Below are 50812 nucleotides of genomic sequence, written 5' to 3' on the forward strand. Positions count from 1 at the left end.
GGAATACAATATAGATCATTTAAATAATGGAAAAATCCTACTAACCTTGTATAAAGCAACTGGTAATGAAAAGTATAAGCTCGCACTACAGTCACTAAGAAAACAAATAGAAACTCATCCCCGTACTAGTGAAGGTGTTTTTTGGCATAAACAAATCTACCCCCATCAAATATGGCTGGATGGATTGTATATGGGTGCAACCTTTTATGCTGCATATATAAAGAAATTTGGCAATCCAGCAGAATTTGATGATGTTGCAAATCAGTTCATAATAACAGAAAAAAATCTAAAGGATGAAAAAACAGGTCTTTTATATCACGCTTGGGATGAAGCGAAAGAACAATTCTGGGCAGATAAGAAAACGGGTCTATCGCCACATTTTTGGGTACGGGCTATGGGATGGTATGTGATGGCTTTGGCTGATACATTAGAAGTTTTTCCAGAAGACAATAAAAATAGAGAAAAGCTAGTGGTCATATTTAATGATTGTATGCAATCCTTGCTGAAGGTACAAGACAAGGAAAGTCATGTATGGTATCAAATCTTGGATGCAAAAGATCGCAAAGGCAACTATTTAGAATCCTCAGGATCATCTATGATTGTGTATGCATTATTGAAAGGCGTAAGAAAAGGATACCTGCCAGCAAGCTTGAAGGAAAATGCAAAACAAGCTTACCAGGGATTGGTGGATGAATTTATTTTAGAGACTAAGGAAGGGCTGATCAATTTAAATAAAGTGTGCTATGTGGCAGGACTAGGGGGAAAAGACAAGCGTGATGGGACGTTTACCTATTATATAAGTGAACCAATCGTCAGCAATGAGCCAAAAGGGTTGGGATCATTTATCTTAGCTTCTGGGGAAGCTGAGCTGCTGTCAATGTAGCAATGAACCTAAGAATTTATAAGAATAACATTTGTGCTAACATTTGGAGGTAATTATTATGGCAAGAAAAGTAACGTTAAAAAATATTATTGGTTATGCTTCCGTAAACTTTTTAGGGGGAGGAGCTCAATTCCTGATATCGGCGTGGCTCATGTATTTTTATACAACCATGTGTAATATGAGTGCGGTACAAGCAGGTCTTATTTTTACTGTGGCCAGGTTATTAGATGCGGTTGGCAATCCGATCATGGGTTTTATAACGGATAACTTTCGTAATACAAGACTGGGACGGAAATTTGGAAGAAGAAGATTTTTTATTCTCATGGGGATTCCTACCATAACAATTATATTCCCTTTATTATGGATTACAGGTCAATCCTTCACGTACTATCTCATTATGAATTTGATATATGAAGCAATATTTACCATGGTTATTGTTCCATGCTCCACGCTGCCTGCTGAGATGACTCAGGATGCAGGTGATAAGGCTAAATTAACGGGAACAAAACAATTTTTTGGTACAGTTGCTAATACGATTGCAGCCTTTATACCTGGGCGACTGTTTCTAATGTATGGGAAAAATTCTCCGGAAGCCTTTTGGGCGACGGGTCTCATTTATGGAGTCATGACAGGCTTTGCATTACTGCTAGTATATGCCTTTACTTTTGAGCGTGATCCCAAAGAAGTAGAATATAATGATCATATCGGCAGTGTCTGGAATGTTTTACCGCAAATAGGCTCTGATGTAATGTCAAGTATGAGAATTAAGACCTTTAGACTGCATTGTGTATTGATGGGAGTCGGCGGTATATTCAAAAACCTAACTTCAGGAGTGTTTACCTACTTTGTCATATTTGTTTTAATGATAGACCCAGTTGTCACTGCGAATATATCAAGTGTTACAGCCCTTGCTTCCTCTATTGCGTTGCTCTTCTTTATCGGAACCTGTTATAAGTATGGAGGACCCGCTACTTATAAAATATCGACTGTAATCGTCTTTGGATCATTACTTGGATATTATGTACTAACTACAGGCATCTCTTCTGGTTTGGTAATTTTGTTAACTGTTTTTGCAGTAATCAATACCATCGGAAGAACGGGTATTGATTATGTGCCTGTCTTTCAGCTAGCTTTTATGGCAGACATAGATGAAGCTGTAACAGGACAAAGAAGAGAGGGACTATTTTCTGGAGTGAATTCCCTGCTCTCGAAAGTAGCAACGGCGGTAGAAGCAGCATTACTTGGTTTTGTGTTACAGGCCTTCGGTTTTAAAGCAGGCGTTACAGTCCAACCGGATAGTGCAGTACTTGGAATCTCTATTTTAACGATGGCTACTCCGTTTTTACTACTGGGAATCACATGGATTGCTTCTTCAAGGCTTAAACTAAATAAAGAGAGACATAAAATTTTGGTAGATGAAGTTCATCGCTTGCGAGCAGGCGGTTCTATGGAGGATGCTACTGTAAGCGCAAAAACTGCATTTAAAGAATTAACAGGCTGGGATTATAAAGACTGCTGGGGAAATAATAATGTAGTAGGAAAAACCTGTAATGTAAATCAAACTACAGAAAAAATGGCATAGATATTTTTTAAATATTACCTTCGAAATATCGGCATTGTGCATGACTTTATTTCTGAGAAATATTTAAATACAGTTATGATTCATTCGGAAGAACTTGTTTGGGTTGGACATAAAAAACTGATGAAAGATAAGGAGTGTCCACAAATTGATGAGTACCCAGTGATTAATTTTCGACAAGGGTGTACCTTCCGTATTTTGTGTGATGAATTGCTGCAAAAACGTGGACTGAATTCGACTTTTGAATATAGCGATTTTGATTCTGTAAAAAATGCGATGATGGAGGGATTGGGCATTGCGCTGCTCCCACGAAGTGTGGTAGAGAATCTCAATAAAGAAATTAATACATTTCATATATTTAACGAATTGAGTCAATTGGAAATCACGCTGTTTGCGATTACTCGTAAAGATAAAAATCTTTCAACCACAGTACACACTCTGGTGAAAAGGCTTCAAGAAAATTAGTTTATGATATAGGCTTTTTTTATATCATTCATAATCCTTTTCAATTTCAAAGAAACGTCGCTTTTCAGTATAATAAGAGTAAGATTAGCTGGGAGGGGAATACGTTGCAAACAACTGCTTTGGAAATACAAAATGACATAATAAGAACATTAGATACATTTGATAATCTATTATATGGGTTTGCTTATATAGGTGATATTTCTTCCTGTAAATTTAAGAATACTCCATACGCAATAACAATTGGACTGCCTCTTTCGCCAACCATAGTTGATGAAATCATATCTGGACCGAATCAAGTGTATTATGACGAATATCTTAACGTAAATGATAAACTTGATTTGATAACGGAACAGTTAAAAAATGAAATCGATAAAAAGGGGTATCTTGCTTATGCCATACCCTCTTCCAAGAGAACTGATTTTGTCAATATTAAAGGTGAATTTCCTCATAAAGCCGCAGCCGTAAGGGGCGGGTTAGGATGGATAGGCAAAAGCTCTCTTTTAATAACGAGGAAATATGGTCCAAGGATTAGGATCTCTACAGTATTAACGGATATACCATTTCAGACGAATGGTTTAGTTGGAACAAATTATTGTGGTACATGTAAAAAATGCGTCAGTGCATGCCCTGCGGGCGCAATTGTCGGCAATATCTGGGATGAAAGTTTAACAAGGGAAAAATTGATTGATGTTAGAAAATGTGACTTATGGAAAATAAACAACTACTCTCAATTCCATGGACATGTTTGTGGGATTTGTGTTGCTGTTTGCCCACATGGCAATAAGAAGCCTAGATAAAAGAATCAAATAAAAATTATATGCCTTCTCTATCCAGCCCTGAAAGGGAATAAGCATTCTTTTGTGCTTTCAAAAGAGGGTCTAGCTTCCTCGGAGTGGGGTTTCTAGTAATTAGGAATACAGATGCTAATATGATGAGCGCTGCTACAGCATCTTTGGAGGTTAATTGCTCATTGGCAAATGCCCAACCTAAAAAGACGGAAAAAATACCATTCACCTACTTTACCAGCAGCAGGTGAATGGTATTTTGCATAATCGTTATAAAATAATAGCAATGTTATCAGAGATAAGAACGTCATGAAATGGTTTTAGATCGGGTCTGGATAATTCCATTGATTTCCGCCTTGCAAAAAGGTATCGATTTTGTCGGCAGGTACAGGTCTGCTGAACAGATAGCCCTGCATGATAGGGCAATTCAGCTTTCTTAGAGAAGCGAGCTGTTCTGACGTTTCCACTCCTTCTGCCACTACTTTGAAACGCAGGCTTTTGGCAACCTGTAAAATAGCCTGGATAATAGCTTGGCTTTCTTGATTTAAAGTGATATCACGGATAAAGGATTTGTCAATTTTCAAATTATCAATGGGGAAATTTTTTAGATACATAAAGGAAGAATACCCTACGCCGAAATCATCGAGCGCTAGGCGTACTCCTATGGATCGCAGCGAATTCAGCAAAGATAGGGTAAGTTCCGCATGGCTAATAGCAACTGTTTCGGTAATCTCTAGCTCTAGCAGATGAGGGGGCAAACCGGTTTCCTGCAAAATGTTCTGGATGTTCTGTAGGAGATACGGATGTTGAAATTGTTTAACTGATAAATTTACTGAAATCCTCATAGGAGGATAGCCAGATTTCTGCCATTCCATATTTTGCTTGCAGGCAGTGAGGGTTACCCAATCACCTAAGGGAAGAATAAGTCCCGTTTCTTCCGCCAAAGGAATAAAGGAATCAGGATACAGCAAACCTTTCGTTGGATGATTCCAGCGTACAAGAGCTTCCACACCGACAATGCTGCCGTCATAAGAGATCTGAGGTTGATAGTGCAATACCAATCCAGAATGATTGTTGATTGCTTGGTGCAAATCCATTTCCAGTTCCAGACGGTTGATGGATTGGAGCTGCATTTTTTCAGTGAAAAAAACAAAACGGTTTTTGCCCTGACGTTTGGCCTCATAGAGTGCCATTGCAGCGGCTTTAATCAGGTCATCAAATTCTTGACCGTCCTGAGGGCAAAAGGCAATTCCAGCACTGGCCGAAAGATAATAAAGGTTCTCCCGGTACAACAATGGCTCTTTAATTGCGTGTATTATTTTTTCCACAGCCAAGGTAGTTTTTTCTTTGTTCAGTCCGGACAACAGTAGAATAAATTCATCACCGCCGATCCGAGCGACAGTGTCATTATCCCTTAGACTATCGAGTATCCTCTGTGTGGCGATTTTTAAAAAATCATCACCGACAGCATGTCCCATAGCGTCATTAATTCGCTTAAAGTCATCCAGATCAACAATTACTACTGCGAACCCATTTTCCCCATCTTGCACTGTTTTTGCAGAAATCATATCTTTGATATATAGACGATTTGGCAGATTGGTCAAGGTATCGTAATATGCCAGGCGCCGGATAATTTCTTCCTTCTCTTTGAGCTCATCCAACTTTTTCTCCAGGCTAAATGTCCGTTTACGCACCATATTAAGTTTGATATTAAAAATGATAAACAAGATCAAACCCAATGTTAGAACTCCAATAATGCAAATGAGTGGACGAATTAAAGAAGAATTATCCACGCGGAAATGGGATAGTTCTTGTACAACCTCATCCACAATAGTAGTGTTAGGAGCTTCTTTTTGTAAGGTATCATCCAAACCATCGTTCTGGTAAAGTCCTTTTTGGATGGCAGCATAATAACCCGCAAACTGAGATTGGTGTGTCCATTTCAATTGCAGGGGCACCTCTTGAGCAGATGCGTCAGCTGGTAATAAGAGTATCTTCCATATGGAAATGAATAAAATGAAGTTGCGAATTCTATGGATGATGATTTTCAAAGCTGGTTCACCCCAATACAAGCGCTGAATGTAAGGAAATGGAATTAATAAAAAATAAGTCGAAAAATAGCGAAAAATGCTATTTAAATACTAGTTCGCTGCCTTTCATTTTGATACCTGCAATTTGAAAAGTATTTTTTCCCTTGCAATACTGGTGGAATATATAGATTCATGTAAAAAGTAATGAACCGCGAAGACGCGAAGGAAAATAAAGGACAGGTTGAAATCGTATGGTTATTTCAAATTCGACCTGTTCTTCGTAGACTTCGCATCTTCTCGGTTCAAAATATTTTATTTTTTATGCATTGTATAGAGTCTTTAAAAAAAATCTTATTATTTGCAAAAGGAGCAATTGGGATAATGACATCCTTCGCTGCAGGTGCGGCATAGGCCTCCATGACCTAAGGAAGCAATGAAGCGGGACGTAATTTTATCTCCAACAAGAACTTTAGGTAGGATAACATCTAAAACAGTAATTTTGCTAAACATACCGCAAGCAGGAATACCCAAAATGGGAGTATCATTAAGATAGGCGAATAGGAACATAGCGCCTGGTAATACGGGTGTGCCATAAACAATAACCTCTGCACCAGTTTGGCGTACAGCTAGGGGCGTGATGTCATCAGGATCTACAGACATGCCGCCTGTGACAAAGACCAAATCATTTTCGAGAGAAAGTTCTTTAACTGCGGCGGAAATCTTCTCGGTATCATCCGGTACAAAAATAGTTTTTGACAGGCAGCTGCCTAAGTCTGATACTTTTTTCTGAATTACTTCTTCAAATCGATCCTTAATACGGCCATAAAAAACTTCATTGCCAGTAACAACTAAGCCAGCTTTTTTTGCTGGTATGGGTCTAATGGAAATGATTTTTTCGGAAGCGCAGATTCTTTCAATATGATCCAGGGTGTCTTGTGGTAGTGTTAATGGAATGATTTTGGCAGTGGCCACTACTTCATCTTTCTTGACGAGTGTGCCAGAATGCAGAGTCGATAGAGCAACTCCAGTCATCTCATTAATTTGTAATAGCTTATCGATATGAATATCTAGTAAGCCAAAGGTGTGAGCCAGCATCTTTACTTTGCCCTCACTGGCGTGTTCCTGAATGACATTAGCGCCAGCTGACAGCAGTGAAAGCTGCTCAGCTGCCGCATTTTCGTGAACATCTCCGGGACCAAGTTCCAAAATATAGACATGGTCCTTGCCCATGTTCATCATTACAGGGATATCTTCAGGACGAATGATATGTCCTTTGTGAAAGGCCACACCTTTGAACTCTCCAGGGACAACTCTCGTTAGATCTTGACCAAGAACTAAGCCGACAGCATTGGTTACATGTATGATTTTCATTTAGAATAACGCTCCTTTAGGAAGAATGGTACCCATTTTATAGATGTAAAAGGATTGCTTCTAGCTCTGTTCCGTCTTTTATAGGGGGATTATGGGCTGGGATTTCAAGTAATGCGTTGGCTTCTAAGGCAGATTTTAGCATTCCATTACCTTGATGTGACAATGGCTCTGCAAAAATGATACCTTGCTTCATAAACCAGCGTGCCCAAACAAAACGGCGAGTTGGCGAGGTTTTCGTAAAGGTACCCCAAAGCTTTACAATAGCCTTTTTGTGATTCCAATTACGTAATCCTGCAATTTTACGAATCAGCGGGCTGATTAAGATCTCGAAGGAAACACTGCTAGCTGCGGGATTGCCAGATAGAGCAATGAGTAAGGAGTTTTTCCAAACCCCAGCTAAGATAGGCATGCCTGGCTTAATTGCTACACCTTTAAAGAGAAGAGGGATTTGTAGTTCCTGAAATAGTTTTTCCATTAAATCATAATCGCCAACAGAAGCGCCGCCTGTTGTAATATATACAGGCAGATCAGGCGGCTCAGAAAGCTTTGTAATGATAGAAGATAAATTGTCTTCTACACATCCAAGTAAAACAGGTTCTCCTCCAGCCTTATGGGTTTTTGCCAATAGCATATAACTATTAGAATCGCGAATTTTGCCAGGTTTCATAGGATCAGAAGGAGACAAAAGTTCGCTGCCTGTGGCAAGGATACCAATCTTTGGTTTATGGAAAACCAGTGGATTGGCCTGTCCTAACATAGACAAGAGTCCAAGTGCACCTTCTTCTAAGAGAGTGCCTGTTGTTAATACTTTCTCATTCACACGGATTTCTTCACCTTGAGAACAAATATTGGTTGCTGCTTTATCGGCAGTCAGTATTTCGATCTGATCATTGATTAGGCGAGTATCTTCTAGGCGAATGACGGCATCAGCACCTTCAGGAATTTTGGCACCGGTCATGATTCGTGTTGCCTGTCCGGAACTGACAATTTTGCAAGGAACTGATCCTGCAGGTACGGATTCGATTTGCGTGAGCAAGACAGGATGTTCTGGGGATATGTGGACAATATCTTTCAGTTGTACCGCATACCCGTCTAAAGGGGAACGATTAAAAGGAGGAAAATCCATGGTGGAAGTAATATCTTCTGCTAAAATACGGCCAAAACACTCTGCCAGAGGTAATCTCGTAGTACTGCAATGCAGTGGTGCATGGTTTAATAAAAGGGTAAGGGCATCTTCTAGTACAATCATTTAAAATCACCTTCTTTTGTTATATAGTATAGAATTTATAAGCTTTAGAGGGAACGGTTAACCCAGAGAACACAGAGTATGCAGAGGACACTGAGAGTGTGTATTTACCCTATCTATCTTTTCTCTGTGCTCTCTGCGCCTCTGTGGTTCGGTACGCTTTGTATGTTTTAAGGACGCGAAGCGTTTTTCTTATAAATATAGGCTTGTTGATAGTCGGGGAAAGAATTCAAGTTTTTAAATAAGAGTTCCAAATTGATGGTGGATGGCCACAATTCTTCTGATAGGTAGAAGCTATGCAGCAAGTTACAAAGAGATGATACTTTATAATGACCTGCGCACAAAGATTGCTCAATGATTGGGAGGGAATTTTTTTGGTAAGAGGCAAAGAGTGGCTGTATTTTACCGTGATATAGAGGCAGTACCGCATCTCGCTCTTTGTTAGCTGCTGCGTAGTTTAGAATGGTTTGCACAGCTTCTGGTATGACAAAAGGCATGTCACAGCTAATAACAAAAGTAGTAGCATACTTAGCATAGTGCAGACCTGCATGTATTCCGCTTAAAGGGCCACATTGAGGAATGATATCGGTCAAGACTCGGACACAGGAAGGCAATCTGCGCGGCTGATTGCTTATGACAAGAATGTCTTGTGAAATCTTCTCCATACATTCAATAATACTGTGTAGAATATCATGATCACCCCAAGGTAGGGAGGCTTTGTCTTGACCCATTCGCGTACTTTTGCCGCCTGCTAAGATAATGGCACTGATTTGCTGCTGATTCAAGGTTTTAATATCTCCTTTTTAAGTTTAGGATAGAGGAGAGGGGTCTTGCGTGATGGTTGTGAATAAAGTAAGAAAATGACGGGCAGCAGCCGATAAGTGACGATTGCGCATCCAGATAACGGCTGATGCAATATTGATACAAGGATCACTAATGGTCTTAAATACTAGGTTGGTATTGGGGATAAGACCAATTGCGGCTCGCGGCACAATTGCTATGCCGACATTCGCGTCAGCCCAGGCTAAAATCGGCATGATATCATCACTCTTACAAAGTAAATACGGATTGAAGCCAGCTTGTTGGCAATGTTCTGTAATAATGATTTCATACTTACGATGAATCATTAATGGCTGATCCATGAGCTTTTGCAAAGGGATGGAATCGCCCTGTTCTTCTAGAAGTTTAGTGTTATCCTTATGAATAGCAGCCACTAAAGGTTCTTTAGGCAGCTCGATGGATTCATAGGTATCCGTATCATAAGAGAAACGTACTAAACCGATTTCAATTAATCCTGCATTTAAGAGTTCAATAATGCGAATTGACTCCCCTTCCCATAGCTCAAACTTTAAATCCGGATAGTGATTGCGAAAGATACGCGCTACTTTTGGTAAAATGGTTACTCCAGAGGAGGAGGCTGTACCTATGGATAGTGTTCCATAGGCGCCAGAATCGATTTCTTTGATTTCCTTTACCGTTGTATCCATAAGCTTAAGTAATTGTTCCGCCCGATTGCGCAGCAAACGCCCTGCTTCTGTAAGTTGAATTTTTCGATGACCACGTTCAAAAAGCTTTGTACCTAAATTTTCTTCTAGTTGTTTCATTTGTCGGCTAAGAGGAGGCTGAGCCATATGCAAGCGCTGAGCAGCTGTTGTGATATTGCCTTCTTGTGCAATGGCAAGAAAATATTGTATTTCACGTAGACTTATCATAAAAAGCACTCTCCTATAAAGCAAGAATACCTAAAAAGTATGGAAGACGAATATTATTAGTATTATTAGTATGGAATAAATTTTGATATAATTGTAATCTGAAAGACTTATATAGTCAAATCATAATTTATGTTCGAAAAATACTAAAAAGCGCGAAGAGCAGAAGAAAACACGAAGGGAATAAGCAGTGTTCTTCAAACTCTTCGTGTCTTCGTGTTTAAATTTTTATTTTTAAATAGAAGTAAGAAATGGAGGAGTTTGAAGTTGAGTCGTAATTTGAAGTCATTCGTTTTGGCAGATTCTAAAAAATGCATTGGCTGTCGCGTCTGCGAAGTAGCCTGTGCTGTTGCTCATTTGGATACAGAAATTAAGACTGTAGGGAATATGAATTTTTCCCTGAATCCACGGTTGTATCTCGTCAAAACTCCTGAGATCACAATGCCTGTTCAATGTCGCCATTGCGAAGATGCTCCTTGTTTAAAGAGCTGTCCAGTGTCAGCGATTAAAGAGCAGAGCAATCGGATTGTAATTGATGAAGCAGGCTGTATTGGCTGTAAAAGCTGTATAATGGCTTGTCCTTTTGGAGCCATTGAACTGATTGTTTCTCGCCAAGAACGTATAGGAGATGAAGAGGACCGCCTGCGAGATGAACCAGAGGTTGTTGCTAGTAAATGTGATCTATGTGGGGGAGCGCCCGCATGTGTAAAAGCTTGTCCCCGTGAAGCCCTTCAATATGTTGATGTGGTAAAAGAACGAACACAGCGGTGTATTGCCGCGGCCAATAAGATGAGTGGATTCCACAACCAATTCATGGTCAGGGAGGGATAAGGTGGTGGCTAAAAAACTACAAGAAAATATTAAAATAGATGCAGAACTTTGTACAGGATGTGGCCGATGCTCGGAAGTCTGCCCTGTAGATGCGATTGAAGGTGAAGAAGGTAAGCCTCAGTCTGTTAATGTGGCTAAGTGTGTCATGTGTGGGCAATGTGTGCAAATATGCAGTGCTTATGATTCTCCTTTTGAACAGTATGCCACGTCTCGCAGCCAAAGACTGAAAGAACGGAATATGCCTGTTGTGAAAGAACCACTATTTGCTGCTTATTATCATGGTGACTTTTTTAAAGTAAAGAAGCGATTAGCAGACAAAAAACAATTTTCCATGGTGCAGTGCGCTCCGGCAGTCAGAGTCTCTCTTGCCGAAGAATTTGGAATGCCCCTTGGCAGCCTGGTACCAGGAAAAATGGTTGCAGCCTTAAAGCGTTTGGGTTTTACGCGAGTGTATGATACGAACTTTGCTGCTGACTTAACCATCATGGAAGAAGGCAGTGAATTGGTTAAGAGAATTACAGAGGGCGGATCACTGCCGATGTTTACCTCCTGTTGTCCAGCATGGGTAAAGTTTGTGGAAAATGAATATCCTGAGCTGATTGACCATTTATCAAGCTGTAAATCACCCCAGCAAATGGCGGGAAGCATGTTTAAGACCTATGGTGCGAGTGTTGATGGGGTCGATGCCCGAGAGGTGTATAGTGTCGCGATCATGCCCTGTACCTGTAAAAAGTTTGAGGCTAGTCGGCCTGAGATGAAATCCAGTGGCTATCAGGATGTGGATGCTGTCTTAACCACAAGGGAATTAGCTTATCTCATCAAGGAAGCGGCGATTGATTTTAATGCTTTGCCTGAAGAAAGTTTTGATAAACCTTTAGGCATGTACTCCGGAGCGGGTACTATTTTTGGGGTAACAGGCGGTGTTATGGAAGCAGCGATTCGTACTGCCTATGAACTGATAGCCAAAGAACCGATTGAAAATGTGAATGTAACAAGTGTCAGAGGTGAACAAGGTGTCAGGAAGGTCACATTGGATACTGGTGCATTGAAGCTTAAAACCGTTGTGGTTTCAGGATTGAAAAATGTAATTCCCATTTTGGAAGATATACAAAGAGGAAAGGCTGATTTTCACTTTATGGAGGTAATGACCTGTCCAGCAGGCTGTATCAGTGGTGGGGGTCAACCGAAAATGCTCTTGCCCGTCGATGGAAGAATAGCCTATGAAAATCGGAAGTTTAGCACCTATCAACATGATGAAGAGCAGCGCTATCGAAAGTCTCATGAAAATCCAGAAATACTAGATATTTATCAAAAGTTTTTGGGAGAACCCCTGGGTCATAAATCCCACAAACTTTTGCATACCCACTATAAGCCTAGTCGATGAGGTTTACGGCTATATATTATCATAAAGAAGACTTAGGAGGTAGAAATATGAATGACTTTGTAATAGCAGATCCTGGGAAATGTATTGGCTGCCGTACCTGTGAAGTTGCCTGTGTAATGGCGCATCAAAAGGAGCAAGCTCTTGAAAAACTGACTGTAGAAAATTTTTCACCTAGACTAAGGGTTGTAAAGACTGCAAAAGTGACCATGCCGATTCAATGCCACCAGTGTGAAGATGCACCCTGTGCTAAGGCTTGTGCTGCTCAAGCGATCGTGCAGCAAGATCAGTCTGTGCAAGTGATTCAAGGGAGGTGCATCGGGTGTAAGGCGTGTTTGATGGCGTGTCCTTATGGTGCGATGGATTTGGTGCTCACTGCGGCGCCTGCACAAGGTGAAAGTAAAGTGGAGGCACTAAAATGCGACTTGTGCCGCAAACAAGATGGGGGCCCCTCCTGTATTAAAGTTTGCCCAACAAAGGCTCTTTATGAGGTCCGTGGTTCTAAAATGGTGGAACAGATGCAAAATAGACGCAAACGAGCGGCCCTTGGAGTGACGAGTAGTAGATAATATGAGGAGAATGGAGGGTGCCAAATGGCTAATAAAGTATTAACGATATGTCCTTATTGCGGCAGCGGCTGTCAAATCTATTTAACGGTAAAAGATGGAGAAGTTATTGGCGCTGAGCCCGGAAATGGCCGTACAAATGAAAGTGAATTATGTTTAAAGGGATATTATGGCTGGGATTTTCTTAAGAATTCGAAACGCCTTACTGCACGCTTAATGAAACCGCTATTAAGGCGCAATCGTACCGATGAATTTGAGGAAGTATCCTGGGAAGAGGCAATTGATTTTGCAGCAACCAGATTGCAGGCGATTAAAGAAAAGTATGGTCCTGATGCAATTATGGCTACGGGATCGGCTCGCGGTCCTGGAAATGAAGCCAATTATATTATGCAGAAATTTGTCAGGGCAGCCCTAGGAACGAATAATATTGACCATTGTGCTCGGGTCTGTCATGGATCTTCGGTATCAGGTTTGCAAGCTACCTTAGGAAATGGGGCAATGTCCAATTCCATTCCTGAAATTGAAGATACAAAATGTGTCTTTATTTTTGGCTATAATGCGGCAGAATCCCATCCGATTGTTGCGCGCCGCATTGTTAAAGCAAAGGAAAAAGGGGCAAAGGTGATTGTTACCGATCCCCGCTTTACGGAGCAGGCTAAAATTGCCGATCTATGGCTGCCCATTAAGAATGGTACGAATATGGCTCTTGTAAATGCCTTTGGAAATGTCTTGATTCAAGAAGGCTTATACAACAAGCAGTATGTGGAAAATTTTACAGAAGGTTTTGCAGAATACAAAAAAAATGTCGCAAAGTATACACCGGAATATGCCGAAAGTATTACAGGAATACCTGCGAGAGATATTCGAGAAGCTATACGGACCTATGCTAAGGCTCCTAGTGCGACCATTCTCTGGGGGATGGGAGTTACTCAATTTGGTCAAGCCGTAGATGTTGTAAAAGGTTTGTCTTCCCTGGCCTTGTTGACAGGAAATCTAGGACGTCCGAATGTAGGCGTAGGTCCAGTGCGGGGGCAGAATAATGTACAAGGGGCCTGTGATCATGGGGCACTGCCTAACTTATTTCCAGGTTACCAATCAGTGGAGGATGACGCAATTCGGGGTAAGTTTGAAAAGTCTTGGGGTGTATCTTTACCGGCAAAGCCTGGTTACCGCCTGACGGAAGTTCCTCATCTAGCAAAAGAAGGCAAAGTGAAAGCGTACTATATTTTTGGTGAAGATCCTGTGCAAAGTGATCCTGATGCAGCAGGCGTTAGAGAGGCATTGGCCAGTATGGAACTTGTTATCGTCCAGGATATTTTCATGAATAAAACAGCATTGCATGCAGATGTTATTTTTCCAGCTACCTCTTGGGGAGAGCATGAAGGCGTTTATTCTTCAGCAGATCGGGGATTTCAGAAATTCAATAAGGCAATCGAGCCGAAAGGCGATGTGAAGCCGGATTGGGAAATCATTTCCTTGATGTCAACTGCTATGGGATATCCTATGAAATATAGTAAGACAGAAGAAATTTGGGAAGAGCTAAGAACGCTGTGCCCCATTTATGCTGGAGTTACCTATAAGCGGCTGGAGGAGCTGGGGAGCATCCAATGGCCTTGTACCAGTGAAGATTCCGTGGGGACAAAATATCTTTATGAAGGCAATAAATTTGATACTCCAAGTGGAAAAGGACTTCTCTTTGCATCGGAATATCGCTCACCGAAAGAAATGCCTGACAAGAAATATCCATTGGTATTATGTACAGTAAGAGAAATTGGTCATTATTCGGTTCGAACAATGACAGGAAATTGCGCTGCTTTGCAGGTTCTGGCGGATGAGCCAGGTTATATACAAATGAGCCCTGAGGATCTTGCAGCATTGAATATTAAAGATCAGGAACTGGTGTGGGTATCATCACGGCGTGGGAAAGTCATGGCAAGGGTACTTTCAACTGAGAGGGTAAATACAGGTGCTGTGTATATGACGTATCATTGGTGGATTGGTGCTTGTAATGAATTAACCATTGATCATCTTGATCCGATCTCTTTTACGCCAGAGTATAAATACTGTGCTGTGAAGGTGGAAAATATTGAGGACCAGGATTGGGCAGAAGGGTATGTGCAAAGTGAATATAGCAAACTGAAGAAAAAGATGTTTTGTTAATCTATAAAAAAATGGCGTCGCAAATTTTGCTGACGTCATTTTTATAAGATATTACTCTATCCCTAGATTTTACCATTGCATCAGATCCTAGATAATAGCAGGTTTTTGTTGAAAAAAGCAGAATATTGTTTTAAATAATATGGTTTTTGAAAGGAGGATCGGATTCAATGCGATTTTTGCATAAATTCACAATATTACTCTGCTCATTGGTCATTATTAGCAGCTTTATTCAATTTATTGCCTTTGATCGATTTTTTCTTGCGAATACCAGCTCTTTGTTATTGGCTACCAACGAGAAAGCCGCAAATAATCTTAGTGAGCAATTACTAGCCTATTTCAAAAATATTGAGGCTTCTATGGCAAGCATTGCATCCGACCCTACTCTTAGAAAGGATAAAGATCTTCTTGATAAAATGAATGCAGTGATTCCCGAAGTAAATACGATATTTATTATTGATAAAGAAGGGAATGTTTCTGTTTCGAGTCAGCCTGAAAAGATATCAGGAGTAAATTTATCAAAAAGAGACTATTTTTTGCATGGGATAAAGGGAGAGACATACATCAGCGGCGTTTATAAAAGTGCTCAAGGACGTGAAGTAGTTGCGATTTCCACCCCTATTATTGATGATGGTACTGTAGTCGGTGTAGTTGTGGGGACAGTATGGCTGCACGACAATGAATTGGCAATGATGTTTGATAATAAGTCCTTTGGCCGAAGCGGATTTATTGCGATTACTGACCAGCAAGGGACTGTAGTGTATCATTCGGATCAGGAACGCATTGGTAAGAAAGGGGGAATCGTTGAAAGTTTACAGGGGATGACAGGTTCAACCATTATGAAGAATTATTCTGAATTTGAATATTATATCGGATACAGCAAGGTCCCTCAATTGGATTGGTATGTCATTGTGGGTACACCTACTGCCGAGGTAACACAGTATCGTAGCATGATGCTTTACCAGATCTTGGCAGTGTCAATATTTACGATTTTCGTAGTTGTCATCATTGGCACTTATACGGTGCGACGGTATATGAAGCCTTTTGAGACATTAATAGAAGCTTTTGGCTCCGTCAGAACAGGAAACTATAAGAAGATTACCTTAACTGGTTATGCGACTGAATTCAGTGAAATGATTCAAAGCTATAATGACACGATTCGAAAATTAGAAGAAGTTCATAGTACCTTAAAAGGAGCGGCAGATATTGATGCATTGACTGGAGCTTATAATCGCAGATCTTTTGATAAAATATTGGAATTACTAAGAGGAGAGCTGCAATCTGGATCGCTTATGACATTAGGCGTTATGGTATTAGATCTGGATAATTTCAAGAAGCAAAATGATGTTTCCGGTCATTTAGCTGGTGATGATATTTTAAAAGAATTTACAGTTATCGCACAATCCGTTGTAGGATTTCGATCCTTATTTCGGTTTGGTGGAGACGAATTTGCAATTATTTTGCGGAATGTCTCAGATGCAATGGTTATTTCTTATGCGGAAGAAATACGCCTGCAGTGTGCCAAGAAATTAAGTGGCTGTACCGTAAGTATTGGCATTGCAGCCTATCCTAAAAATGGTGATTCCATAGATGAATTGCTAGCTTTCGCTGATAAAGCACTTTATATGAGTAAGGAAACTAGAAATAAAGTAACAGAGTATCCAGCTGGCAAATGATAAAGAACAATTGAATGGCGAGGAATTTTTCTTTATCACACTTATAAGTTTAGAGGAACGTTGAACCACAAAGGCACAATGCCGCTAACGCGGCACGCAAAGGAGTGCACGAAAAAATAAATAAAAACCCTTTGTGTCCTTTGCGTCTTTGTGGTTCCATTCGTTTTATCGGTTTTTTAAAGGACGCAAAGCATTTTTCTTATGAAAATTGAAAAGTGATATTCCGAAAGACAATTAGAGCTTGTATAACGTACAATAAAGATACGGAATGAATGGGGTAATTTATAGAAGTGCGGGAGAGGGCTATGAAAAATATATTCTTCTATCAAACCAATATTGGGGAAATTGGGATTGTAGAAAACAAAGGTGCAATTACAAATTTGTTTATTAAAAGAGAACGCATTCCCCAGGATGTTGTTGTAAAAGAAACAGCAGTGCTGAATGAAGCAGGTAAGCAGCTAATGGATTATCTTGCAGGAAAGCGTAAATACTTTGAGCTTCCTCTTGCTCCAGAAGGTACAGAATTTCAGCAGAAAGTTTGGAAAGCGCTGCAAGAAATTCCCTGTGGTGAAACACGAAGCTACAGAGATATCGCAAGGAGTATTGGTCAACCGAAGGCTTCTCGTGCAATTGGCATGGCTAACAACAAAAATCCGATTTTGATTTTCATTCCATGCCATCGAGTCGTAGGTGCAAATGGAAAATTGGTTGGCTATGCTGCAGGGCTCCAGGTTAAAGAATATCTTTTGAAGTTGGAAAAATAGTATGGGAAAAGTAAAGACGAAGTTTTTTTCATACGGTCAAAGAGAAATTGAGTATTTGCAAAATGTCGACCAAATACTCGGAGCTGCGATGAAACGATTGGGAAAGATTGATCGTGAGGTTATTCCTGACCTGTTTACAGCTCTTATCTATGCTATTGTTGGACAACAGATTTCTGTTAAGGCAGCATATACGGTATGGCATAGAATGCAGCTCCACTTTGAAGAGATGATTCCACAACATATTGCTTTGGCTACAGTGAAGGAAATTCAACAATGCGGTATGTCTACAAGAAAAGCGATTTATATTAAGAATATTGGTGAAGCAGTGATGTTCGGCAGTTTGAAACTTATGGAACTATATGACCTGCCAGATGAAGAGGTTATCAAGCGCCTATCTAAAATGAATGGCATTGGTGTCTGGACGGCAGAAATGCTGCTTCTTAATTCGATGGAACGCCCTGACATTGTTAGCTGGGGCGATATTGCCATAAGGCGGGGCATGATGAACCTCTATAATCTCACAGATATTACAAAAGAACAATTTGAAAAATACAAGAAACAATATTCTCCTTACGGCTCCGTAGCGTCTATCTATCTCTGGAAATTATCCTTTGAAGATGGCAATAGTCTTTGACCCATTAGTTTAAGCAATTTGGCAAAAGAATAATTTTTGAAATTCTATGCTATGACACATTATCAAAGTTACTTTATTCTTAATTGAGTGAGTAGCTTTTTTTTATTTGTGCAAAGTGTGCCCAGCAAAGCTGTAATTTGCTAACTGGTGAAATTCCAGTCAAAGTACCGCCAAGGGGTTTGTAGCCATAAGACCAATGTTATTAGAAATAAGGTCGTTGAAGCGTCCTGTTGAAATATTTTTACATTTATTGGAGGAAAAACGGTGATAAATGGAGTATATTGTATTTAAAGTAATATTATAACAAATTACTAAAAGTATGGAAGAAGGAAACAATATTGCAAAAAAAGATATTTATTTTGTTGTCGGTATGCTTGTTATTTATTTCAATAATAATAGGGGGTTGTGCTACTATGTCAAACAAAACTACAACGACGAATAATAAATTTCCTGACAAACCTATTACTATTATTGTAGGTTTTAGTGTGGGGGGAGGATCGGATCTTTTAGCTCGAGCGATGGAAAAAGTAGCGCCTAAATATTTAGGTCAATCCTTGGTTGTTCTAAATAAACCTGGTGGGGCTGGAGCCAACGGTTGGAATGAACTAGCTGGTTCTAGTCCTGACGGCTATACGCTTGCTATTGTTACACCTGAACTACTATTATTGCCACTTTATGGAGAAACTAAATATCATTATCCAACAGCCTTAGAACCCATTGCACAGATTTCAACCTTGCCTTATGTGATGATAGTATCTGCCGATCAGCCTTGGCAAAATGTCCAAGAAGTAATCGAATATGCTAAACAACATCCAGGAAAACTGAAATTTGGGCATAGTGGCATAGGTTCAATGCCGCATATAATTGGCGAAACATTTAAAAAGGTTGCGGATATTGATGTTGAGCAAGTTCCTTTTCGGAGTGGTAATGAAACACTTATTGCTTTATTAGGCGGAAATATTGATATTGCGATTATGAATACACTGACACCTAGAGAGCATATAAAAACCGGTACTGTAAAAGCACTCGCAGTGCCAAAGCAGCAGAGACTTTCTGATCCAACTTTAGCACATATACCAACATTTAAGGAACAGGGACTTGCTATTGTATTTGATAGTTGGTATGGAGTAGCAGCGTCTAAAGATCTACCACCAGAGATTGCAGCAAGGTTAGCCGAAGGGTTCAATGCGATGGTTTCCGATCCAGAGCTTAAAAACAATATGGATGCCCTTGGAGTGGAACTTAAATATTTAGGTCCAAAAGAATTTCAAAACAAATGGCTAGAAGATAACGTAAAATTAACTAACATCATACAGGAAACTGGAATTTTGAATCTAATCAAGGAGCAAAAAAAATAACCAATGGATCAGACTGTAGCAAGATAAAATGTACCCTATAGAGTAGACTGTACAAACGTCTATCCTATAGGGTACATTTTAAATGATGTTCTTCCATCTCATATGCAATTTTTAAGCTGAATGCATTAATACTTTTAATAATTCTTGCCAGCTATTAGCTATATGGATTGCATTTTCATATGCTGGAGTATTCCGCTGCGTCTTAACGGGAAGGCAATTTATCATGACCGTGTTATGGTCGGAGTCCTTTACATGCATTACAACATGTATAGTATTTACATTGGAGTCTGTCTTATTGCGAATCAAGCCGCCAATAGGTTTTAGACCTTCCAATAAAGCCTTGCGAATTTTATCAGTAATTTGAGTTTCGGTAATAATTGCTGGATTATTTTCAACGATTGAAACATCTAGAATATCTTTAGGATCAAATAGTTTATATGACATATTGGTTGATACGATACAAAATCTTTTTGACTCTAGGTCAACATACAGAAACCCCGACAAATCGATACCATTGACAATTGTACACGCACTTGAAGCTCTAAAACCATCAATCTGGGCGACGATAGTATCCGACTGGACAGCTAAAGCATGGACTTTCTTTTTTAATTTATTGCTTTTCAAGATTGAAAAAGCCAAAGCTCCAATAGCCCCAAGGGCTGTTAATAAGAATATGTCAACCACAGTGTCACTCCTCATTTGATTATTAAAGTTATTATTACCACAAATAACTGTGTATTCCTGCATAACATAAAAAGAAAGCCTATAGCCGCAGTCTGAGGGGAGTTGTGATATGTAAAAGGAAATGATGGGTGTGCATGCTGCATAGTTAATCATCAATAAAAACCTATCAAATAACAATTATTAAATAATTAAAAACACTAAAATATATTGACTATTTCCTACTAGGATAGTATGATATAAATACAAACAGACAATCAAAGGAGGTTTCTAAGATGAAACAGGTAGAATTAAAATATGGGTTTGAGGCATTGGAGCCTCATATTGATGAACTTACCATGAGGACGCATTATAGCAAGCATCATGCAACGTATACCAATAATTTTAATGCAGCATTGGAAAAACTCCCAGAGCTATTCGGCAAGACCGTGGAGGAAATCTTGGCAAATCTTCCTGCTATTTCTGATACGACGCTGCGAGCTGCTATCCAGAATAATGGAGGCGGATACTATAATCACAATCTCTATTTTACAATCATGTCACCCGAAGGTGGCACAGAGCCGACAGGGCTTCTGGCAAAACAAATTGAGAAAGAATTCGGAAGTTTTGCTGGTTTTAAAGAAAAAATAAAATCTGCAGCTATTGGCCGATTTGGTTCAGGATGGGCGTGGCTTTCCACCGATTCTGCAGGAAATCTTGCAATCAGCTCTACTCCCAATCAAGACAATCCTCTTATGGAACCAGGCAGCAAATGGATACCCATTCTCGCTATTGATGTATGGGAGCATGCTTATTATTTAAAGTACAAAAACCTGCGTCCCGATTATATTGAAGGTTTCTTTCAAGTAATTGATTGGAAAGAGGTGGCTAGATTATACGAAGCGTCGATTACATAATGGTTTTGAGAACAAATGAATAACACGATTCAAGAAATTGTGAGGCTCCGGTGCTTTTGTTGAGCACGGAGTCTTGTTTTTACTATCAATCCTATGTGATGGGTATAATAAATTGGCAAGAGCAGACACTAAAAGGGTCTGCTTTGTGTTGGTATAGAAGGCAAGTTAAAAAAGCATAGAATATCTATTGTTGTTATATAAAAGGAAAACGAGTACATTGCGTCATTTAAAACATTGGATAAGTTTGCAAGTATTTTTTCGACCAGCGAGGCGGAGGATCCGATCAGATTGAGAATCTGTAAGGTGACGACAACGAAGCAGGGCGGAAAAAGACTGCAAAATTGCCATTGCTTTTAGGTGATGGAATGTACTAGAATACCAAAAGAAGAAAAGGAGAAATGATGACAAAGATGGAAACAGGATGGAATCTAGACAACAGTTATACCCGTCTGCCAGAATCATTTTTTACCAGACAGAGCCCAACCGCTGTACGTTCGCCGAAATTGATCATTCTCAATGATCCACTGGCAGCAACTCTGGGGTTGAATGTCCAGGTGCTGCAAAGCAAAGAGGGCGTTGCGGTGCTCGCTGGCAACCAGATTCCTAAAGGCGCTTTGCCTCTTGCTCAAGCGTATGCGGGGCATCAATTTGGCAACTTTACCATGCTAGGGGACGGCCGGGCTGTGCTGCTTGGTGAGCAGATCACTCCCCTGGGAGCGCGATTTGATATTCAGCTCAAGGGTTCAGGCAGAACGCCATACTCCCGTCGTGGCGATGGTCGAGCGGCACTGGGACCTATGCTCCGCGAATACATCATCAGCGAAGCAATGCATGCACTTGATATTGCAACCACCCGCAGCCTAGCGGTGGTGACAAGCGGTGAGTCAGTAATCCGCGAAAGCGAACAGCCCGGTGCCATTCTGACTCGCGTGGCTGCCAGTCATCTGCGTGTCGGTACCTTTCAATACATTTCGGAATGGGGAACGGTTGAAGATCTCCGATCTCTGGCCGATTATACCTTGCAGCGGCATTTTCCGGGTGCTGACGCTGCTGAGAATCCCTACCTTTTCCTCCTGCAGGAAGTGATCAAGCGTCAGGCAGCATTGATTGCCAAATGGCAGTTGGTTGGCTTTATACACGGGGTGATGAATACGGACAACATGGCCCTGAGTGGCGAAACGATTGATTATGGTCCTTGCGCCTTCATGGACGCCTATGACCCGGGAACGGTATTCAGTTCCATTGACATGAGAGGCCGCTATGCCTATGGCAATCAGCCGCATATTGCCGGGTGGAATCTCGCAAGATTTGCTGAAACCCTATTACCGCTGCTGCATGCCAATGGGGAGCAGGCTGTCAAAATAGCTCAGGACGCAATTTCAGAGTTTAGTGACTTATATCACTATAATTGGCTCGCGGGAATGAGGGCAAAACTGGGACTATTTAATGAAGAATTACAGGATGAATCCCTTATTGAAGACCTTCTCAATATGATGCATAAGTATCGTGGGGATTATACTAATACTTTCCGCGCATTAACTTTTGATGCTCCAAAGGATATGGAACTATTTGGAACCACAGAATTTGCTCAGTGGCATGAGCGGTGGCAGGCAAGACTAGGCAGGCAGCAGGAAGCGAAAGCAGCTTCGAATCAATTGATGCGAAACAGCAATCCTGGGATAATCCCTCGCAACCACCGTGTAGAAGCCGCACTAGAAGCCGCAGTGCAAGGTGATTACAGCGTGATGGAGCGGCTTCTTGCTGTTCTTTCAACCCCCTACGCCCACTCCCCCGAACAGGCTGATTATTCCACACTGCCTGGGCCATCTACTTATCCTTATCGAACCTTTTGCGGTACTTGATATAAAAGCATAGGGATGGTTCATGTTATCCCTCACTTGAGAAGAATGATTTTAGTTTACCTTAGATTCTTTTACTTTCTTCAACAGCATTAGAGCAAAAGAGAAATCTGGTGACCAACTCCTGCAAAGTTGCTTAGCTTTGCAGGAGTTGGTCATTGTTATGCAAAATAAAGACAGGCTGGCTTAAGCCACCCTGAATCAGTAAAAAAGTTGCTGAATTATCATCAGCTTCGAAAATGTTACTACTTGATAAGGAGAGTGAGCATTATATTCAAGCTTCCCTGGACAAACTATTTAAAGATCCTACGACCATTATAGTAGTCCATAGGCTCAGCACATCTGTAATGCGGATGATAATGGTATGCAAGAGCAAGGAATTATAAAGAGTTGTAAGTGCAAAAAAAAGTTCTGTATGCTAAATATTATAATATGCAATTTAAAGGGATTGACGAAATGATTGATGAAAGGGACATAAAAGACAGTCTCGTTATTTTAAAAAGATAACAATAGCTGATGCTGGATAGGAGTTGAAAATATGATATCTCACTCTAAAATACGACGAACAGGGGCCGTTTTCAGGCTGTTTGCAGGATTTCTCACGGAGATTGCCTGGTATAATCTTCTGCGTAAAATATATGGGCCTAAAATAGAGGTCCGACTACCTGAACTTTATCGTAATCAGGCCATTCGTTTTCGGGAGACTGCTTTAGTTCTACAGGGATTAATGATAAAAGTAGGGCAGTTCTTCAGTACCCGTATTGATGTACTTCCTGTGGAATATATTACAGAATTGGCTCTGCTGCAAGATCAAGTGCCACCTGTGAGCAGTAACCAAATCAAAGAAGTGATTGGGTTAGAACTTGGGGGCAAGGTGGAAGAGATATTTGCCGAGTTTGATGATAATCACATCGCGGCAGCATCCTTTGGACAGGTACACCAAGCTGTTTTGCTGTCTGGAGAAGTGGTGGCGGTCAAAGTATTAAGACCATCGATTGAGAAGATTATTGAAATCGATCTCACTGCCTTTCGAACTGTGATCTGGATGTTAAAGGTCTTTACTAAATGGGAGCAGTATGCGGATTTTGATGCCATCTATGCTGAATTTAGTGCTACCATTCGCGAAGAACTTGACTATCGGCAGGAACTGGCTAATCTTGAACGGTTCCGGACAAATTTTCAAGGCGATCCGATGATTTCTGTGCCAGCTGTTTATCCGACATATTCAAGGCAGCGAGTGTTGACACTAGAGTTCGTCTCGGGGTACAAGGTGACAGATCGTGCCGGTTTGTTAGCAGCAGGACTTAACCCAAAAACCGTGGCGGGAAATTTAGTCGATTCCTACCTTAAACAAGCTTTAATACACGGGTTTTACCATGCCGACCCTCACCCAGGTAACTTGTTTGTGAGGCCAGATGGTGGCATTATTTTTATTGATTTTGGCATGGTGGGCAGGATTACAGACCATAACAAAAAGGCTGTCCGTAAATTGATTGGTGGAGTAATCAACAGTAATGCTGAAGAAGTGTCCCATGCTTTGCAAGAATTGGGATTTATTAAGCCAGCGGCCAATCTCTTAAGTTTGCAAAAGGCAATAGCCTTGTTATTGGTTGGTTTGCAGGATATGCAGTTGGAAGAACTAGGAAAACTAAAAATTGATGGGCTTTTAGAAGAATTACGTGAGTTCATTTATTCTCAGCCCTTTCAAATTCCCGTACATTATACTTTTTTGGGTAGAGCTGTGGGGACCCTTTCAGGGATTGCCACAGGGCTAGATCCGAACATGAACATTTTGGCAGTGATAAAACCTTATGCAAAACAGGTTCTTGGTCAAGACTTTTCACCTTTGCAATTGATTTGGCAGAAGGCCAAAAAAGTAGTTTTGGCAGGGGTGGAGGTTCCGCCCTTACTGGAGCAGACTTTAAGAGATCTTCGTGCTGGGGATGTCCAAGTCAAGGTGGAAATGGGACCTGTTTTGAGACAGTTGCGGTTTCAGGAGACTTTAGCAAATCGACTAGTGTGGACTATTTTATTGACAGGCACAGGGATTGGAGCGGCTGTACTTTGGAGTAGCGAGCAAAAAGACGTAGCCATTTCATTACTATATATTATGGGGGTTTTTGCCTTGCTATTGGTAAATAATCTTTACAAACGGGCTGAAAAAGTACTGCGCTGGCATCGTCATTCTCGTCGGTGATGGTGCTAGAGATATAATAGCAAAAAGGTGACAAAAAGGAGGATAGATAAACCTTGAAAGATAAAATTGTAGTAGTAGGCGGATATGGTCAAGTTGGACAAATTATCTGCAAAGATCTTGGAGAACTATTTCCTGGAAAAATTTTTGCTGCCGGCAGAAGCTATGATAAATCTAAAGAATTTTGTTTAAAAACGAATAGCAAGGTTTTACCATTGCAAATGGATGTGCATGAAAATAAACTATCTGAAGATTTCTTTCAAGAAGTATTTCTTGTGGTAATGTGCTTAGACCAGCAGAACCCTAGATTTATGAAAAGGTGTTTAAAAGAAAAGATTCATTATATCGATATCTCAGCTTCTCATGAATTTTTATTGAAAGTAAGAAGTATGAGTTCCAGAATGTCATCAATAGAATCTACTGCTGTGCTTAGTGTAGGTTTAGCTCCAGGGGTGACAAATATGCTGGTGAAACATAGCTTACAGTATTTGGGACAAGTTCATTCTGCTAATATCTACCTTATGTTAGGGTTAGGAGAAAAACACGGCAGGGCAGCGATTGAATGGATGATCGATAACATGAACGCAGTGTTCTTTATAAGGGACAAAGGCGTTAAGAAGCAGGTAAGAAGTTTTGAAGAAGAAAGAAAAATAATCTTCCCTAACGGACTTGGTCAAAGAAGTACTTACCGATTTAATTTTACGGATCAACATGTTCTACCTGAGACTCTAGGAATTCCGTCTGTATCGACAAGAATCTGTTTTGACTCAGCAATGATTACCAATCTAATCGCTCTATTGAAAAAAATAGGTGTTCTATCTTTGCTGCATCAACCAATTTTTCGCAGGCAGGTTATTAAATTGTTTGAGAAGCTTAATTTAGGCTCAGATATATACGTAGCTAAAGTGATTTCCGAAGGAATCATTAAGGAACAAGCAATTCGTTACGAATGTTCTATTTATGGAGAAAAAGAGTCTTATATTACAGGAAAAGTTGCTGCTTTTGTTGCTAAACGTATTTACGCGAAACAGTATCCTCCAGGCATTTTTCATATTGAAGAATTGTTTCAATGGGAAGACTTGTTTGATGAACTCCAGACTTTCATTCATTTCGAGGAGTATAAAAGTGAACTTTAAAAACAGATTCCCTTTCTAAAAGGATGGGCAATCTTGTCACTTTCCTTTGATATAGAATTGAATTAGTCTATAAGACTGCATACGAGTCTTTCTATTTAATTCTCATTTATATAGACTATATTCATAATATGCATACTCTTCGTGAAAGGAGCAGGATTTAGCAATTATGGAAAGCGAATTTTAAAGAGACGGCCGACCATTTCCCATATTCCATTAGCATGGCGAGTCGGAGAACCGTCAACCGTCAACTGGCTCATTCAGGAGCTTATATCATCAAAAGAGATGCTTATGTGATAACTTGTAGTCGATCCCTGCAAAACATGCAAGAGCATTATACCAACCGATACTGCAAATTAAATTTATTGACAGGTTTTTCTAAAAAAATTATAATCATGTTAAGAGATACAGAATTCAAAACTGTGTAACTGACTATAATATTCTTTTTATGTGTATTTTTTAGGTATACCAGTATTCCATATTGCTGATATTTGTTTTGAAAGTAGAATATCGTGCCAGATGCGATTTAAAAATAAAACGAACAATATATAGGGGAAACGAGATGAAAAATTTTTTTGTAGAAACGCCGTTAAAGAAATTTGCTGAAGATTCGTCTGACGCTCTTTATATGCAAATTGTAAGTCGCATTCAGCAGCTTATGCGCGAAGGTCATTTGAAAGAAGGCGACAAATTACCTTCAGAGAGAGAATTAGCTGAAATGTTTGATGTCAGTCGTGTGCCGGTAAGAGAAGCTTTAAAAGTATTGGAGTTTTTAGGCGCTATTCAGTACATACGCGGGGAAGGTGTGTTTGTAAAAAAAATTGAAATGAAACGTATTTTGCATGCTCTTGACTTTTTTATGACTGATCCGACTGATCAGTTAATAAATTTATTTGAAGCGCGTGAAGCTTTTGAAATTCAGGCTGTCCGATTAGCTGCAGAGCGAAGGAATGAGGCTGATATTGAAGCGATACAACAAGCCTTATTGGAAATGGAATTTCTAATTTCCGTTGGGAAACCAGTTTGTGATGTGTCAACTAAATTTCATACGGCTGTCATTGCGGCTGCTCACAATGAAGTTATTAGTGAGGTCAATGAATTTTTATCCGATTTGCTGACTTATTCACGACAAAAATCTTTAAGCGATGTTAGAAGGCATACAGAATCTCTACGATATCATCAACTCATTTTACAGCATATTGTTGAAAAAAATGCGCAAGCGGCAGTTTGTGTTATGCAAGAACATTTAAACAAGGCTAAGATTGCGATTCAAAAAATGATTCATTCTGAGTAAAAATCTTTTTGTTTTATAGAATAAAAATTTATGGTTGTATTTACTGGTATACCGGAATACCAATAAAATCATTTGGTGAATTTTTAAACACCAATCAAAATAGATGAGTTAAGTGGTTCTAATATTTGAAAGGAGAAGGCTTCAATATCAACACATTGAATTTTAAAATGGAGGGATGTACATGGGTATTATCATTACAATTTTAGTGGTTGCTTGGGTTATTTATATGATTATAAAAAAACACTATCCACAAGCTGTTCTCTTGATGGCAGGTATTTTCCTGCTCCTTACCGCCTATTTTACCGGTAGCAATCCTATACTTTCCGCTAAAGAATCTTCTGGCTCAGCTTTGCTAGATATTTTCCATACGATTAAGGTATTGCTTAGTTCCCGCGTTGCCGGTCTTGGACTTACTATCATGTCAATAGCAGGCTTTGCAAAATATATGGAATATATCGGGGCAAGTAAATCTTTATTTGCTGTGGTTGCTTCTCCTCTCAAACATATTAAATCTCCTTATATTCTTCTTGTTCTTAGTTTTTATATGAGTCAGTTTTTGGTATTGTTTATTCCAAGTCATGCTGGATTGGCTTTGTTGCTCATGGTAACGCTGTATCCGATTCTCATAAGAACAGGCGTTAGTAAATTATCCGCGCTTGGCGTAATTGGGTGTGCACAATACATGGATGTTGGTCCTGGTTCGGGCAATGCGATTCTTGCAGCTAATATCTGTAAGGTAGATCCGGCAGTTTATTTTGTTGAGTATCAATTACCAATATTCGTTACAACAACTTTGATTCTTGGCGTTGTGCATTACTATGCACAAAAATGGTGGGATAAAAAAGAGGGTTTTGCTGGTTACGATAATTCTGCTGATTTTGTTAAAGAAGACGAAAGCCGTCCTCCTTTGATCTATGCTGTTCTTCCAATTATCCCGATGATATTCATTTTGGGTTTCAGTCCTATTTTTAAAAGTAAAATTCAAATGGATGTCGTTACTGCAATGTTTTTAAGCACTTTCATCAGTATGATTTTCGAATATGCAAGAACTAAAGATTTTCGAACTACTTTGCAGAGCTTAAAATATTTATATGAAGGAATGGGAAATAGTTTTGCAACGGTAGTAAGTTTAATAGTAGCAGGTGAAGTATTTGCTGCCGGATTAATGAAGATTGGTGCTGTAGATCTTGTGACTGCGAGTGCTCAAAATCTTGGTTTGGGCGTTCATGCCTTAATCATTCTTTTCTGTATAGTAATTGCTTGCTGCGCATTCTTAATGGGGTCAGGCAATGCGGCGTTCTTTTCCTTTGCTGCCCTTGCTCCAAAGATTGCGGCAGCATTAAAAATTGATGTTGTTACTCTCTTGCTGCCAATGCAAATTATGACAAGTTTTGGGCGTGTTGTGTCACCAATTACTGCGGCAATTGTTGCTATAGCTGGTGTTGCAGGGGTATCACCTGTTCAAGTGGTAAAAAGAACTGCAATTCCTATGGCAGTGGCTGTACTTATCAATGTGGCATTTATAGTAATGAAATAATAAGGAGCTGTTTTATTATGAAATGTGCAAAATGCACTCATAGAAAATGTTATTTAGAAGGTCAAAATTGCACTAAAATTGGTCTTGCGGATGTTAAAGAAGCCTATGTGGGCGAGAAACTCGATATTATGAAGGCTGCTGCCTGTACAGAAGGACGTTTTTATAACAACCTTACTCGTTTGGAGGAAACTGTTGAATTTTGTAAACTCATGGGGTATAAAAAAATTGGTATGGCGTTTTGTATCGGTCTTAACCAAGAGGCAAAATTAATTGAAGAGTATTTCTCTAAATTTTTTGAAGTCTATTCGGTTTGCTGTAAAGTTTGTGGTATTGCCAAGGAGAATCTTGATTTAGAACAAATTAAAGAGGGTGCGCGTGAAACCATGTGCAATCCTATTATGCAAGCTAAAGTACTTAAGGATAAAGGGATTGATTTTTGTGTTACCATCGGTTTGTGTGTAGGCCATGACGCATTGTTTACAGGTGCCAGTACTGTGCCTACATCCTGTCTGGTTGCCAAAGACAGAGTACTCGCCCATAATCCATTAGGTGCTGTATATTCCCGCTATTGGCGCAGAAAGTTAGGTATTAATCCTAGTGATCAGGTTTAAGTATAAATTGTGAAGGTGGGATTGCAGTGTTAAAACATAATTTTGACGAACTTGTTAACCGTAAGGGAACCGAATGTAAAAAATGGGATACTTATGCAGACGATGTTATACCTATGTGGATCGCTGATACTGATTTCAAATGTCCCCAGCCTGTTATTGATGCTATGGTTAAAAGAGCGGAACATGGTATCTATGGTTATCCAGTAAATTGTAAAACTTTTGAGAAATCAATTATTAATTGGCAGAAAAAAAGATTCGACTGGGATGTTGACATTGATTGGGTGGAGTATACACCGGCAGTAGTGCCTGCTATTGTATATGCAATGCGGGCCTTCACGAATCCTGGTGACAATATTGTAATTCAGATGCCAGCGTACCACCCTTTTCATGATATTATTCCAAATAATGGTAGACATATTCTTGGAAATAACCTGATTTTAAAAGAAGATGGCAGCTATGAAGTGGATTATGAAAATTTGGAGGCATTACTTAGTAAAAAAAGAACAACTATGTTTTTGCTATGCAGTCCCCATAATCCTGTTGGCAAGTGCTTTACGAGAGAAGAGTTAACAAGAATCTCCGAACTTTGTTTAAAACATAATGTATTTGTTGTTTCAGATGAAATTCACTCTGATATTGTTTATGGAGGGAGCAAGCATATTCCTTTTGGAAGTCTTTCTCAAGAAGCAGCAGACAACTGTGTAGTTTGCGTTAATCCTAGCAAAACTTTTAATATCGCAGGTGTAAGGACTGGGGCTGTAATTATTCCGAATCGGCATAATCACGATCTTTTCTATGCTCCACTTGAAAATAACAAAGCATATGGCAGAACTGTATTTGGTACATTGCCGATTGAAGTCTCCTACAACGAATGTGATTACTATGCAGATCAATTATTAGAGTATTTGCAGGGCAATCTTGAATACCTTGAAAATTTCGTTTCAACAAGAATTCCTAAAATCAAAGGCGGTACCAGTGATTACATATTTCCCTGCATAGTTCTTCAACAATCAAATTTTGCAATAAACCTTATTTTCGGATGATCGAATCATGCCCAATATTGAGGAATATTTTAGTTTTTGCAATTAGAGAGTCAGTCATGAATGAAATAAATAAAGGGGAGCTTAAACGTGGAAAAGAATACATTGCAAATGCGGTTGATTATATTGTTGGTATTATTTTCTTTTTTATCGGCAGCAATAATTGGTGGTGTCAGTTCTTACATGAATGTTAATACTACCAGGGAAGAAATAACAAGAAATAACCAAACAATAGCGAATCAAACTGCCCATGAAATTGAACAATTTATGAATGATGACACAAAATTATTAGAGATACTGGCTTTATCGCCTACTGCATATTCCATGGATGCGGCCAAATTTCGGGAAATGATTATTACGGCCCAAAAAAAGCATCCGGAATTTGAAACAATCTATGTTATGAATGCAACTGGTATGCAGATTGCAAAAACTACCAAATCAGCACTAAACAATAAAGCTGATAAAGACTACTTCAAAAAGGCTCTACAGGGAAATACTTTTCTTACGGAGTCATATATCTCACAGTTGACCAACGCGCCAACTATTACGATTTCAACGCCGATAAAAGATTCAAGTGGCAGTATTGTTGGAGTACTGGCTGGAGATGTAAGTTTAAAAACAATTGGAGAAATTGCTTCTCGAACTTCGGTTGGTAATTCAGGCTATGTGGACGTAGTAGATAATAAAGGTACATTGTTGGCCAGTATACATTCAGAAAAGGTGACAAAGCAAGAAAATATCGGACAAGCGAAATATGTTCAAGATGTTATCGCTGGTCAGGTTGGTAATATGGAAGCTATTTCGTCAGCTGGAGTAGATTCCTTGATTGTATTTGCACCTGTTAAAAGCTATAACTGGGGTATAATTACATACTTACCAAAAAAAGAAATTACCGATCAAATTAAGCATAGTCTGCTGGTGATGTCGGTGTTGATTTTACTGGCTGTGCTTATTGCGGCAGGGACCGCGATTTATGTAGCCAAAGGAATGGCTAAGCCTCTTAATGAACTGGTACAGGTAGCAGATAAAATCGCCAGTGGTAATTTAAGTCAAAAGGTTCAAGTGCAGGGCGTGGCGGAAGTTAATAAATTGGCGATATCGCTGGATAAAATGCGGAAAGATTTACAGAACATTATCCTTGATATTATGTCTTCTGCTGAACAAGTTTCAGCTGCTTCTGAACAGCTTACAGCGAGTGCTGATCAGTCAGCACAGGCCACCCAATTAGTGGCAAATACCATATGTCAATTAGCACAAGGGGCTGATCAGCAAGTTGGTACTATTGATACCACCTCATTAGTGGTACAAAAAATGTCAGCGGGTATTCAGGAAGTATCAGCAAATGCTAGTTCTGTAAGTACCATATCCGAGCAAGCAGCAACTGCGGCGCAGCGTGGCGGAAAATCGATTAAAGCTGTTATGCTGCAGATGGATACGATAGAGCGAACAGTCGCCAATTCGGCAGAGGCGGTAACCAAGTTAGGAGAGCGGTCACTAAAAATTGGTCAGATTGTCGAAACAATTTCCGGTATTGCCGGGCAGACTAATTTGTTAGCACTTAATGCGGCTATTGAAGCAGCTAGAGCTGGCGAACAGGGCCGGGGCTTTGCCGTGGTAGCAGAGGAAGTACGGAAATTAGCTGAGCAATCTCAGGAGGCAACCAAGCAAATTGCTGAATTGATTATTGAAGTTCAGACAGAGACGGATAAAGCCGTGGTAGCTATGAATGATGGTACACGGGAAGTTAAAATAGGTGGTGAAGTTGTTGACACTGCAGGTCAAGCCTTTCAAGAAATTGTAGGACTGGTTGAAGGGGTCTCAGGGCAATTCAAGTGTATTTCATCAGCCATGCAGCAGATGGCTGATGAAAGTCAACAAATTGTAGGGGCAGTCTACGATATTGATAAAATAAGCAAGGCGGCAGCCGAACATACTCAGACGGTATCGGCTACGACTGAGGAGCAGGCAGCATCTATGGAAGAAATTGCAGCAGCCAGCCAATCCTTGGTTAAGATGTCTGAGAAATTACAAAATACTATTGCGAAATTTAAACTGTAAATTACAGGGTCGGTATGTTATTAAGCAGATTTAAATGCTCACGAATCGCATCTGCTAAATCTCAATTTTTTAATAGAAAAGCCGCTAATTGCCTAGATTAAAAGGTAATTAGCGGCTTTCACTGTGACTTTAGATATCATAATGTTAGAAAAGATATAGTTTTACGAATATTTTATAAAACTTTATAAAAATTTTATAATTGCTTTAAAGGCAGTTTAAAATCTTTTCTTATAATAAGCTCATAACAAATTAAGGAGGCTTATTAATAAGATGAACAAACTTAAATTTTTGTATGATGTGGTCCAAAAGTTACGGGATAAAGAGGTTATCAATGGTGTGGCAACAGTGGAAGTGAATAAAGACCAAGCAAAGGTTTTTTATGTAAAGAATGAATTTCAAAAAAATTTTGTGACAATGCAGACTAAGGCAAGCATAACTTCCGAAGTGAATTATGAAGGAAAGCAAGTAAAACATCAGAGCACTACCGAGTTTACGAAGCATTGCCCAGGAAATGAAATGCATGGAATGCATCACAGACTATTTAGACATATGAATCATGCTGGTGGCAGATGTGGGAGCATAAAGGACAAACTTACAAAACTCTCCTTTGTTTTAGGCCTTTTAAACAGCATCAAAGTAGAAGAACAGGAAGATAAAACAATTCTTGTTACATTGGAGGTAGCAGAACTACCTGAAGATATCAAAACACTACTCCAGGAACGAATGAGTCATGCTGAGAGTGACCACAGTCGGGGACATTGCTGCTTTATGAGCGAGTTCTGCTCCATTGAAAAAGGCAGATTTTCATTTGCGATGACCGTCAGTAAAAATTATGACATTGAGAAAATTGTGATCGCTTTTGACGGCGCACGACGCAATGAAGAAAATGAACAGCACTTGTTGGACATAGTTGCAGAATTGCAACTTAATAAATAATCCATAACTCTAGGTTACTATAATACTGGGTGCAAGCTGAAAGAATGGTTTGCGCCCTTTTCCTTATTTATAATATAATAAGACAATACGTAAAGAGCAGGTGATTTTGATGTTTAGGCCCAGTAGACGTCATTTTAATTCTAAAAGGCACAATCAATGTGACGATAAATGTTTCTCAACTTTCCAAAGAATTCATTTACACCATCATCGGGAATTTCATAAATATCATCAATACTTTCGCTATTTCAGACCAGCTTTTGTACTGTTTAATATCCTGCTTTTGTACCTATTATTTAATTGGGTAGGCTTTAAAGGGATTGGTATTTTTTTCGCAGTCGTCATTAGTATAAAAGAAATAGTCCATTTTATTTTTATGCTGCGTTTAGAGAAACGAATATTTACACCAATTGAAAAACTCAAGCTAGGTGTAGATGAAATTTCTAAGGGAAACTATAATGTAAAAGTTGAGTGTGATGTCCCAAATGATCTAGGTTTATTGATTTATTCGTTTAACGAAATGGCACAAAAATTATATGAAAGTGAAAAAATACAAAACGAGTATGAAGAAAATCGAAAAACACTCGTCGCTAATATTTCTCATGATTTAAAAACACCAATAACAGCTATTCAGGGCTATATTGAAGCCTTGCTGGATGAGAATATTAAAATTCAGGGTGACAAGGACAAGTATCTAAAAACCATCCATCATAATACGGTTTATATCAATAAATTGATTGATGATCTATTCCTTTTTTCAAAATTGGATATGCAAAAATTAGATTTCGCTTTTGAGAGTGTAGGAATTGGTACTTTTATGGATGATTTTATGGAAGAATACAAATTTGACCTGGAAGAAAAAAATATCCAGTTCCAATATATCTCAGATCTAAAGCAAGAATATCGCGTAAACCTTGATGGCAAAAGATTTCATCAGGCTTTTAACAATATTATTAGTAATGCTGTTCAGCATGGTCCGGAAAATGATTTATCTATCAGAATTAAGATGTATCTACAAAATGATTTTATTTGTCTTGCTATTGAAGACAATGGATATGGAATTGCTGAAGATAAGCTACCACATATTTTTGAACGTTTTTATCGTATTGATATAGAACGCAAGAAAGAATATATGTGTACTGGACTTGGTCTAGCAATCACGAGGGAACTTATCGAGGCTCACTGTGGGGAAATTACTGTTTCGAGTAAAGAGAAGCAAGGCACTTGTTTTACGATAAAGCTTCCAGTTTTACAAGAGTATAGGGATGAGAGCACAACATGAAACGTGTATTAATTATTGAAGACGACATGGACATTGCTGAACTGGAACGGGATTATCTACAATTTAATGGTTATAAAGCCGAGATAGTCCAAGATGGAGTGTTAGGTTTGAAAAAGGCAATGACGGGTATGTATGATGTTATTGTCGTTGATTTGATGCTGCCCCAAAAAGATGGATTTGAAATTATTAGAGAGATTCGAAAGAAGCTAGAGATTCCTATTATTGTCGTCTCAGCTCGCAATGACGACATTGATAAAATTAGAGGACTCGACTTTGGAGCAGATGATTATTTGACAAAACCCTTTAGCCCTGCAGAGCTAGTTGCTAGAATTAAATCTCATATGAAACGCTATCAACGTCTAAAAGGCCATACTCCTTCTGAAATGATTCAACATAAGGGGTTGGAAATCAACATCGCTTCTCATAAAGTTGCGGTGAATGGCGTGCCAATTCAACTGACAACTAAGGAATATGAACTGTTATTATTCTTGGCTACCAATCCGAATATCGTTTTTAGCAAAGCACATATTTTTGATATAATATGGGGCGATGAGTGCTATGGCGATAACGCAACTGTTGCTGTTCATATTCAAAAAATCCGCAAGAAAATTGAGAAAGATCCATCCAACCCAGAATTTATTGAAACACTCTGGGGAACGGGCTATCGCTTTAACCCCTAATATCCTGTTATAACGAAAAAGTCCTGCAAAGCCTGATATGCTCCCTTAATGACATTGACTTGACAGGGGGCAGTTCAGCCTAGCCTTGCAGGACTTTTGTATTTAGAATCGTTCCTGTGATTTTACCTAGTCTCTTCTAATGTATATTTATTTCCTAATTATCTCAAACTACATTTGATAGAATACAGGGAGGTGTTTTAAGTTGCAGCAAAATAGTCTTACTCAAAAGGAACGCGCTTACTTGAAAGATGCGCTTGAATTGGAAAACCTTTGTATCGCGAAATACAGTGTTTATGCTGACCAATGTGTGGACCATGAATTAAAAAATATGATGTTTAGTATTGCTAAAAATAAACGTCATAATGCCAATATGATTAAGCAAGAACTTGGTAATTCCGAGTTCCTGTATCAATAGTAGGGGGGCTAGATAATGGACAACCCAAGGCAATCTCCACCAATAAGCAGAAATCGGCTTTCAGACCGCGATATGTTGCTGGATTTGGTGATTACGGAAAAACATTTATCAAGACTGTATGATCAAGGTGTGTTGGAATCTACCTCACCTATGATATCTAATACTTTTGAACGATTACAGGATAGTAGTCATGATAACGCTCGCACTATTTTTACGGCTATGCAAGAACGTGGCTGGTATAATCCAGAACGTACTGGGAGAACTGAGCGCATCTCAAGAGGAACACAAAAGCAATCAAGTGAATTTTTTGACACAACTGCTGACAGTAAATATGCGGTATCTTCTGGTACAAGAAGATTTGGCAGACATTTGCCTCGCGAACAGCGGTCTGGTAAATCTGGTATCTTCAGTAATCAAAGGCCAGAAACAAATTCCGAGGATTGGCAGTATAGAAGCTAGTTGACCCTTATTAAGAATAAGGAGCTGCTGCAAAGTAGGTAGTTTAACCCTACTAGCAGCAGCTCTTTTATGTTTTATAATCAGCATTACATTTTTCTTCATCACTAAATTAATTGATAAAATAGCCCGTGGTTGGAACAATGGAAATATAATTTGCCGTGCCCTTGCTTATGAAAGCGAAACTGCATATTCCATTCAGGATATTGCTTCACAATAATCACTAAATCACCCGTGACATAAGCAACGAAAGTAATAGAATGTTCTTTTTTCATCTCATGGGCTGATGTGACATACAGTTCGTCTTCTACAGGCTCTATATTTAGCAAATGGTTTTCGGATGCTTTTTCTGCAACTAAAGCTTCGATTCTTTTGCCGCAACATGAAATATTGGCATCTCCTGTCGCTGTCATAAGATTATTACACTGGGGGCAGACATAAAATTTAAGCTTTTTCATATTTCCTCCAATCGTTTCGTTTAATTCAATTTTACCTGATAGAATTTCTTCAATATTAACGCCAAGTATTTGTGATAGTTCTGGAAGCAATGATACATCGGGACATCCAAGGCCACGTTCCCATTTACTGATTGTTTTGTCGCTGATGTTCATTAAATCAGCTAATTGCTTTTGCGTCATATCTTTTTCTTTTCGCAGGTTATATATTAACTTACCAATTTTATCGCAATTCATTAGTATCACCTCCGAACTCTAGTTTAGAGCATATTTAAAATACTATCAATAAACGAACCGTAGAGTAAACTTAGAATGAAAGGGGAAAAGCAATGAACATTATTTAGATAGTATAATCAAATTTCGCACCAATGATTATTTGATGCGCCAAGAAAGATAGGTAAACAATCAAATAACGAAGCTTAAAGACACTTAGTGTTTTTAAGCTTTTTTGCTTCTTGTAGAATACATATTATGTATAATATGGAAAGTTTAGCATAATATTGCAATAACTATAAGTAAAAGTTAAAAAATTATAAAAGGAGGAGTGTTATGATGTTAAAAAAATGGATTGCTTTATTAGTTATTGTGTTTGCAGTAGGAGCATTATTATCTGGTTGTAGTTCTACAACGGGAGGCAAGGAACAGGTAATTAAATTATGGCAGGGGTCTGAGCCGGAAATTCTTGATCCCGGAAAATCTACAGGTGTGCCTGAAGCAAATTATGAGTTGGCATTATTTGAGGGGTTAGTGGTATTAGATGCTAAGGACATGCCTGCGCCGGCGGCTGCCGAGAAATGGGAGGTATCGCCCGATGGATTAAAGTATACCTTTCATCTCAGAGCCAATGCAAAATGGTCCAATGGTGAACCGCTAACAGCATATGATTTTGAATATGCTTGGAAGCGGATATTGAGTCCAGAGTTGGCTGCTGAATATGCCTATATGCTGTTTCCTATTAAAGGGGCAGAAAATTATAACAGTAAAAATGGAACAGTTGAGGAAGTTGGGATAAAGGCTGTCGATGATAAAACATTGGAAGTAGTATTAGATAAACCGACAGCCTATTTTTTAGCTCTTGCTACTCATCACTCCTTCTATCCTGTTAATAAAAAAATTGTGGAAGCCAATGGGGATAAATGGGCTAGTGATGTAAAGACACTGATTAGCAATGGTCCTTTCAAGGTAGCAAACTGGGTGCATAACAGTAAATTAGAAATGGTAAAAAATGATCAATATTGGGATAAAGATAAAGTAAAAGTTAGTAAATTAGAGTGGGCATTGCTGGAAGCGAATACTACAGCGTTATCCATGTTTGAAAATAACCAATTGGATTATGTATATGAACCTCCGATGGCAGAAGCTGAGCGATTGAAAAAGGAAAACAAGCTAACTGTAGGTAAATATCTGGGCACTTATTATTATGAACTTAACAACAAGAAAGCTCCTTTTGATAATCCTAAGGTTCGCAAAGCCCTTGCCTTGGCTATTGATCGCGAAAGTTTAGCTAAAACAGTACTAAAAGGTATACACAAGCCGGCGGATGCATGGATTCCATTTGGTTTTACGGATTCTGTCACCGGCAAAGATTTCAGAGAAGAAGCAGGCGGCTATTTTAAAACAGATATAGCGGAAGCAAAAAAACTGTTGGCAGAAGCCGGATATCCTGAAGGGCAAGGATTGCCTCCTATTACGTTGATTTATAATACGAGTGATAACCACAAAGCTATTGCTGAGACAATTCAGGAAATGTGGAAGAAAAATCTTGGCATTACGATTGAAATTCAAAACCAAGAGTGGAAAGTTTACATACAGAACCGGAAAAGTGGTAATTTCCATATGGCCCGGGCCGGTTGGATTGGAGATTATGCTGATCCAATGACCTTTGCGGATTATTTCATGACGAATGGCGGCAATAACCATGGGAAATACAGCAATATAGCCTATGATAAATTGGTTGAAACGGCGCAATTGAGTAATGACTCTAAAGTGCGTATGCAAGCCATGCGTGATGCGGAGAGGATTTTTATAGATGATATGGGGTCTATTCCAATTTATTTCTATGGCAATCCATATTGCATTAAGGCAAATTTGAAGGGTGTCATCAAATCTGCTACTTCCGTGGTTAATTGGAAGGAAGCCTATTTTGAAAATTAATGGGATTTAAGTGTATGTAGCGGAAGATGTATACGCATTGTGTATGCATCTTCCTTATAAAGAAGGAGTGAAAGAATGTTCAGTTACACACTTAAACGTACTTTTAATTCAATAATCGTAGTGCTAGTGATCATTACCGTTACCTTTGCCCTAATGCATTCCATTCCTGGGGGGCCTTTTACCAATGAAAAGAAAATTCCCGATGCCATTATGAAAAATATTGAGGCACGGTATAAATTAAATGATCCTTTATGGAAACAGTATTCGGACTATTTAGTGAACCTTGCTCACTTTGATTTAGGACCTTCTTTTAAATATCCTGGTCGTACGGTGAATGATATTATTGGCGAAAGCTTTCCTGTATCTCTACAGTTGGGTGCGGCAAGTATTGCCATCGCTATCTTTATCGGAATACCGGCAGGGGTCATATCTGCTTTGCGGCAAAATAAATGGCAGGATTATCTGACCATGTTTTTTACTACAATTGGTATATCAGTACCTAGTTTTGTTCTTGCTACTGCTCTTGTTTATGTATTTGCAATAAAATTGCAATTATTACCGGCGGCTATGTGGGGTGGAGTGGAGTATATGATTTTACCAGCTATTGCTTTGGCTGGTATGCCTATGGCTTTTATCGCTCGCCTGACCCGCTCCTCTATGCTGGAAGTGCTGGGGCAGGATTATATTAAGACTGCGAAAGCCAAAGGCTTGCCTCAGCATATCATTCTCTATCGTCATGCACTAAAAAATGCTTTGATTCCCGTTGTTACTTATATTGGGCCTATGGCGGCCGGAATATTGACAGGTAGTTTCATAATAGAAACCATATTTGCCATTCCAGGTCTCGGGCGTCATTTTGTGACAAGTATCTATAATCGTGATTACACGGTTATTTTAGGCGTGACTGTCTTTTACAGCATTTTGGTTGTTGGATTAAATATGCTGGTAGATCTTATCTATCCCTTGTTAGATCCACGAATAAAATTGAGCACAAAGCGGGAGGAGTAGCATGCAGGTGAATCTAGAATTATTTAAGCCAGCTGTTTATAATCAGGCTGCTGACATTACTAGACCAAGTATTACGTATTGGCAGGATGCCTGGATGCGTTTACAAAAAAATAAAATGGCTATGGCAGGGCTATACATTGTTGTTTTTGTCATTCTAATAGCAGCAATTGGACCTGTATTGTCTCAAGCTTCTTATTCAGACCAGGATTTATCACAAGCAAATCAATCTCCGAGTATTGAACACTGGTTTGGTACGGATAACTTGGGACGAGATCTCTTTATTCGCGTATTGTATGGTGCCCGCATTTCCATGTCTATTGGAATTGTTGCTAGTTTACTTAACTTTACTGTTGGTGTGTTGTATGGCGGCATAGCGGGTTTTTCAGGCGGCAAAGTTGACAGATATATGATGAACATCGTGGACGTTCTATATAGCATTCCTGTTTTACTATATGTAATATTGCTGATGGTAGTGTTAAAGCCAGGACTAACAAATATTTTTATTGCCTTAGGGATTTCCTACTGGCTACAGATGGCTCGTATTGTACGTGGTCAAATACTAGGTCTCAAAGAACAGGAATATGTGTTGGCGGCCAGGACAATTGGTGCGAGTAATTGGCGTATACTGCTTCGGCATTTGATCCCCAATACTATGGGACCCATTATTATTACTATGACCTTGGCAATACCAACGGCTATTTTTACGGAAGCATTTTTAAGCTTTATTGGACTTGGCGTTTCTGCACCAATGGCTAGCTGGGGCGTACTGGCTTCTGAGGGAATTACCAGTTTGCGTTCCTACCCTTTTCAACTGTTTTTCCCAGCGATGGCGATCAGCGTTACGATGCTTGCATTTAACTTTCTGGGGGATGGTATGCGCGATGCCTTAGATCCCCGTATGCGGCGTTAGGAGGTCAATTATGAAATCATTATTAAAAGTACAAAATTTAGCAGTATCCTTTGATACTTATGCTGGTGAAGTGAAGGCAGTTCAGAAAGTTAGTTTTTCAGTTAAGGCTGGGGAAGCGATTGGTATTGTTGGAGAGTCAGGTTGCGGCAAGAGTGTGACGGCTCATGCAATCATGGGGTTAATCCCTAGTCCCCCGGGAAGAATTGTGGAAGGCAGCATCCTATTTGATGGTGTGGATTTATTGGGAAAATCAAATAAGGAAATGGAAAAAATCCGAGGTAATGAAATCGGTATGATCTTTCAGGATCCTATGAGTTCTTTAAATCCTGTTTTAACCATTGGAAGACAGATTGCTGAATCCCTAGAGCTTCATCAAAAAATGTCAAAGAAGGAAGCTTTGGTGAAGGCTATAGAGATGCTAAGAGTGGTAGGCATTCCTTGCCCAGAAGAACGAGTTAAAAATTATCCTCATCAATTCAGTGGTGGCATGAGGCAGAGGGCGATGATTGCCATGGCATTGGCATGTAACCCGAAACTATTGATTGCCGATGAGCCAACGACTGCCTTGGATGTTACCATTCAAGCACAAATCCTGGATTTGATAAAAAGTCTCAATCAGAAATTTAATACGTCTGTTATTATGATTTCCCACGATTTGGGAGTTATCGCCAGTCTATGCAGTCGGGTGATTGTCATGTATGCCGGCAGAATTGCGGAGAGTGGTTCTGCATATGATGTGTTTCACAACCCTCAGCATCCCTATACATGGGGTTTGCTAAAATCTCTACCAAGGACGGATGTCAGCACCAAGGAACCTTTGGCGGTTATTCATGGACAGCCACCTGACCTATTGGACCTGCCAAAGGGGTGCCCATTTTCTCCCCGTTGCCCTCACGTTATGCAGGTGTGTATGGAAATGTATCCAGAGGATAGTATGATCAATGAACATCATATGACTCGTTGCTGGTTACAACATGAGAGCGCACCTAAAAATAGGCGGGGGGTGCCGGTATAATGGCAACAGAACCATTATTGGAGGTTCGCAATTTAAAAAAATATTTCACGGTAGCAACTGATTTTTGGGGAAAACCTACAAGCTGTTTAAAAGCAGTTGATGATGTAAATTTTAGTATTAGAGCAGGGGAAACCTTAGGTCTAGTCGGGGAAAGTGGCTGCGGTAAGTCTACTACAGGTCGCACGATTATTGGTCTGTATCAGCCAACAGAAGGAGATGTCTTATATAAAGGCAAATCTGTTGCAGCTGGTGGTAAAAATCAGCCCCTATACCGTGATATACAAATGATATTTCAAGATCCCTACGCTTCTCTGAATCCACGGATGACGGTAGGAGATATTGTCGGCGAGCCACTGGATATTCATAAGCTTGCTGTCGGCATAGAACGAAATACTCGTATTATGGAGTTATTAAGCCTAGTAGGGCTCAATAAAGAACACGCCAACCGTTTTCCCCATGAGTTCAGTGGTGGACAACGGCAGAGAATCGGCGTTGCCAGAGCATTAGCCGTCAATCCGAGCCTCATTATTTGCGATGAACCTATTTCTGCCTTGGATGTTTCCATTCAGGCTCAAGTAGTCAATTTACTGGAAAAGTTGCAGAGGGAGCTTGGGCTTACCTATTTATTCATTGCTCATGACTTGGCGATGGTCAAGCATATTAGTACACGAGTAGCCGTGATGTATTTAGGGAAAATTGTGGAACTTGCACAGACCCAGCAGTTATACGGTTCACCACAGCATCCTTATACACAGGCATTACTCGCTGCTATTCCTATTCCAGATCCAACAGTAGAAGCCGCTAGAAAGCGCGTACCTTTAGAGGGCGATGTACCCAATCCAATTCATCCGCCTTCCGGTTGTCGCTTTCGTACCCGCTGCCCGCATGCCATGTCAGTCTGTGCTGAAGAGGAACCAAAGTTGATTGATCGAGATGGGCACTTTGTAGCATGTCATTTGAAAAAATGATCTTGCACATGAGAACTTAGAGGGGGTGATGTTTACCAAGGAACGTAGCTCACGAACTTATAAGGTATTCATAAAGCGTTTAACAAAAAAAGATGGAGTGTGTACTATGAGAAAAAAATTAGTGAAATCATTCATCTTAGGATCGTTATTGAGTATGTCAGCAACAGCTTTTGCCGCGAATCCTTTTGAACTTGTTCCTACAACAAACTGGACTTATGATGCAATCGGAAAACTAGTACAAGGGGGTGTCTTTGAAGGATATAGAGACGTTAATTTTAGCAAAAATCAAACTTTTACTCGTTATGAATTGGCTACGTTTATTGGTAAAGCACTAGCCAATGAGAGTAAAGCAAGCGCTGAACAAAAGGCAACCATTGATAAATTAGCCGTAGAATTTAAGGGCGAGCTTACCAATCTAGGAGTCTATGCTGCTGCGACCGCTCCTAAGACCGTAGTACCTGCTGTTGCCGCCGCGCCTGAAAAGGTTACAATAAGTGGTGACACTCGTGTTCGCTATGAGCATACGAAAGGCAGTTCTGATGACGTAAACTTTAGAACAAGATTTGTTGTTGGTGTTGATTTAGGTGATAGTTGGAAGTTTAATACCCGTTTTGTTAATAGTAATAATATTACTTCCTTTGAGGGAAAGGATGATAGTGCAAGTTCTACTACGAAGATCAATTTGTCGTATGTGACAGGTAAAATTGGTGATGTTGGTGTAATGTTTGGCAGAATGCCCCTAGCGTTGGGGAAGGGGTTGCTGGTAGATACTGATTCCAACTGGGATGGTGCAAAGATTGACTTTGGCAGCAAGGTAAAAGGCCAAGTTGGTTATGCTCGTGCAGCAGACAAGAAAAAATACTTCTTTACTGATGTTACAACGAATTTAACTAAGGATTTGGATGTCACAGCGTCTTACCTAAAGGATTCCGATTATACTGGGATTAATGAAGATAAAACACCCAAGGTTAAGGACGCCGAGTACAAAGCTTGGACAGTTGGTTTCGGTTACAATGGTTTAGAAAACCTCGCAATCGTTGGTGAATATGGTAAAAATGATGTTAGCAACGCCAAAGCATGGATGACTGGTGTGACATTTAGACAGGCTGATCGCAAAAAAGTAGGTTCTTGGGATGCTAGCATCGCTTACAGAAAGGCAGCACCCAAATTTGATCCTGAGTATTGGAGTACAGTAGATGCTACTTTCGCTATGGAGGTTAATGCCATGGATGATATTCAAGGTATTGAGTATGCTGTAGATTATGTTCCATTAAAGGGCGCACTACTTCATGTGAGTTATGGTGATATGAAAAATTATGCTGGAAATAGTAGAGATGCTCGGCAGTATTTTATAACTAATCTTAGTTACAAATTCTAATATTCTAGGGAATGTAAAAATAATATATATGACAAACTCCTGCAAAGCGGACTAGCCTTGCAGGAGTTTGTTTCAAAGGAAGCTTATGATTTTTTTAAAAACCCCGTCTTTTGTTATTTTTCTCTTTGATTAACTTTCTTGCATTTTTTATTCCGCCTGTTTCAGCGAACATGGTGGAAATCTTCTCAGCTTCAATCTGCTTAGAATTTAAGCCCTCATACTTAACCTCTTTTTTTAGCTTTACATAATTTGCGAGCCGCTCATTAGATAATAAACCATCATTTATGGCCTTTTGTACTGCACAGTTGGGCTCACTCGTATGAGTGCAATCATGAAATTTACACTTTGTTGAAAGGTCATCTATATCGGAAAAAGTTTTTGATAGGTCAGCACTTTCAATCCCAAGTTCTCTCATCCCTGGGGTATCAATAACGACGCCGCCGTTTGGAAGAATAATGAGCTCCCGTCTGGTAGTAGTATGCCTGCCTTTATCATCATTTCTTATTTCTTGCGTTTCAAGGGCGTTTTTGCCCATGAGCCGATTGATCAAGGTCGATTTTCCAACCCCAGATGAGCCGATAAATGCAATAGTTTTGCCGCTTCCAATATAATTATTGACAGATAAGAATCCATCTTGATTCATACTAGAAGTAACAAGCACATCAACACCACAGGCAACGGCATCAAGTTCTACCAACTTTTGAGGGAGATTATCACATAAGTCAGCCTTAGTAAGGACGATAACCGGAATTGCTCGACTGTCCCAGGCAACACCAAGATAGCGCTCTAACCTACGGAGATTAAAATCATTATTAAGCGACATACAGATGAAAACCGTATCAATATTTGAAGCTACCACCTGTTCCTCATTCGAAGTCCCCGCAGCCTTTCTAATAAAAGCGCTTTTTCTTGTTAGAATGTGGTGAATAATTGCATTTCCACCGATATCATGATTTCGATCAAGCATAACGAAGTCACCAACTGCAGGGTAATCCGATGAGGTTTTGACAGCAAAACGAAACTTCCCGGAAATAGAAGCAGTTAAATCACCGTTTTCTGTTACGACCTTGTATAAGTCTTTGTATTGGGAAATTATCCGCCCCACATAGAGATTGTCATATAATGTTGACTCGGTAATAAATCTTTGGCTGAATCCTAAATTACTCATATCTATTTTACTCATTTTTATATCCTCCAAAAGTTTGGTAACATAAGCTTTTGGGAGGTCTATACACTACATTATTTTGTACGCACCTCCCAGCTTGCTACAATCCCCGTTATATTATTGTTAAACATAATAACAACTCCTTTCGTTAATAACATGCAGTCTACAATCGAAAAACTGTTGTTCTACGCAAACTGCATATTCAATCATTATATTATAACATATTACATGCTAGTAGACACATGGGGTAGTTCTAAAAAGGCTTTGGTTATAGTGGCTAGAGCTTCTATTAAGTTGAATTTTATCTCTCAATATGTGGTGGATTTTGTCGCCAGCCTTTTTGTAGATAAAACCTAATGGTAAGCGCTGTGCAATCGGTAATGCACCATAATAAAAAGGCCACATAACCTCCGTATACCCCGTAGCCTAATTTTACAGCAAATAGATATGCCAGTGGCAGAAATACGAGATAATCAGATACTAATCCTTCATAAAGGATAAATCGAGTGTCTTTGCAACCGGTTAACGAGCCGCGTAGTACCATGTAAATAGAACAAAACAATTGACCAAAACAAACGAGCTTTATTGTCTGCGCCGCTTGTTTTGCCACTATTTTATCAGCTGGACTAAAGAAGCTGCTGACAGTGGATGATGAAATAAACAGCAATCCGCTTGTAATGAAGATGACGCCCAAACTCATCTTGCATATGCGGTTAACGGTAGGTATAAGAAGATCTTCTTGTTTAGACTCCAATAGTTGTGGTGTGATAATTGATGCTGTGATTAAAAAACCGATTGCTGGTAGATAGGCAAAATTGAAAACTTGCAAAGTAATTTGGTGCACCGCCAACTCTACAACTCCCAATTGTTTCATTATATAGACAAAAGCCAATAGTGCAAGGAGTGTAAAACCTGTGTTAAGGCCTACGTCTATTGCAAGAGTAATATATTCTGAGACTTCTTTTAAAAAAGGTTGTTTCAAGTTAATATATTTGGTCGTAAGTGGTTTTTTTAGAGCCAGATATGCTGTGATCAGTAAACCAACAAAAGTGGCAGTCAAAGTTCCTAATGCAGATCCTTTTACTCCAAGACTTGGAAAACCGAGTCTGCCATAGACAAACAAATAGGAAAAGAAGACATTTAAAATGCAAATAGCTATGGTGCTGTATAGCGGTGTTACCGTATTGCCCAGCCCTCTAAATAATCCAACAAGTACATTTGAAAATAATATTAAAGGTAATGTCCATAGCCATATTCTCAGGTAATCTATACCGTAATACTTAATTTGCTCATTGCCAGCAATATCGTAAACAATGTTACTAATGTATGGGGCAAAAGCAATGATCGTTATACCAATAATGGTAGCTAAGAATAACCCAGTATTAACTACGGCTATCCCTTTTGATAGGTTGCTAGCAGCCGAAGATTTTGCGATTAAAATGGTTGTGCCAATTCTGAAGCCTTCAAAAAAATTGAATAGTGTACCGCATACTGCGTTTGCTATTGAGACGGCAGCAATGGCCTCAGTACCATAGGGACCGATAAAAGCAAGGTCAATCATGCCACTTATTAATACGATTGATTGAGAAATAATAAGTGGAAAAGCTAATTCACCAATTTTTTTGTAACTGATTATTTGTTTCATAGTATTTCCTCCTGTGAAAGTAAAAAAGACGCCGAATAACCGGCGTCTTTTGGTAGTAAGTATGTAAATACAGAAAAGAGTAACAACTTTTCTGTATATGGCAAGAAGATGTAAACTAGTTGCCGTACTTTATAGGTTGCCAAGAGCTTCCGGTAGCTGTTCTTCGGTATGAAGTTTGTTGAGAAAAGGACAGACGTATCCTGTTAACGACTAATTTGACTGCATTAACAGGTGATTTTACATCGCATTGCATATAACCGAAAACAGTACTCACACTCTTGGCCTCCTTTCACAGTGAATTTAATTATATTATATGAAATAGATGCTTTGTTGTCAAACTTGTAATTTTACATGAGACAAAAGATAGGAATGACTAAAATGAACCGCCCCTGTGATCTTTGTCCTTAATTTCCAATTTAAATATCTTTTTATACTTCTCATTGTTTTTTAGAATTTTTTAAATTTGCGTTTGCAGACCATAAGATAAGATAAAGCAATTATTAATATTACAGTAATTCCTAAAGGTAATAAGAAGTTTATTGTAGATAGGCAGTATATGGCCATAAACATACCAGCAAAAGTTATAGGGATACCGTAGAATTCTCCGTCAAATTCAGTCACGTTGAATCTAGCTAATCTATAAGCACCAGCCATTGGTAATAATAATACCAATAAATATCCCCAAATCCCTAATTGGGAAAATCCATAAAGATTAAAAGCAAGAATAGAAGGGGCAACGCCAAAAGAAATTAAATCAGCAAGAGAATCAAGTTCTTTTCCTAATTCACTTGATACGTTTAGACGTCTAGCAACGAGTCCATCATACCGGTCCGCAAGACATGCTAATAATATAAAAAAGCAAGACCATATATAATTTACTTGAAATAGCATCATTATAGACATTATGCCACACCCTAAATTGGCAAGAGTCAATGAATTCGGTATAGCGCTTTTTGTTATGATTGTCACAGTAACCACTCCTTTAAAGGTTAATTTCCATATATTACATTTAAATCACGAGAACGATTATGCTTCCCAGGCACTTCAATATAGCATAACATATTCTGGAAAAAGTATAAAAATCCTGCAAAGTTGCCTAGCCTTGCAGGATTTTTATACTTTAAATGGTAAATAGAGTAAGAATATGAGATACTGCTTTTTAAAGAAAAGCTTATGATTATTTGAAGACATGCAAAATAAGTGATTGGAGTATAGAATGAAAACGAAGGAGACAGTAAGGGACGCTCCTTAATTGTCAACTTGATAAGTCAATAGATGCTCAGAATAGTGCCAAATAAGGAACGTCCGGGGGTACTTTTAAGTAAAATGAATTCAGGGATTTGCTACTTCATCACGAGCTTTTAGTTGCTTATCGATAAATACACTTAAAAAGTGTGATTTTTTACAGTATAAAAGAGCAAAATTAACAGCTTTAGTTCGAATTTCTATCGAATTGAGGCTGTTTAATTTTTGCTGTCCTCTTTCATATGTGCAAAATTTTTCAGTATACATTATTATATTGCCAAAAAACGATTAGAAGTATTTACCAATTTTATAAATTGCGGTAAAATGATTGTAAATTCTCTTGTGATTAATTTTTGAAAGAAATGTAACTTGTATAAAGCAGATTTCAACCATCTAAATTCTTAAATGGATAATCCAATTGTTATGCGATTAGCCAGTAAGATGATGTGAAATATAAAAAACCATGTTGAATGGATCATGAAAAATTGGGAGAGTGGAACTGTGAGTATGATTTCAAGTAAAATTAATGACAAAAAAATTATTATTAAACTAAAGAATAGGGTCTGCGATACATCGGAAGAGCTATTGTGTAGTGATTTATTTGCTACCATACTTACCATGGCTGTCAAAGAACTATCGAAACGAAAATCTATTTTACTAGACATTTTTGCGAATAAGGACGATATTAAAGAGGAAGATATCAAGCTTTTAATTGATACGTTTCACTATATATGTAAAATGCCTGTCAGCCTTGTTGGGCAGGTTGTAAAAGGGTCTGAACAATTTTCGAAGAATCCGGAATTGCTGAATGATTTTGTTCAATATTTATATAATTTTTGGCGGAATTTTAATCGATTTATCGTTTGTCATTCTGAAGATGATGGCTTGGAAACTCGGCCTTATCGAACCTTCCATTCTACGATAGAACAATTGAATCATCTAGTAAGAAAAACGTATAGAGATTTACAAATCAATATTACACATCACCCCAAGGTGTTTAGGCAGGTTACTGCTGGTGCGGAACTGGCAGCGATTAGCACTATTGGAGAGATACCTTTTTCGGGGCAAATCTATGATAAGCTGAATCAGATTCAGATGATTCGTCAGGTTTGTATCTATCCGCCTTTGGTTTTAGATCCTCCCATGAATAAACGGAACGGTAAATTTGAGAGAATTGCTAAAAATCCACTGGACGTAGTAGATATTAATGCAGAGGAATGGCTATGTTATCCAGCGAAGGTGGGACCCTTAGTTATTGCTATTTATTTTCATGAGAGATTTTTTGAACTCGGTTTTTCCTTGTGTAATCTATTTGAAATAGCGGATGATGACGAACTCAAAAAACAACCAGATGCCGTGTTCCTTTTTGGCGTGCCAGGAAACACCTTAGATGATCTGACGAACTCGTTGCCGACTGTATTTTATGAGGATAATGAGAATGAAATATTAGTAGCAGCCATCCCGAATCGAGATGAGTTTGGGTATTTCGGCTATTTGAAAAAAATGGTTCTCACCTTGCATAATATACGCATGATGAAGAATGGCAAAATGCCTTTCCATGGTGCCATGGCTAGGATTATTTTGAAGGGTAATGAGGAAGCGAATGTACTTGTCATGGGAGATACAGGAGCAGGGAAATCCGAAACCTTGGAGGCTTTTCGTGTCCTTGGGGAAGAGTATATTCAAGATATCATTGTCATTGCAGATGATATGGGTTCTCTGTCAATCAATGATGAGGGTGAGGTGATTGGCTATGGTACTGAAATAGGGGCATATGTTAGGTTAGATGATTTGAACCCAGGCTATGCTTTTGGTCAGATCGATAGAGCCATTATTATGAACCCAAGCCAGAAAAACGCTCGGACGATTTTGCCAGTTACGACATATGATAAAATAGTCAAAGGGCATAAAGTTGATTTCTTATTATACTGCAATAATTTTGATCAGATTGACGAAGACCATCCGATTATTGAAGAATTCCCGAATGCGACAGAGGCGATTAATGTCTTTAGAGCTGGAGCGGTTATGAGTAAAGGCACTACGACCTCTACAGGTTTAGTACAGACCTATTTTGCAAATGTGTTTGGTCCATCCCAATATAGACAATTGCATGAAATAATCGCCAAGAAATATTTTGATGCATTTTTTAAACAAGGAATATTTGTTGGTCAAATGCGTACCAGGCTTAGTATTACAGGCTGGGAACGCAAGGGTCCAGAAGAGGCAGCACGGGAGCTGCTTCAAATGATTCTGAGTAAGAGCAATTAGGTATCACCGTTCCCGTGTCCTGGTGTCAAAGAACCTGTCCCTTGTAAGATATATTACAGAAGGGTTATCCATTATGGGCTAGAAAAACCCGAACAAT

44 protein-coding genes (1 of these 44 running past the window's edge) are annotated in these 50812 nt (G+C 39.2%); 33 read left to right on the forward strand and 11 right to left on the reverse strand.

What is annotated here, in order from left to right; translation table 11 throughout:
* From LMF89_RS13190 to LMF89_RS13205, 4 genes are all read left to right on the forward strand, one after another.
* Positions 1-883, forward strand: the 3' portion of a protein-coding gene (locus LMF89_RS13190) for a glycoside hydrolase family 88/105 protein (protein ID WP_229535494.1). Its footprint begins 209 nt before the window's first position; the window shows 883 of its 1092 coding nt (coding positions 210-1092); the start codon falls outside the window, past its left edge; its stop codon occupies positions 881-883.
* A 58-nt stretch (positions 884-941) separates the two neighbouring features.
* Positions 942-2465 carry an MFS transporter gene (locus LMF89_RS13195; RefSeq protein WP_229535495.1) on the forward strand — a complete coding sequence of 508 codons (1524 nt, stop codon included), beginning with the start codon at positions 942-944 and terminating at the stop codon, positions 2463-2465.
* A gap of 36 nt (positions 2466-2501) precedes the next feature.
* Positions 2502-2927, forward strand: coding sequence for a LysR family transcriptional regulator substrate-binding protein (locus LMF89_RS13200; protein WP_369412601.1), 426 nt, complete (start codon positions 2502-2504; stop codon positions 2925-2927).
* Positions 2928-3031: 104 nt separating this feature from the next.
* The gene (locus LMF89_RS13205) at positions 3032-3724 is read left to right on the forward strand and encodes a 4Fe-4S double cluster binding domain-containing protein (RefSeq protein WP_229535496.1); all 693 of its coding nucleotides are present in this window, start codon (positions 3032-3034) and stop codon (positions 3722-3724) included.
* A 16-nt stretch (positions 3725-3740) separates the two neighbouring features.
* Here LMF89_RS13205 and LMF89_RS13210 read toward each other — a convergent pair whose 3' ends face one another.
* The 6 genes from LMF89_RS13210 to LMF89_RS13235 form a co-directional block, all read right to left on the reverse strand.
* A complete protein-coding gene (locus tag LMF89_RS13210; protein WP_229535497.1) occupies positions 3741-3941 on the reverse strand; it encodes a hypothetical protein in 201 nt (66 codons plus the stop codon).
* 91 nt (positions 3942-4032) lie between these two features.
* Complete coding sequence (locus LMF89_RS13215) at positions 4033-5763, reverse strand: putative bifunctional diguanylate cyclase/phosphodiesterase (protein WP_229535498.1); 1731 nt, start codon at positions 5761-5763, stop codon at positions 4033-4035.
* Between the two features lie 333 nt (positions 5764-6096).
* Positions 6097-7113 carry a molybdopterin-binding protein gene (locus tag LMF89_RS13220; RefSeq protein WP_229535499.1) on the reverse strand — a complete coding sequence of 339 codons (1017 nt, stop codon included), beginning with the start codon at positions 7111-7113 and terminating at the stop codon, positions 6097-6099.
* A 37-nt stretch (positions 7114-7150) separates the two neighbouring features.
* Entirely contained in the window at positions 7151-8362 is a 1212-nt protein-coding gene (locus LMF89_RS13225) for a molybdopterin molybdotransferase MoeA (protein WP_229535500.1), read from the reverse strand.
* 167 nt (positions 8363-8529) lie between these two features.
* Positions 8530-9144 carry a molybdenum cofactor guanylyltransferase gene (mobA, locus tag LMF89_RS13230; RefSeq protein WP_229535501.1) on the reverse strand — a complete coding sequence of 205 codons (615 nt, stop codon included), beginning with the start codon at positions 9142-9144 and terminating at the stop codon, positions 8530-8532.
* A gap of 24 nt (positions 9145-9168) precedes the next feature.
* Positions 9169-10071, reverse strand: coding sequence for a LysR family transcriptional regulator (locus LMF89_RS13235; RefSeq protein ID WP_007960493.1), 903 nt, complete (start codon positions 10069-10071; stop codon positions 9169-9171).
* 264 nt (positions 10072-10335) lie between these two features.
* On the opposite strand from LMF89_RS13235, the gene LMF89_RS13240 reads away from it, so the two are divergent.
* The 8 genes from LMF89_RS13240 (at position 10336) to LMF89_RS13275 (ending at position 19435) form a co-directional block, all read left to right on the forward strand.
* Positions 10336-10899: a 4Fe-4S dicluster domain-containing protein gene (locus LMF89_RS13240; protein WP_229535502.1), complete on the forward strand. Its 564-nt coding sequence runs from the start codon at positions 10336-10338 to the stop codon at positions 10897-10899.
* A gap of 4 nt (positions 10900-10903) precedes the next feature.
* Entirely contained in the window at positions 10904-12283 is a 1380-nt protein-coding gene (locus LMF89_RS13245; protein ID WP_229535503.1) for a [FeFe] hydrogenase, group A, read from the forward strand.
* A gap of 47 nt (positions 12284-12330) precedes the next feature.
* Positions 12331-12849: a 4Fe-4S dicluster domain-containing protein gene (locus LMF89_RS13250; RefSeq protein ID WP_229535504.1), complete on the forward strand. Its 519-nt coding sequence runs from the start codon at positions 12331-12333 to the stop codon at positions 12847-12849.
* Between the two features lie 24 nt (positions 12850-12873).
* Positions 12874-15006 carry a formate dehydrogenase subunit alpha gene (gene fdhF, locus LMF89_RS13255; RefSeq protein WP_229535505.1) on the forward strand — a complete coding sequence of 711 codons (2133 nt, stop codon included), beginning with the start codon at positions 12874-12876 and terminating at the stop codon, positions 15004-15006.
* Positions 15007-15173: 167 nt separating this feature from the next.
* Positions 15174-16679 carry a sensor domain-containing diguanylate cyclase gene (locus LMF89_RS13260; RefSeq protein WP_229535506.1) on the forward strand — a complete coding sequence of 502 codons (1506 nt, stop codon included), beginning with the start codon at positions 15174-15176 and terminating at the stop codon, positions 16677-16679.
* 305 nt (positions 16680-16984) lie between these two features.
* The gene (locus LMF89_RS13265; RefSeq protein WP_229535507.1) at positions 16985-17443 is read left to right on the forward strand and encodes a methylated-DNA--[protein]-cysteine S-methyltransferase; all 459 of its coding nucleotides are present in this window, start codon (positions 16985-16987) and stop codon (positions 17441-17443) included.
* A gap of 1 nt (position 17444) precedes the next feature.
* Positions 17445-18077 (forward strand): DNA-3-methyladenine glycosylase family protein, encoded by a 633-nt coding sequence (locus LMF89_RS13270; RefSeq protein ID WP_229535508.1) that lies wholly within the window; start codon positions 17445-17447, stop codon positions 18075-18077.
* Positions 18078-18490: 413 nt separating this feature from the next.
* Positions 18491-19435 (forward strand): tripartite tricarboxylate transporter substrate binding protein, encoded by a 945-nt coding sequence (locus LMF89_RS13275; protein WP_229535509.1) that lies wholly within the window; start codon positions 18491-18493, stop codon positions 19433-19435.
* 111 nt (positions 19436-19546) lie between these two features.
* Here LMF89_RS13275 and LMF89_RS13280 read toward each other — a convergent pair whose 3' ends face one another.
* A complete protein-coding gene (locus tag LMF89_RS13280) occupies positions 19547-20119 on the reverse strand; it encodes a hypothetical protein (protein WP_229535510.1) in 573 nt (190 codons plus the stop codon).
* A gap of 272 nt (positions 20120-20391) precedes the next feature.
* Between LMF89_RS13280 and LMF89_RS13285 the strand changes: the two genes are divergently transcribed.
* The 14 genes from LMF89_RS13285 (at position 20392) to LMF89_RS13350 (ending at position 36507) form a co-directional block, all read left to right on the forward strand.
* Positions 20392-21012, forward strand: coding sequence for a superoxide dismutase (locus tag LMF89_RS13285; RefSeq protein ID WP_229535511.1), 621 nt, complete (start codon positions 20392-20394; stop codon positions 21010-21012).
* A 398-nt stretch (positions 21013-21410) separates the two neighbouring features.
* Positions 21411-22874, forward strand: a complete 1464-nt coding sequence (locus tag LMF89_RS13290) for a protein adenylyltransferase SelO (protein ID WP_229535512.1) — start codon at positions 21411-21413, stop codon at positions 22872-22874.
* A 535-nt stretch (positions 22875-23409) separates the two neighbouring features.
* Complete coding sequence (locus LMF89_RS13295) at positions 23410-25068, forward strand: ABC1 kinase family protein (protein ID WP_229535513.1); 1659 nt, start codon at positions 23410-23412, stop codon at positions 25066-25068.
* Positions 25069-25121: 53 nt separating this feature from the next.
* Positions 25122-26201, forward strand: a complete 1080-nt coding sequence (locus LMF89_RS13300) for a saccharopine dehydrogenase family protein (RefSeq protein ID WP_229535514.1) — start codon at positions 25122-25124, stop codon at positions 26199-26201.
* A gap of 559 nt (positions 26202-26760) precedes the next feature.
* The gene (locus LMF89_RS13305) at positions 26761-27492 is read left to right on the forward strand and encodes a FadR/GntR family transcriptional regulator (protein WP_229535515.1); all 732 of its coding nucleotides are present in this window, start codon (positions 26761-26763) and stop codon (positions 27490-27492) included.
* A 181-nt stretch (positions 27493-27673) separates the two neighbouring features.
* A complete protein-coding gene (gene dcuC / locus LMF89_RS13310) occupies positions 27674-29029 on the forward strand; it encodes a C4-dicarboxylate transporter DcuC (protein ID WP_229535516.1) in 1356 nt (451 codons plus the stop codon).
* A gap of 17 nt (positions 29030-29046) precedes the next feature.
* Positions 29047-29640, forward strand: coding sequence for a DUF1847 domain-containing protein (locus tag LMF89_RS13315; RefSeq protein ID WP_229535517.1), 594 nt, complete (start codon positions 29047-29049; stop codon positions 29638-29640).
* 26 nt (positions 29641-29666) lie between these two features.
* Complete coding sequence (locus LMF89_RS13320) at positions 29667-30683, forward strand: MalY/PatB family protein (protein WP_229535518.1); 1017 nt, start codon at positions 29667-29669, stop codon at positions 30681-30683.
* Positions 30684-30770: 87 nt separating this feature from the next.
* Positions 30771-32738: a methyl-accepting chemotaxis protein gene (locus LMF89_RS13325; RefSeq protein ID WP_229535519.1), complete on the forward strand. Its 1968-nt coding sequence runs from the start codon at positions 30771-30773 to the stop codon at positions 32736-32738.
* Between the two features lie 270 nt (positions 32739-33008).
* The gene (locus tag LMF89_RS13330) at positions 33009-33674 is read left to right on the forward strand and encodes a hypothetical protein (protein ID WP_229535520.1); all 666 of its coding nucleotides are present in this window, start codon (positions 33009-33011) and stop codon (positions 33672-33674) included.
* A gap of 373 nt (positions 33675-34047) precedes the next feature.
* Positions 34048-34953 (forward strand): HAMP domain-containing sensor histidine kinase, encoded by a 906-nt coding sequence (locus tag LMF89_RS13335; RefSeq protein ID WP_229535521.1) that lies wholly within the window; start codon positions 34048-34050, stop codon positions 34951-34953.
* The gene (locus tag LMF89_RS13340; protein ID WP_229535522.1) at positions 34950-35633 is read left to right on the forward strand and encodes a response regulator transcription factor; all 684 of its coding nucleotides are present in this window, start codon (positions 34950-34952) and stop codon (positions 35631-35633) included. The genes LMF89_RS13335 and LMF89_RS13340 overlap by 4 nt, the downstream gene beginning before the upstream one ends.
* A gap of 202 nt (positions 35634-35835) precedes the next feature.
* Positions 35836-36048 (forward strand): hypothetical protein, encoded by a 213-nt coding sequence (locus LMF89_RS13345; protein WP_229535523.1) that lies wholly within the window; start codon positions 35836-35838, stop codon positions 36046-36048.
* Between the two features lie 15 nt (positions 36049-36063).
* Positions 36064-36507, forward strand: coding sequence for a spore coat protein (locus LMF89_RS13350; RefSeq protein ID WP_229535524.1), 444 nt, complete (start codon positions 36064-36066; stop codon positions 36505-36507).
* 104 nt (positions 36508-36611) lie between these two features.
* On the opposite strand, the gene LMF89_RS13355 is transcribed toward LMF89_RS13350, so the two are convergent.
* Positions 36612-37196, reverse strand: a complete 585-nt coding sequence (locus LMF89_RS13355; protein WP_229535525.1) for a helix-turn-helix domain-containing protein — start codon at positions 37194-37196, stop codon at positions 36612-36614.
* 312 nt (positions 37197-37508) lie between these two features.
* Here LMF89_RS13355 and LMF89_RS13360 point away from each other — a divergent pair, with 312 nt between their 5' ends.
* From LMF89_RS13360 to LMF89_RS13385, 6 genes are all read left to right on the forward strand, one after another.
* Entirely contained in the window at positions 37509-39113 is a 1605-nt protein-coding gene (locus LMF89_RS13360) for a peptide ABC transporter substrate-binding protein (protein ID WP_229535526.1), read from the forward strand.
* Positions 39114-39188: 75 nt separating this feature from the next.
* On the forward strand, positions 39189-40121 hold the full coding sequence (locus LMF89_RS13365; RefSeq protein WP_229535527.1) for an ABC transporter permease: 933 nt from the start codon (positions 39189-39191) through the stop codon (positions 40119-40121).
* A 1-nt stretch (position 40122) separates the two neighbouring features.
* A complete protein-coding gene (locus LMF89_RS13370; protein WP_229535528.1) occupies positions 40123-41031 on the forward strand; it encodes an ABC transporter permease in 909 nt (302 codons plus the stop codon).
* A 10-nt stretch (positions 41032-41041) separates the two neighbouring features.
* Complete coding sequence (locus LMF89_RS13375) at positions 41042-42046, forward strand: ABC transporter ATP-binding protein (RefSeq protein WP_229535529.1); 1005 nt, start codon at positions 41042-41044, stop codon at positions 42044-42046.
* Positions 42046-43014, forward strand: coding sequence for an ABC transporter ATP-binding protein (locus LMF89_RS13380; protein ID WP_229535530.1), 969 nt, complete (start codon positions 42046-42048; stop codon positions 43012-43014). Before LMF89_RS13375 ends, LMF89_RS13380 begins: the two co-directional genes overlap by 1 nt.
* 106 nt (positions 43015-43120) lie before the next feature.
* Positions 43121-44392 carry a porin family protein gene (locus LMF89_RS13385; RefSeq protein WP_229535531.1) on the forward strand — a complete coding sequence of 424 codons (1272 nt, stop codon included), beginning with the start codon at positions 43121-43123 and terminating at the stop codon, positions 44390-44392.
* Positions 44393-44486: 94 nt separating this feature from the next.
* On the opposite strand, the gene rsgA is transcribed toward LMF89_RS13385, so the two are convergent.
* The 3 genes from rsgA to pssA form a co-directional block, all read right to left on the reverse strand.
* The gene (gene rsgA, locus LMF89_RS13390) at positions 44487-45575 is read right to left on the reverse strand and encodes a ribosome small subunit-dependent GTPase A (RefSeq protein WP_229535532.1); all 1089 of its coding nucleotides are present in this window, start codon (positions 45573-45575) and stop codon (positions 44487-44489) included.
* Positions 45576-45858: 283 nt separating this feature from the next.
* Positions 45859-47202 carry an MATE family efflux transporter gene (locus tag LMF89_RS13395; RefSeq protein ID WP_229535533.1) on the reverse strand — a complete coding sequence of 448 codons (1344 nt, stop codon included), beginning with the start codon at positions 47200-47202 and terminating at the stop codon, positions 45859-45861.
* A gap of 447 nt (positions 47203-47649) precedes the next feature.
* The gene (gene pssA / locus LMF89_RS13400; RefSeq protein WP_229535534.1) at positions 47650-48171 is read right to left on the reverse strand and encodes a CDP-diacylglycerol--serine O-phosphatidyltransferase; all 522 of its coding nucleotides are present in this window, start codon (positions 48169-48171) and stop codon (positions 47650-47652) included.
* Positions 48172-48948: 777 nt separating this feature from the next.
* Here pssA and LMF89_RS13405 point away from each other — a divergent pair.
* Positions 48949-50715, forward strand: a complete 1767-nt coding sequence (locus LMF89_RS13405) for a hypothetical protein (protein ID WP_229535535.1) — start codon at positions 48949-48951, stop codon at positions 50713-50715.
* Positions 50716-50812 lie beyond the last annotated feature (97 nt).

The sequence above is a fragment of the Pelosinus baikalensis genome (assembly GCF_020819555.1).
In the GTDB taxonomy this organism is placed as follows: Bacteria; Bacillota; Negativicutes; order DSM-13327; family DSM-13327; genus Pelosinus; species Pelosinus baikalensis.

Excerpts from the sequence above, each read along its gene's own strand:
- LMF89_RS13195 (WP_229535495.1), top strand. The coding sequence starts at position 942 with ATGGCAAGAAAAGTAACGTTAAAAAATATTATTGGTTATGCTTCCGTA.
- LMF89_RS13220 (WP_229535499.1), bottom strand. The coding sequence starts at position 7,113 with ATGAAAATCATACATGTAACCAATGCTGTCGGCTTAGTTCTTGGTCAA.
- LMF89_RS13225 (WP_229535500.1), bottom strand. The coding sequence starts at position 8,362 with ATGATTGTACTAGAAGATGCCCTTACCCTTTTATTAAACCATGCACCA.
- LMF89_RS13235 (WP_007960493.1), bottom strand. The coding sequence starts at position 10,071 with ATGATAAGTCTACGTGAAATACAATATTTTCTTGCCATTGCACAAGAA.
- LMF89_RS13250 (WP_229535504.1), top strand. The coding sequence starts at position 12,331 with ATGAATGACTTTGTAATAGCAGATCCTGGGAAATGTATTGGCTGCCGT.
- fdhF (WP_229535505.1), top strand. The coding sequence starts at position 12,874 with ATGGCTAATAAAGTATTAACGATATGTCCTTATTGCGGCAGCGGCTGT.
- LMF89_RS13260 (WP_229535506.1), top strand. The coding sequence starts at position 15,174 with ATGCGATTTTTGCATAAATTCACAATATTACTCTGCTCATTGGTCATT.
- LMF89_RS13265 (WP_229535507.1), top strand. The coding sequence starts at position 16,985 with ATGAAAAATATATTCTTCTATCAAACCAATATTGGGGAAATTGGGATT.
- LMF89_RS13270 (WP_229535508.1), top strand. The coding sequence starts at position 17,445 with ATGGGAAAAGTAAAGACGAAGTTTTTTTCATACGGTCAAAGAGAAATT.
- LMF89_RS13275 (WP_229535509.1), top strand. The coding sequence starts at position 18,491 with ATGTCAAACAAAACTACAACGACGAATAATAAATTTCCTGACAAACCT.
- LMF89_RS13285 (WP_229535511.1), top strand. The coding sequence starts at position 20,392 with ATGAAACAGGTAGAATTAAAATATGGGTTTGAGGCATTGGAGCCTCAT.
- LMF89_RS13290 (WP_229535512.1), top strand. The coding sequence starts at position 21,411 with ATGATGACAAAGATGGAAACAGGATGGAATCTAGACAACAGTTATACC.
- LMF89_RS13295 (WP_229535513.1), top strand. The coding sequence starts at position 23,410 with ATGATATCTCACTCTAAAATACGACGAACAGGGGCCGTTTTCAGGCTG.
- LMF89_RS13305 (WP_229535515.1), top strand. The coding sequence starts at position 26,761 with ATGAAAAATTTTTTTGTAGAAACGCCGTTAAAGAAATTTGCTGAAGAT.
- dcuC (WP_229535516.1), top strand. The coding sequence starts at position 27,674 with ATGGGTATTATCATTACAATTTTAGTGGTTGCTTGGGTTATTTATATG.
- LMF89_RS13315 (WP_229535517.1), top strand. The coding sequence starts at position 29,047 with ATGAAATGTGCAAAATGCACTCATAGAAAATGTTATTTAGAAGGTCAA.
- LMF89_RS13330 (WP_229535520.1), top strand. The coding sequence starts at position 33,009 with ATGAACAAACTTAAATTTTTGTATGATGTGGTCCAAAAGTTACGGGAT.
- LMF89_RS13335 (WP_229535521.1), top strand. The coding sequence starts at position 34,048 with ATGCTGCGTTTAGAGAAACGAATATTTACACCAATTGAAAAACTCAAG.
- LMF89_RS13340 (WP_229535522.1), top strand. The coding sequence starts at position 34,950 with ATGAAACGTGTATTAATTATTGAAGACGACATGGACATTGCTGAACTG.
- LMF89_RS13350 (WP_229535524.1), top strand. The coding sequence starts at position 36,064 with ATGGACAACCCAAGGCAATCTCCACCAATAAGCAGAAATCGGCTTTCA.
- LMF89_RS13355 (WP_229535525.1), bottom strand. The coding sequence starts at position 37,196 with ATGAATTGCGATAAAATTGGTAAGTTAATATATAACCTGCGAAAAGAA.
- LMF89_RS13360 (WP_229535526.1), top strand. The coding sequence starts at position 37,509 with ATGATGTTAAAAAAATGGATTGCTTTATTAGTTATTGTGTTTGCAGTA.
- LMF89_RS13365 (WP_229535527.1), top strand. The coding sequence starts at position 39,189 with ATGTTCAGTTACACACTTAAACGTACTTTTAATTCAATAATCGTAGTG.
- LMF89_RS13370 (WP_229535528.1), top strand. The coding sequence starts at position 40,123 with ATGCAGGTGAATCTAGAATTATTTAAGCCAGCTGTTTATAATCAGGCT.
- LMF89_RS13375 (WP_229535529.1), top strand. The coding sequence starts at position 41,042 with ATGAAATCATTATTAAAAGTACAAAATTTAGCAGTATCCTTTGATACT.
- LMF89_RS13380 (WP_229535530.1), top strand. The coding sequence starts at position 42,046 with ATGGCAACAGAACCATTATTGGAGGTTCGCAATTTAAAAAAATATTTC.
- LMF89_RS13385 (WP_229535531.1), top strand. The coding sequence starts at position 43,121 with ATGAGAAAAAAATTAGTGAAATCATTCATCTTAGGATCGTTATTGAGT.
- rsgA (WP_229535532.1), bottom strand. The coding sequence starts at position 45,575 with ATGAGTAAAATAGATATGAGTAATTTAGGATTCAGCCAAAGATTTATT.
- LMF89_RS13395 (WP_229535533.1), bottom strand. The coding sequence starts at position 47,202 with ATGAAACAAATAATCAGTTACAAAAAAATTGGTGAATTAGCTTTTCCA.